Raw genomic sequence first — 55194 nt, 5'->3', positions numbered from 1 at the left:
TGCGCAGGGCGTGCTTGATCACGATGTTGTGGAAGCTCACACCTTTCAGGCGCGCGGTCCGGATGTATTGCGCGGTCATCACCTCGGTCATCGAGGCGCGGGTCATGCGGGCGATATAGCCCATGCCGTAAAGCGCAATGGTCAGAACCGGCAGGAAGAAGTTTTCAAAGGTCGGGTTGTCCATCGCCGAGGTGGCGGTGCCCTTGAACCATTTCAGGCCGACGGTGGAGGAGGTGAAGACGGCGATGAAGATAACGCCCGAGACATATTCGGGGGTCGCCGTGGTCAGGATCGAGGCGGTCGACAGGCTGCGGTCGGTCGCCGAGCCTTCGCGCATGCCAGCAAGAACCCCGATGATCAGCGCCGAGGGCACCATGATCAGCAGCACGCAGAGCATCAGGAAGCCGGTGTTGCCCAGGCGTTCGGAAACGATGGTGGACACCTCATCCTTGAAGCGGGTGGAATAGCCCCAGTCGCCTTGCAGGATGCCGCAGAAAGTGGAGGCAGCGGCGGCTTCCTCGGCGGAAACGGTGCCGGTGATGCAGCGGCCGGTGAACCCCTCTTCGGTTTCGCGGGTCCAGCCCGGCAGCACGCCCAGCCATTGGCCGTATTTGGATACCATGGGGCCGCCGTAGCCGTTGGCGTCCAGCCAGCTTGCCACAGCTTCATCCGACATCCGGAAGTTGCCCTGGGTTTTGGCGAGTTTCTCAAGGTTTGGGTAAAGGTTCGTCAGGAAGAACACGATGAACGTCAGGCACAAGGCCGTCAGCAGCATCACGCCCGAACGTCGGAGAATGAAAAGTCCCATGGGGTCCCCTGTCAGTCTGGCGGATCGGACCCGCCTGGAACTGCGGGTCTCTTATCATCTATGCTGGAGCGCACCGCCCCTGGGATGGGGCGGTGCTGATGTCAGAAGCCTTGCGCGGGAACGCTTATGCGGCCCAGCCCCACTTGTAGTGGTGGTGCTCAAACGAGATGTGCATGCCGGCACCAGCCACGCCTTCGCGGCTGTGGCGGTACAGCGAGCGCCAGTAGGGCTGGATGGTCACGCCTTCTTCCTGGATCAAGGCCTGGCCCTTGGCCGAGATCTCGCGGCGCTTGTCGGCGTCAGCGATCGACAAGGCATCTGCCAGCAGCGCGTCGAAGTCCGCATTCGCCCAGCCGAACTCGTTCCAGGCTTCACCGGACTTATAGGCCAGCGCCCAGATCTGCACGCCCAGCGGACGGTGGTTCCAGTTGGTCGAGGAGAACGGGTATTTGGCCCAGTCGTTCCAGAAAGTCGAGCCCGGCAGAACGGTCCGCTTCACCTTGAAGCCGGCGTCGCGCATTTGCGCGGCCACAGCATCGGTGGTGTTCCGGCGCCAGTCGTCGTCGATGGACAGCAGCTCGTGCTCGTAATCCATCATGCCCGCTTCTTCCATCAGTGCCTTGGCGGCTGCGGGATCAGCTTGCTGAGCCGGCAGTTCGGCATATTCCGGATGGATCGGGCCGACATGGTGGTTTTCCGCCGGCGCGCCGCGGCCGCCATAGCCGAGTTCGAGGCAGACAGCATTGTCAACGCACATCTGAATCGCCTTGCGGACCCGCTTGTCGGCATAGACTTTCTTGCCGTCGATTTCCGCCAGCTGGTTGGGGCGGATAACCATGGTCGCCATGGTGACAACTTCGGACTTCTGGTAGCCGAGGCCGTCCAGAACGTCGATGAACTCACCCACGGATTTATGCAGCATGTCGACTTCGTCGGATTCCAGCGCCGCCATCCAGGACGACGGGTCGGTGCCGAAGTCGATGTATTCGATGCGGTCCAGCGCCGGCTTGCCAAACACGGCTTCGCCCCACCAGGTGTGCTCGGTGTTGCGCTCCAGTGCAGCCTTCACGCCGACTTCCAGCTCGGCCAGCACATACGGGCCGGTGCCGACGTTGCTGAGGAAGTCGTTGGTCTGGTAGCTGGAGTGCACGATGGCAGCCGGGTAATCCGCCATGCCGGCGATCAGCGAGATGTCGGAGGACGGCAGGTTCAGCTTGACGGTGTGGCTGTCGACCACTTCGATGGCGCCTTCGATCGCCTGGCCGGAGTCCGCATCCACCAGGGTGCCGAAACGGCCCGCCATCGAGTTGCCTTCCATCGACTTGTCGCACCAGCCGGCAATGTTGCGGGCCACGTCCTCGGCGGTGAAGTCGTCGCCGTTGTTCCACTTTACGCCCTGGCGGACGTTGAGAGTGTAGACGGTGGCGTCTTCGTTGATTTCCCAGCTTTCCAGCAGCATCGGGCTGAAGGAGCCGTCGTTGTTGTATTCAACGAGGTATTCCAAGGTGCCGCGGGTCTGGTTGCCCATTTCCGACCAGTCATAGGTGCGCGGATCCTTGAGCGGGCGCACGCTGGCCTGAACGCGCAGGGTGCCGCCTTCCTGCATGCCTTCAGCGGCCTTGGCCGGAGCCGCCATGCCGATCATGCCGTAGGCTGCGGTTGCGGTCACACCAAGCGCGGTGGCGCGGGTCAGGAACTCCCGGCGGTCGAGCTTGCCGTCCAGCACTTCTTGCGCGTGCATTTTGGCTGCCCAGTGTACCGGTGCTCCGTTGATGGTGTCTTTGGTCATTTAGGTCTCCCTGTTGAACCGTTCGGTTTTTGTCTTTCGAAACGGATTTTGGCCCGGCGGCTGCCGGGCGTTTGTGTTTGGTGTTGTGGATTATAGTTTCCCCATAACCGCATTCGGGCAGAGATATGGCGTTTCGTCAATGCACAGTTTCGGCGTTTCGAGGTAAAATTGCGACATTTGGGGCGTCGTTTTTCCAATTTGATTTGGGATGCAGATGCATACTGTTCAAAACTGCCCAGTAATTGGGCAGAAATCGGCGCCCCGGGGCCGAGTTTCAGGAATTTGCTGCCGGATCAAACTATTGCGATCCGGCGCGCGCGGCCTTGCGCAGGGTGCTGGGGGTGCGGCCGGTGTGCTGGGAGATGAAGCGGGTGAAATAGGCAGCGCTGCCGAAGCCCAGCTGGGCAGCGATGTCCCGGATGGCCAGTTCGGAGCTGATCAGCAGGGTGCGGGCGGCATGCAGCTGCCGCTCAGTGAGCAGTGCGGCGGCGGTCTTGCCGGTCTCCGCCTTGCAGACCCGGGTCAGATGGGTGGGGGTTACCTGCAGCGCTGCGGCGTGGTCAGCCATGGTGGCTGATGTGCCCTCCAGGCTGGCTACACGGGCGCAGTAGGCCTGGCACAGGCGGCGGGCCGCTGTTTCGCGGACCGGAGGCACGGGGGGCTCGGGCTGCCGGCGCAGGGTGATCGCCGCCAGTTCGCAATAGGATTGCACCGCCCGCCGCCACAGCGGCGCCTGCGCTGCCTGCTCGCGCCCGACCGCCTCGAACAAGGTGGTCAGCCGGGCCTGCTCCTCGAGGCTGGTGATGCGCCGTTGCACCGGTGCCTCCGGGAAAGGCGGCGGCAGCGGGCCCGAGACCGAAAGAACCTGGCCGAGGCACTGGCGGGTAAACTCGGCGCACCAAAGGGTGCCTGCGGGGATGAAAATGGCACTGTGCGGGCCAAAGCCGCGCTGCACGCCATTGAGGCAGATGCGGCCCTGGCCGCGGGTGATCCAGATCAGCAGATGTTCGCGGCGTGTATGCGCCAGCCCGGTCTGCCAGACGCCGTCAGGGGACAGCCGGGAAAGCGGGGCAGATTGGATTTCCGCCGAAAGGTCGGGATCAAAAGGCATTAGCTATCTTGGGTCACGGAAACAAAATTGATCGGCTGCACAAGGCCATGAATCACTGATTCTGGCAAGTTATTGCCGAGCGAAGCGGAAAATGCTTCAACTTGTCCGTGCTGCGGCCGCCCTTGGCCCGGGCCGGTATGGCCAGGCGGCCGTGCCGGAAAACAGCAGTCAGGCCAGCGTCACCTGACGCCAGAATTTCATCCGGGCACGGAACCAGCTGCGCTGGCGCTTGGCGAACTGCCGGGTGGCGATGGCGGCGCGCTCTTCGGCCTCTTCCAGCGTGAGCTGTCCGCGGGCGTATGCCATCAGTTCCGGCACCCCGATCGCCTTGCAGGAGGGCAGCGCAGGATCATACCGGTCCTGCATCGCCGCGATTTCATCCATGGCGCCCTGGTCCAGCATCAGGCCAAAGCGCTTGCGGATTCGCGCCTCAAGCCAGGATTTGTCCGAGTTCAGCACCAGAGCGGTGCAATCTTTCAGCGGCAGCGCGGGGGCAGGGGTGCCGTCCTGCCACTGCGCCAGCGGGCGGCCGGTGGCCTTGAGCACTTCCCAGGCCCGCTGCACCCGGGCGCGGTTCTGCAGGTCAATGCGGGCGGCGGTGTCCGGGTCCAGTTCTGCCCGCAGGGTTTCCAGCGGCATCGTGTCAGCTTCGGCGCGGACCTCGGGCGGCGTGGCGGGGATATCGGCCATGCCTTCGGTCAGCGCAGTGAAATAGAGGCCAGTACCGCCGACAATGATCGCCCGCTCGGGGCCCTTCAGCAGCGGCAGCACCTCGCGCAGCCAGTGGCCGGCCGAATAGTCGGCGTCATAGGGCAGGTGGCCATAAAGCGCATGCGGCGCCTGGGCCTCCTCTTCTGCCGAAGGACGGGCGGTGATCACCCGCCAGCAGTCATAGACCTGGCTGGCATCGGCATTGACGATGACGCCGCCCTGGCGGGCGGCAATCTCCAGCGCCAGGGCCGATTTGCCCGAGGCAGTGGGGCCTGCGATCAGAACGGGCAGGTCCGGGTCGGTATCAGGCAGCTTCATAGAGGTATGGTCCGTTCATAAGTCCAGTTCCGCAAAACTCTGCGGAAACCGCGCTGCGCGGATTGAAACCGGCAGCGATTTACTCCATTTTGCGCCGCAAATTAACCCTCACATCTTCTGGAGCGCAACATGCCTCAACCGCAAGACAAGCCGGAACTGGATCCGGCCGCCGCCTATAAACGCGTCATGCTGAAAATTTCGGGCGAGGCATTGATGGGCGATCAGGGGTTCGGCCTGCATCCGCCAACCGTGCAGCGCATCGCAAAAGAAGTGAAATCGGTGCAGGAGATGGGCGTCGAGATCTGCATGGTGATTGGCGGCGGCAACATCTTCCGCGGCCTGTCCGGTTCGGCCCAGGGGATGGAACGCACCACCGCAGACTACATGGGCATGATGGCCACCGTGATGAACGCGCTGGCGATGCAGTCGGCGCTGGAAGGCTTGGGCGTCTTTACCCGGGTGATCTCGGCGATCCGCATGGATGAGGTGGCAGAGCCCTATATCCGCCGCCGCGCCGTGCGCCACCTGGAGAAGAAGCGGGTCTGCATCTTTGCGGCCGGCACCGGCAACCCCTATTTCACCACCGATACCGCCGCCACCCTGCGCGCCAACGAGATGGCCTGCGAGGCGATCTTCATGGGCAAGAACGGAGTGGATGGCGTCTATGATAAGGACCCGGCGCTGCATGACGACGCGGTCCGCTATGACGAGATCAGCTATGACGAGGTTTTTGCCAAGCGCCTGAAGGTGATGGACGCCTCGGCGATTGCGCTGGCGCGCGACAACAACCTGCCGCTGATCGTGTTCCCGCTGGACGAGCCGGGCGGCTTCCGCGGCATCCTGTCGGGGCAGGGGACTTACACCAAGATCCAGGGGTAAACCGTACCTCCATAAGCACGATAATCAGCGCAGGCCCCGGCCTGCGCTTTTGCGTTTGTGAGGCCCGTTTGCCTTTGCTGCCATTTTCAGCGGCAGGAAAATTACTTCGGCCAATCTATATTCCTATAGACGGAGGCGGGGTGCTGCGGGCGCATTATGACAGGATTGGTGCCGCGAATCCTCCGCATGATCGCTATACATCGGCCCGCCAATGGCTTATGAGCCAAGGGAAGACCGCCTCAGATAAGGGGAGAGAGCAGCATGTCTGATGATTTCGAACTGGATACCGACGACCTGAAACGCCGCATGGAAGGCGCGATGGCCAACCTGCGCACTGAATTTGCGTCCCTGCGCACGGGCCGTGCCTCGGCCTCGATGCTGGAGCCGGTGATGGTGGATGCCTATGGCTCGATGACGCCGATCAACCAGGTGGGCACCGTGAACGTGCCGGAACCGCGCATGGTCACCATCAACGTCTGGGACAAGTCGCTGGTCGGCAAGGTGGAAAAAGCGATCCGCGAATCCGGCCTTGGCATCAACCCGCAGCTTAATGGCACCATCATCATGCTGCCGATCCCGGAACTGAACGAGGAGCGCCGCCGCGAGTTGGGCAAGGTGGCCGGCCAGTATGCCGAGCATGCCCGTGTGTCGATCCGCAACGTGCGCCGCGACGGCATGGACCAGGTCAAGAAGGCCAAGGCCGATGGCATGTCGGAAGACGACCAGAAATTCTGGGAAGCCGAGGTGCAGGAACTGACCGACGCAATGATCAAACATGTGGACGAGGCGCTTGAGACCAAGCAAGCCGAGATCATGCAGGTCTGACGGCGCAGTATGCCGGGAGATGCAAATCCGCAAGTGAGCGCTGCCGGAGAAGCTCCGGCGGCCCGCTCTGGCCCGCGTCACGTGGCCATCATCATGGACGGCAATGGCCGCTGGGCGCAGGCCCGGGGACGGCCGCGGCTGTTCGGCCACCATGCCGGCGCGCGCCGGGTGCGTGAAATTGTCGAGTGCTGCCCGGGTCTGGGTGTTGAATATCTGACCATTTTTGCCTTTTCGACCGAAAACTGGAAGCGCACCCAGACCGAAGTTGCCGGTCTGATGAGCCTGTTCCGCCGGTACATTTCCAAGGAAATGAACGCCTTGGCCGAAAAGAACGTGCGGGTGCGCTTTATCGGCGACCGGGTCCGGCTGGATGCCAAACTGATCGAGCTGATGGATAAGCTGGAACAGAAGACCGCAGGCAACGGCGGCACCCAGCTGACCATTGCGCTGAACTATGGGGGCAGGGACGAGGTGGCGCGCGCCACCAAACGGCTGGCCCGCGATGTGGCCGAAGGGCGGCTCAACCCGGAGGACGTCGATCAGGAGACCCTGCCGCGTTATCTGGACACCCATGTGCTGCCGGACCCGGATCTGGTGATCCGCACCAGCGGCGAGGCGCGGATTTCGAACTTCCTGCTGTGGCAGTCGGCCTATGCGGAGTATGAGTTCATCGACACTCTGTGGCCGGATTTCACCAGTGAGGAAATGGCACGGCTGTGCAACAGCTTCGGCCGCCGCGACCGCCGGTTCGGGGCCATCAAGACATGAGCGCCGCCAAGGGCCGCTGGGCCGATCTGCTGCCGCGGGTCCTGTCCGCCATCGTGATGGTGGCCGCGGGCGGCTATGCCGTCTGGGCCGGCGGGCTGATCTTTGATGTGCTGATTGCGCTGTGCTGCGGCGGCATGGTGTGGGAACTGGTGCGGATGCTGCAGCCCGGGCGCGGCGCCACTGCGCTGCAGCTGGGGGCAATCTCCGCCGCAGCGGTGCTGCTGGCCTCCTTGCTGCCGGTCCTGTGGGTTCTGCCTGTGCTGGCGGCGCCGGTTGCCGCGGGCTTCAATCAGATCCGGGAACAGCGGCAGAGTTTCACCAGCTTTGCGCTGTGGGTAATGCTGGCAGGCTTTGGTTTCATCTGGCTGCGCGGCCAGATGGGGGTGGACTGGATGTTGTGGCTGATCGGTATCGTGGTGGCCACCGATGTGGCGGGCTATTTTGCGGGCAAGGCGATCGGCGGGCCGAAGTTCTGGCCGCGCATCAGCCCCAAGAAGACCTGGAGCGGCACTTTGGCGGGCTGGGTGGCTGCGGCCATCGTCGGCGCTGTCTTTGCGGCGCAGGCTGGATTGGGCTTTGGCATTGTGGTGCTGTCGGTGCTGCTGTCTATGGCCAGCCAGGCCGGCGATGTGGCTGAAAGCGCCTTGAAGCGGAAGATGGGCGTCAAGGATTCCAGCGGTCTGATCCCCGGCCATGGCGGGCTGTTCGACCGCTTCGACGGGATGCTGGGCGCCGCGGCCATGTTCCTGGCCGTGACCTTCATCTGGAGCTAATACGTCCGGGCTAACCAGGCAGGAAAGAACATGCGGAAAGTCTCGATTTTCGGCGCTACCGGGTCGATTGGCCAGAACACCATCGACCTGATCCGCCGCGCGCCGGAGGCCTATCAGGTGGTGGCGCTGACTGGCGGTGCCAACATCGCGCGGCTGGCGGAGGATGCCACTGAGCTGCGGGCTGAAGTTGCTGTCACCGCTTTTGAGGACCGTTTGCCGGAACTGCGCGCGGCACTTGAAGGCTCGGGTGTTGAGGCCGCAGCCGGGCAGGCGGCGCTGGTCGAGGCCGCAGCGCGGCCTGCGGATTGGATCATGTCGGCGATCGTTGGTGCGGCCGGTCTGGCGCCGGGGATGGAGGCGCTGAAACACGGCACCACCCTGGCGCTGGCCAACAAGGAATCGCTGGTTTGCGCAGGCGAGCTGCTGTTGCAGACAGCACAGAAACACGGCGCCCGGCTGCTGCCTGTCGACAGCGAGCATTCGGCAGTGTTTCAGGGGCTGGTTGGCGAAGATGTCAGCGCGGTTGAGCGGATCATCATCACCGCGTCCGGCGGTGCCTTTCGTGATTGGCCGCTGGAAGATCTGCCGAAGGCCAGCTTGGCGCAGGCGTCCTCGCACCCCAATTGGGACATGGGGCAGCGGATCACCATCGACAGCGCCTCGATGTTCAACAAGGCGTTGGAAGTCATTGAGACACGGGAATATTTCGGTGTACGCCCGGATCAGATCGAGGTGCTGGTGCATCCTGAATCCCTGGTGCATGCACTGGTCGGATTCAACGACGGGGCCATCATGGCGCATCTGGGCGCGGCGGATATGCGCCATGCCATCGGCTATGCGCTGCACTGGCCGGAGCGGCAGCATCTGCCGGTGGAACGGCTGGATTTGGCCCGCATCGGCCAGTTGAATTTCCGCGCCCCCGACATGGCCCGCTATCCGGCGCTGCGCCTTGCCTATGAGGTGATGGAGCGCGGCGGTTTGATGGGGGCGGCGTTCAACGCCGCAAAGGAGCTGGCGCTGGATGAGTTCATCGCCGGCCGCATCCGTTTTACCGATATGGCAGCCGTTACCGCGATGGTGCTGGAGCGCATTGAGGCGGAAAGCGGCCTCATAGATGCCGCAATGACACTTGATAACGTGACGCGGGTTGACCATCTCGCACGCAAACAGGCGGCAAAAGCTGCCGCAGAACGCATAGGGTAGATCTTTGGACGCACTTGCCTTTGTCCCGCAGTTTGGCGGTTTTCTGTATACGATCGCCAGCTTTGTCATCGCCTTGTCGGTGATCGTGGCGGTGCATGAATACGGCCACTACATCGTCGGCCGCTGGTCGGGTATTCACGCCGAAGTGTTCTCGATCGGATTTGGCCCGGTGCTGTGGAGCCGGGTCGACAAACACGGTACCCGCTGGCAGATCGCGGCGCTGCCATTTGGCGGCTATGTGAAGTTCCTGGGCGATTCCGATGCAGCCTCCGGCAAGGATACCGGCGCGATGCAGGCCGCGGCTGCCGATCCGGCAGCGCTGCGCCGGACCATGCATGGTGCTCCGCTGTGGGCGCGGTCGGCGACGGTTGCGGCGGGACCGGTGTTCAACTTTGTGATGTCGGCGGCGATCTTTACCGCAGTGGCCCTGTCTCAGGGCGTGATGCGCGACCCGCTGACCATCGGCAACCTGGCGCCGCTGCCGGGGATCGAGAATGGTTTGCGCGAAGGCGATGAGCTGATCACGGCAGGCGGTGTCGAAGTTCCCAACTTCCTGGACACTGGCGCCTGGGATGTGTTCCGTGAAGCCGTGCCGCAGCAGCAGCCGCTGGAGTATCTGGTGCGCCGCGACGGGGCGGAGGTGAGCGCGTCGGGCCCATACCTCTATCCGCCGCTGGTGCGCGGCGTAGCCCCCCGCAGCGCAGCCTCTGATGCCGGTCTGAAGCCTGATGACGTGATCGTGGCGGTGGATGGCGCACCGATTGTGTCCTTTGACGAACTCAAGCAGCATGTCGAAGCAGCCGATGGCAAGGTGCTGGTGCTGGACGTCTGGCGGGACGGCCAGCAGGTCGAGATGGCACTGGCGCCGCGGCGCACCGATGAGCCGCAGCCGGACGGCAGCTTTGCAACCCATTGGCGGATTGGCATCATTGGCGGAATGGCCTTTGAACCAGCCACAGATGCGGCAGGCTTCGGGGAATCCCTGGCGGCGGGCTCCTATCAGGTCTGGGCGGTTGTGGAGACCTCTTTGTCGGGTCTCAAGCACATGATTACCGGCGCAATCAGCACCTGCAACCTGTCCGGGCCGATTGGCATCGCCGAAACCTCCGGCGCGATGGCCAGCCAGGGGGCCGAAAGCTTTATCCGCTTTATTGCGGTGCTGTCGACGGCCGTTGGCCTGTTGAACCTGTTCCCGGTGCCCGCGCTGGATGGCGGCCACCTGATGTTCTACGCCTATGAGGCCGTGGCGGGCCGTCCGCCCAGCGACCGCGCAGTGCGGGTGCTGATGTCTCTCGGCATCGCCATTGTGCTGTCTCTGATGGTGTTTGCACTTGGCAATGACCTGTTCTGCTAAGCCGCCCGTACCTCTGGCATGAAACGGGGCGGCCATAGTGCCGCCCTACTGCTGCCACATTCCCCGGTTAATTTTTTGTCAATCCGCAGGACGCGCAGGGCTGCGCCTCCTTGGGTGACGGGTGAACACTGGGGGACGACCGATGCAAACACTTACCCAATCTTACCGCGGCCTGGGCCTTTTGGTGCGGCTGAACTGGGACCGTGCCATGGCTGGTTTTGCCATCCTGGGCGCCCTGACAGCAGGTGCCTGGCTCGCAACATTGTGATTCCGGCTTCCGGCGCGCCAGCCCGCAGCGCCGCAAGCCGCCCGAATGCGTTTTGTTGGTTTTGACAAGCGCTTTCAAACCCGGTACGCACAAGCCAAAGCTGCTATAATAATCGGGTTCTGAAAAATGGTTTGGGGGAAAGTCGCAGGCAAGTCCTGTGGTGAGCGCAAGTCGGGCATCAACATCTTGTATCGGAAAGTTTCTGCCATTTCTCTGGCAGTTGCGCTGGGTTATGCGTTTTCGCCGCTGCCCGCGGAGGCGCAGAGCTTCCGCTTCAATTCGGTTCAAGTGGAGGGCAATCAGCGGATCCAGACGTCTACTGTTGTCGCCTACACCGGCATCGAGCGGGGCCAGGCCGTCAGCGCCGGGGAGTTGAACGACGCCTATCAGCGCGTCCTTGACAGTGGCGTATTTGAAACAGTCGAACTGGTGCCCCGCGGCAATACGCTGGTGATCAAGGTCACCGAGTTCCCGACCATCAACCAGATCAGTTTCGAGGGCAACCGGCGTCTGAAGGATGACTCGCTGGAACAGATCATCGAATCTGCGCCGCGCCGGGTTTTCAGCCCGTCGCAGGCAGAACGCGATGCAGCCCTGATCGCCGAGGCCTACAGCGTGCAGGGGCGTTTGGCGTCGCGCGTGACGCCGCGGATCATCCGCCGCAGCAACAACCGGGTCGACCTGGTGTTCGAGATTTCCGAAGGCGATACCATCGAGGTTGAGCGCGTCTCTTTCACCGGCAACCGGGTCTATTCCGACCGCCGTTTGCGCAGGGTTCTGGAGACCAAGCAGGCCGGTTTTCTGCGGGCTTTCATCAACTCCGACACCCTGATCGAAGACCGGCTGGAATTCGACAAGCAGGTGCTGCGCGATTTCTACCTGTCGCGCGGTTATGTGGATTTCCGGGTGAACAGCAGCAACGCCGAGGTTACCCGCGAGCGGGATGCGGTGTTCCTGGTGGTCGATGTGACCGAAGGCCAGCAGTTCCGGTTCGGCAACATCTCGGTCACCAGTGAAATGCCGGAGGCCGATGCAGATCTGTTCCAGTCGACCCTGAAGATCAAGCCGGGGGTGGTGTATTCGCCATCGCTGGTGGAAAATGCGATTGACCGGATGGAAGGGCTGGCGGTCAGGAACGAGATTGATTTCCTGCGGGTTGAGCCGCGGGTGACCCGCAACGACCGGGACCTGACCCTGGATGTCGAGTTTGTGCTGCGCCGCGGGCCACGGGTGTTTGTCGAGCGGATTGATATCGAGGGCAACACCACCACCTTGGACCGGGTGATCCGCCAGCAGTTCCGGGCAGTGGAGGGCGATCCGTTCAACCCGCGATCGATCCGCAACAGCGCCGAGCGGATCCGGGCTTTGGGGTTCTTTGCCAATGCTGACGTCGAAACCCGCGAAGGCAGTTCCTCGGATCAGGTGATCGTCGATGTCGATGTCGAAGAGCAGCCGACCGGCTCTTTGAACCTGGGCGGCGCCTACTCGGTTTCCGATGGTTTCGGGGTCAGCATCGGCCTTTCGGAAAACAACTTCCTGGGCCGCGGCCAGCGGCTGTCATTCAATGTGTCGACTGCCACGCAATCTGATTCATATGTATTGGGGTTCTCCGAGCCATTCCTGCTGGGCCGGGATCTGCGCTTTGATCTAGACCTTGGGTTGAACGAGACCGACTCCAGCTTCTCGGAATACCGGACCAAGCGGATTTTCTTCCAGCCGGCGCTGACCTTCAACACCGGCGAGGATACTACGCTGCAGGTTCGCTACACTTGGGACGCGGACGAAATGCTGTTCAGCGACAATGAAGACGATGATACGTCTACGTTCCTGGCCAGCCCGGTCATTCAAAACGAAATTGCGCAGGGAGAACGCACCGCCAGTGCGATCGGGTTTACCTACCGCTACGACAGCCGTTTGACGGGCCTGGATCCGAATTCAGGATTCCTGGTTGAAGTTGGGGCGGATTACGCCGGATTGGGCGGGGATTCTGAATACATCAAAGCAACCACAAAAGTTGTCGCGCAGACTAAGATTCTGAACGAAGAAGTCACACTGCGCGCAACCGTGGAGGCGGGCGCTTTCCAGTGGGAAGGAAGCGGCTCCAGCCGCTCAATTGACCGGTTTGTTCTGTCACCCTCGATTATCCGCGGATTCGAACCTGGCGGCATCGGACCTCGGGATCAGTCGGCCATCACGGGTGGAACCGGGAACTACAACGACTTCCTTGGCGGTAACTATTACGCCGTGGCACGCTTTGATGCGGAGTTCCCGCTGGGCCTGCCAGAAGAGTTGGGGATGCGGGGCGGTCTATTCTACGACGTCGGCAGCCTGTGGGGGCTTCAGAATGTGGATACAACAAACCCGGTCGGTGGAAATGCCGCCATTGTCGGGCGCGATCAGTCCTTCCGCCATGTGGTGGGCGTCTCGCTGCTGTGGACCACAGGCATCGGCCCGCTGCGGTTCAACTTCTCCAAGGCGATCCAGAAAGAGGATTTCGACCAGGAGCAAAGCTTCGACCTGACCCTGCAGGCGAGGTTCTGATCTGGTGCTAAGCGGGGCACACTGTACTTGGGCGGCCTGCGGTCTTGCCGCAGCGCTGGCCTGTATGGGTGCGGCTCCCGCGCAGGCGCAGCAGACGCTGCCGCCGTCGGCCCTTGCGGGCAGTGAATTTCCATTGGGGCTGCCGCAAAGCGGCATCCTCACCATTCAGCCGGAACGGCTGTTCTCCGAAAGCGCCTTTGGCCAGCGGGTCGAGCGGGAGATCGAGGCAGAGGGCGCAGTGCTGACAGCGGAAAACCGCCGCATCGAGGCCGAGCTGCGCGCCGAAGAGCTGGAGCTGACCGGGCGGCGCAGTGAAATGGAACCGGATGCGTTCCGCGCCCTGGCCGATGCCTTTGATCAGAAGGTCCAGGAAACCCGCCGCCGTCAGGATCAGAAACTGCGTGAAATCAACCAGATGGGCGAGGAAGCCCGGCGTGAGTTCATTTCGGCGTCGCTGCCGGTGCTTCAGCAGATCATGCGCGAAACCGGGGCCGGGGCGATTCTGGACCATTCCTCGGTGTTTCTGAGCGCCGACGCGGCTGATATCACCAGCCTGGCCATCACCCGGATCGACGAGGTCTTGGGCGACGGTGCGCCGGACGAAGACGGCGAGCCCTGAGCAGGGCAAACTTGCCCAATGGCCGCCTGCTTGCTAGGGACGGCGCGACACTTTTGACGAATATGGGAAACCAAGCATGACCACCGAGCTGCAAAGCGCTGATATTCAATTGATCCAGCGGATCCTGCCGCACCGTTACCCGTTCCTGCTGGTCGACAAGGTGGTCGACATCGACAGCTATAAATCGGCGCGCGGCATCAAGAACGTCACCATGAACGAGCCGCATTTCCAAGGCCATTTCCCGGGCACGCCGATCATGCCGGGCGTCACCATAATCGAGGCGATGGCGCAGACCGCGGGTGTGATGCTGGGCGTCGGCATGGATATGGTCGACACCGATCTGCTGATCTATTTCATGAACATCGACAAATGCAAATTCCGCCGCAAGGTGGTGCCGGGCGATGTGCTGGAGATGCATGTGGAAACCCTGCGCGGCAAGCCGGGCGGCAAGATCTTCAAGTTCTCGGGCCGGGCGACCGTTGACGGCGAAGTGGCGGCCGAAGCCGAGTTCTCGGCCATGGTCGACGTGCAGAAGGACGGATGAAGATGAGCCGGATCCACCCCAGTGCCGTAATCGAAGAGGGCGCCAAGCTTGGAAAGGATTGCGAAATCGGTCCCTTCTGCTTGGTTGGCGCCGAGGCTGTGCTGGGGGACCGGGTTGTTCTGAAATCCCATGTGGTCGTGACCGGCGACACCGAGATCGGCGACGAGACGGTTGTCTTCCCCTTTGCGGTGCTGGGCGAGATCCCGCAGGACCTTAAGTTCAAGGGGGAGAAATGCAGGACCGTGATCGGCAAGCGCAACCGCATCCGCGAGCATGTGACGGTGAATGCCGGCACCGAGGGCGGCGGCGGTGTCACCCGCATCGGCGACGACGGGCTGTTCATGGCGGGTTGCCATATCGCGCATGATGCGCAGGTCGGCGACCGGGTGATCGTTGTGAACTCTGCCGCGGTGGCGGGCCACTGCGTGCTGGAGGATGACGTGATCATCGGCGGCTTGTCCGGCATCCACCAGTGGGTGCGCATCGGCAAGGGTGCGATCATTGGCGCGGTCACCATGGTGACCAACGACGTCATTCCTTATGGCCTGGTGCAGGCGCAGCGGGGCGAGCTGGACGGGCTCAATCTGGTTGGCCTCAAACGCCGCGGCGTTGCCCGCAGCGACATTACCGCTTTGCGGGCGGCGTTCCAGATGCTGGCGCAGGGCGAGGGCACCTTCCAGGAGCGCGCCAAGCGGCTGGGGGATGAAACCGAGAGCCAGTACGTGCAGGAGATCGTTGCCTTCATCACCGGTGAAAGCGACCGCTCCTTCCTGACTCCGGGAGGCTGATCCCATGCTGGCAGTGATTGCAGGCACCGGCGCGCTGCCGGGTGAAGTGGCGGCGCGGGCTCCTGGCCGCCCGCTGATCTGTGCGATGGCGGGTTCCGAGCCGGATTTGGTAGATCCTGAGATCACCTTCCGGTTTGAGCAGCTGGGCACCTTCCTGGAGCGCTTGAAGGCGGCCGAGGTCACCGAGATTTGCATGGCCGGTGCGGTGCGCCGCCCCAACATTGATCCGTCGGCCATCGACGCGGCCACCATGCCGCTGGTTCCGGTGCTGCAAGGCGCGCTGTCTGCTGGTGATGACGGCGCCTTGCGGGCGATTATCGGCATTTTCGAACAAGCGGGTTTTGCGGTGCGTGCTGCCCATGAGGTGGCGCCGGATTTGCTGATGGCCGAGGGAGTGCCGACCAAAGTGCAGCCGGGCGAGCTGGACAAGGCGGATGCCGTCCGCGGGGCGGAGATCGTTTCGGCGATGTCTGCTGCCGATATCGGCCAGTCCTGTGCGGTGCGCGGGCGGCAGGCGATAGCGGTCGAAAACCTCTTTGGCACTGACTGGATGCTGACCTCGTTGCGGCAGCGCCCGGACGGGCAGGGCGGCCTTCTGTTCAAAGCCCCAAAACCGGCGCAGGACCGCCGGGCAGATTTGCCAACCATCGGAGTTGAAACGGTAGAAGCCGCCGCCACGGCCGGGCTCTCCGGCATCGTGCTGGAGGCAGGCGGCGTCATTGTGCTGGAGCAGAAGGCGGTGATCGCTGCCTGTGACCGGCTTGGCCTGTTCCTGTGGCTGCGGCAGCCGTGAGCCTGCGGGTTTTTATCCTGGCGGGCGAGCCTTCGGGCGACCGGCTGGGCGGGGCCTTGATGGCGGGGCTGAAACAGCTGGCACCCGGTGTCAGCTTTGACGGCATTGGCGGCGCGCTGATGGCGGAACAGGGGCTGGTCTCGCGCTTTCCGATGGATGAGCTGTCGGTGATGGGGCTGGCCGAGGTGCTGCCAAAGTACCGCCACCTGAAACGCCGGATCCGTGAGACCGCTGAAGCGGTACTTGAAACCAAGCCTGATGTGCTGATCACCATCGACAGCCCGGATTTTTCTCTGCGGGTGGCGCGGCTGGTCAAAGAGCAAAGCGACATCCGTACCGTGCATTACGTGGCGCCGTCGGTCTGGGCCTGGCGGCCCAAGCGGGCGCAGAAGATGGCCGAGGTCATCGACCAAGTGCTGGCGCTTTTGCCGTTTGAGCCGCCCTATATGGAAGCGGCCGGCATGGACTGCGATTTTGCCGGCCACCCGGTGGTGGCGGAGCCGCAGGCGACGGAACCGGAGATTGCCGCCTTCCGCACTGAATTCGGCTTGGGGAATGCGCCCTATGTGCTGGCGCTGCCCGGATCACGCCGGTCGGAAGTATCGCGTCTGGCCCCGGAGTTTGGCAAGGCGCTGGTGCAGTTCACTTCCAAGTATCCGGACTACCGGATTGTGGTTCCCGCCGCTGCGCCCGTCGCGGGTTTGGTGCAAGACGCACTGAAGGATTGGCCGGCGGGCACCGTCATGGTGGATCCGAACCAGTACAGCCCGGAGCGCGCCAAGGCCTTCAAACGCGCCGCCTTTGCCACCGCCAGCCTTGCGCTGGCGGCCTCGGGAACTGTGTCCCTGGAACTGGCCGCAGCCCGCACGCCGATGGTGATTGCCTATAATTTCCGGTGGCTGACCTGGCAGATCATGAAGCGCATGGCACTGATCGATACCGTGACGCTGGTCAATCTGGTGAGCGAGACCCGTGTGGTGCCGGAATGCCTTGGGCCAGATTGCACACCGGAAAACATCTCCGCCCGTTTGGAAGCGCTGGCAGCGAACCCAAGCGCTCAGCTGGAAGCGATGGAATTGACCATGAAGCGTTTAGGGCAGGGCGGAGAAGAGCCTGGTTTGCGTGCGGCACGGGCTGTTATCGACCGGCTGCCGGCTGTTTGAGTTTAAAGCGCACCGGATGCGGAGCCACCACTGCGCGGCTTCCGGTGGCGCGGATGCTTGCGCATCCGCGCGGCGCCTGCCGCCGGGCTGCCGCGGAACACAGGCGGCCGGGAAGGGCGAAAATTTTGCGGGATTTTCTGCTGTGAAGCGCCTAAGGGCAGGTCTGCCCTCAGGCGCTGTTTCAATTTTGGTTTAAGGGAGTTCTGTCAAGGACAAGCCGCGCGTGCCGCGCGGAGGCTGCGCCTTCCTTGACAGAACCACCGGGTCAGTAGCCGCGCCAGATCCAGCCGCCGCCGAAGATGCGGCTGCCCTCAGGCGCGTAGAACACGCAGGCCTGGCCGGGGGAGACGCCTTCTTCCGGCGTCAGCAGTTCCACCTCGGCAGTTGTATCGGTCAGCGGCCGGATGATTGCCTCGCGCGGGGGGCGGGTGGAGCGGACCTTGACCTTCAGGTGCCACTCTTTGCGGCTGGTAAAGGGCTCATCCCCCAGCCAGTTGATCTCGCGCACGGGGATAGTGCGGGTGGCCAGCAGTTCCTTGGGGCCAACAACAACCTGTTTCTTGTCCACGTCCAGCTTCACCACATACAGAGGTTCGCTGAGGCCGCCGATGCCCAGGCCGCGGCGCTGGCCGATGGTGTAGTGAATCACCCCGTCATGCGCGCCCAGAACCCGGCCGTCGGCATGCACGATCTCGCCAGGCTCGGCAGCTCCTGGGCGCAGTTTCTCGATCACCGAGGCATAATTGCCGTTGGGGACAAAGCAGATGTCCTGGCTGTCGGGTTTATCCGCCACCGCCAGCCCGTATTGCGCCGCCATCTCCCGCGTTGCGTCCTTGGAGGGCAGATGCCCCAGCGGGAACCGCAGGTAATCCAGTTGTTCGGGCGTGGTGGAAAACAGGAAATAGCTCTGGTCGCGGTTGGCATCTTCGGCGGAGTGCAGTTCCGGCCCTTGCGGCCCCATCTTGCGCTGGATGTAGTGGCCGGTGGCCATGCAGTCGGCTTCCAGGTCCTTGGCGGTTTCCAGGAGGTCCTTGAACTTCACCCGCTCGTTGCAGCGGATGCAGGGCACCGGGGTGGCGCCGGCCAGATAGCTGTCGGCGAACTCGTCAATCACCGCATCCTTAAAAATGTTCTCATAATCCAGGACGTAATGCGGGAAGCCGCGTTCCTCGGCGACGCGCCGTGCATCGTGGATGTCTATCCCCGCGCAGCAGGCGCCTTTCTTGGCCAGCGCCGCACCGTGATCGTATAGCTGCAGCGTCACGCCAACCACATCATAGCCCTGATCGGCCAAGTATGCTGCAACAACAGAGCTGTCGACGCCGCCGGACATGGCCACCACCACCCGGGTTTCGGAAGGCGGTTTGGCAAAGCCGAGCGAGTTGAGTTTGGTGTTGTGGTCCAGCGCCATGGGGCAGCTCCTGAAGGCAAGGGGGCAGGCGCCGCAGAATATAGGAAAATCCTAACAACTCTCAAGGGGCGTGGTTCACGCACCGTTAAGCCTGATCGGAAATTCTTTTCCCGACCCCAACGAAAAGACCTTCGAGAGGGAAACGGGATGTTTTTGAAGAAAGTCGACGGGCCGCGTGCGGTCACCCTGCCGGATGGCACCATCATGACGCGGGCGGATCTGCCGCCGCCCACCACCAAGCGCTGGGTTGCCTCGCGCAAGGCAGCGGTGGTGCGCGGGGTGCTTTACGGGCTTTTGCCGCAGAAGGAGGCGATGCGCCGCTACGGCCTTAGCGAGGAGGAGTTCCGCAGCTGGGTTGCTGCCGTTGCCGACCATGGCGAAGAGGCGTTGAAAACCACCCGGCTCAAGAAATTCCGCAACCCGGACGGAAATTAATTTTCGCCGCCCTTGAGTTGCATTCGTAAATTAACCATCATGGTAACGAGGCATTAACTTTTTTCCACCAAGGTTAACGCGACCTGAGGGAAACAGTGTACAGGCGGAGAAAATAATATGCGCATTCTGCTGGTTGAGGATGATCCGACCACGGCCAAAAGCATCGAGCTGATGCTGACCCATGCCAACCTGAACGTTTATACGACGGATCTGGGGGAAGAAGGGATCGATCTGGCCAAACTTTACGACTATGATCTGATCCTGCTGGATCTGGGACTGCCGGATATGAACGGCCATGAGGTGCTGCGCCAGCTGCGCATGTCCCGCATTGAAACGCCGATTCTGATCCTGTCCGGCGCCGATGATACTGACAACAAAATCAAGGGCTTCGGCTTTGGTGCAGATGACTATCTGACCAAGCCGTTCCACCGCGAGGAACTGGTGGCGCGGATCCACGCGATCATCCGCCGCTCCAAGGGCCATTCGCAGTCGATCATCAAGACCGGCAAGATCTCGGTCAATCTGGATGCCAAGACGGTTGAAGCCGATGGCAAGGCGGTGCATCTGACCGGCAAGGAATACCAGATGCTCGAGCTTTTGTCCCTGCGCAAGGGCACCACGCTGACCAAGGAGATGTTCCTGAACCATCTCTACGGCGGCATGGATGAGCCGGAATTGAAAATCATTGACGTTTTCATCTGCAAGCTGCGCAAGAAGCTGAGCAATGCAACGGGCGGTGAGAATTACATCGAAACTGTCTGGGGCCGCGGCTATGTTCTGCGCGACCCGCAGGAAGACCAAATGTCGGGTGATCACCGGATGGCGGTTGGCGCCTGAAAGGGTGAGGACCAAGGTGGCACATGACCTATGTGCCGCCGGTTTCAAGGACCTGCCGGCTGGCGGGTCTTTTTGCTTTGGGCGGCCCATGCACCTGCGGCGCGCGGGATGCGCTGGACGCGGCGCGCGCAGCACCGTATCACCGAGGGTGAGAACGAAGAGGGACCGCGCGTGGCAAATCAATCAGAACAACAAGACGTGGCCAGCCTGACGGCGGAGCAAGCCAAGGCAGAATTTCTGGCGCTGGAAATCCGGCTAAAGGCCGCAGATCTTGCCTATCATCAGGCGGATGCGCCGGAGATCAGCGACGCGGAGTATGATTTGCTGAAGCGGCGCTACCGGACTTTGGCTGAGGCGCATCCCGATCTTGCTGCTGCGGCAACTCAGCTTGATTCTGTTGGCGCGCCTGCTGCGTCGGGGTTCGGAAAGATCAGCCACGCCATCCGTATGCTCTCCCTGGGCAATGCCTTTGAGGACGGCGATGTCGCGGATTTCGATCGCAGCATCCGCAAATACCTTGGCCTGGATAGCGGCAGCAACCTGGCATTCACCGCAGAACCCAAGATAGACGGTCTGTCTCTGTCGCTGCGGTACGAGCAGGGCAAGCTGATTCAGGCCGCGACCCGTGGCGATGGCTCAGTCGGGGAAAATGTCACCGCCAACGCAATGACAATCGCGGATATTCCGCATCAGCTGAACGGCGCGCCGGAGGTGCTGGAGGTGCGCGGTGAGGTCTACATGAGCCATGAAGATTTCGAAACGCTGAATGCCCGCCATGCGGAACGCGGCGGCAAGACCTTTGCCAACCCGCGCAATGCCGCTGCCGGATCGTTGCGGCAGTTGGATGCGGAGATAACCCGCGCGCGGCCTTTGCGGTTCTTCGCCTATAGCTGGGGTGAGTTGAGTGAAGCTTTGGCAGAAACACAAATGGAGGCAATTTCGAGGCTGCAGTCCCTGGGCTTTCAAACCAACCCGCTGACCAGGCTTTGCACTTCGGTTGACGGCATGATCGCGCATTACCGCAGCATCGAGGAACAGCGCGCCACGCTGGGTTATGACATCGACGGTGTGGTCTACAAGGTCAATGATCTGGCGCTGCAGGGCCGACTGGGCTTCCGCTCGACCACGCCCCGCTGGGCAATAGCGCATAAATTCCCGGCGGAACTGGCTTGGACCCGGCTGGAGGCCATCGACATTCAGGTCGGCCGCACCGGCGCGCTGAGCCCGGTTGCCCGCCTTACGCCAGTGACAGTTGGCGGCGTGGTGGTGTCCAATGCGACGCTGCACAATGAAGACTATATCCAGGGCCGCGACTCCAAGGGCGGGGAAATCCGCGGCGGCAAGGATATCCGCATCGGTGACTGGGTGCAGATTTACCGTGCCGGCGATGTGATTCCGAAAGTCGCGGAGGTAGATCTGTCCAAACGGCTGGAAGACGCAGAGCCCTTTGCCTTCCCGCATGTGTGCCCGCAATGCAGCAGTCCGGCGGTGCGGGAGGAAGGCGATGCTGTCCGCCGCTGTTCCGGCGGCATGATCTGCCCGGCACAGGCGGTTGAAAGGCTCAAGCATTTTGTTTCCCGCGCGGCTTTCGACATCGAAGGGCTAGGGGCCAAGCAGGTGGAACAGTTCCACACCGATGGATGGATCAAGGAGCCCGCAGATATCTTTGATCTGAAAACGAATTACGGTTCTGGCCTGCAGCAGCTGAAGAACCGGGAAGGTTGGGGGGAGAGGTCCGCCGACAATCTCTTTGCAGCCATTGAAGAGAAACGCACGATCCCTCTGGCCAAGCTGATCTTTGCCTTGGGTATGCGGCACGCCGGTGAGGTTGCCGGCCGTGATCTGGCGCTGCACTACCGCGGCTGGCAGGCAATGGCAGATGCCATCGACACTGCACGTCCTGCGGCACTGGCGCACCGGGCGGCAGACGAGGCAGAGAAGGCGGAACGCCAGAAGGCTGCAGACGAAGGCCGCCGGGCCAAGGTTTCGGACACCCGCGCGGCAGTGGTTTCCGCCCGCGAGGTTCCGGCTGACGCGGCGTCTGCGTGGGCAGATCTGATCGGGGTCGACGGGATCGGTGCGGTGCTGGGGCTGTCCCTGTCTGATGCCTTTGCCAACCCTGAGGAACGTGCGGCCATTGACCGTCTGATTTCCAAGCTTGCTATCGTCGCACCGGATGCGCCTGCCGCGGACAGTCCGGTTGCAGGCAAAACCGTGGTCTTTACCGGCACGCTTGAGAAGATGACCCGGGCTGAAGCCAAGGCGCGGGCCGAGGCGCTGGGGGCCAAGGTTTCAGGCTCAGTTTCCAAGAAGACCGACATTCTGGTGGCCGGTCCCGGTGCGGGTTCCAAGGAGAAGAAGGCGGTCGATCTGGGAGTGAGAATTCTTGACGAGGACGGCTGGCTGGAGCTGATCGCAGAAGCATGAGCGGGCGTCCCGAGATCCTGTTTCCGCTGTTCGCAAGTGCTGAGACCCTGCAAGGTGTCGGCCCGAAAACGGCGCAGTCCCTTGGCCAGGTTGACATAGAAACACCGCGTGACCTGTTGTTTTCGCTGCCCTATTCCGTGGTGGATCGGAGGCGGCGCGCCTCTATCCAGGGCGCGGAGCTGCCGGCCACGCTGACGGTCGAGGTAACCATCGGCCGCCATCGCCCGGCACGCAACCGGGGCGGCGCCTACCGCATTCACGTTGAGGATGCGGAGACCGAGTTCCAGCTGGTCTTCTTCCACGGCCGCAGCCGGTATCTGGAGGCTCAGCTGCCCGAAGGTTCACGCCGCGTGGTTTCGGGCAAGGTGGAGCTGTTCGACGGCATCGCCAATATGGTGCACCCGGATCATATGGTGCCGCTGGCCGAGGCGGACGGCATCCCGTCTTTTGAACCCGTGTACCGGCTGACCCACGGGGTGACACAGAAGACCATGTTCAAGGCGGCGCAAAGCGCGTTGGAGCGGGTGCCTGAACTGGAGGAGTGGATTGATCCGGGGCAAGTGCTGAAAGAGAACTGGCCGGCCTGGCACGAGGCAATTGCGGCAGCGCATGAACCGCAGGGCGCGGATGATCTGGCGCCCGAGGCGTCTGCGCGGGCGCGGCTTGCCTATGATGAACTGTTTGCCCATCAGCTGACCCTGGCGCTGGCCCGGCAGACGGAACGCAAGGCCCGTGGCATTCAAAGCCTGGCCACCGGACGGCTGCAATCCCGGGTGCTGAAGGCGCTGCCGTACCGGCCGACCGGTGCCCAGGCCCGGGCGATTGAGGAAATTTCCGCCGACATGGCCGCGGGCAAGCGCATGAACCGGCTGCTGCAGGGGGATGTGGGTGCGGGGAAAACGCTGGTTGCTTTCATGGCCTTGCTGGTCGCAGTTGAAGCTGGCGGGCAGGGGGTGATGATGGCCCCGACCGGCATCCTTGCGCAGCAGCACATGGAGGGTCTGGCGCCGCTGGCCGAAGATGCCGGCGTGGTGATTGAGATTCTGACCGGGCGTGACAAGGGGGCAGAGCGCAAGGCCAAGCTGGCGGCGCTGAAGCGCGGTGACATTCATATCCTGGTCGGCACCCATGCGGTGTTTCAGCAGGATGTGGACTTCGGAGACCTGCGGCTGGCGATTGTCGATGAGCAGCACCGCTTTGGTGTGCGCCAGCGGATGGAGCTGGCGGAAAAGGGCAAGGGCGCCGATGTTCTGGTGATGACCGCGACGCCGATCCCGCGCTCGCTGGCGCTGGCGCAATACGGTGACATGGATGTCTCGGTTCTGGATGAGAAACCGCCGGGGCGCAAACCCGTGAAAACCGCGGTGATCAGCACTGAGCGGATGCAGGAGGTGGTCGATCACTTGCGCAAGGCGATTGCCGAGGGGCGGCAGTGCTATTGGGTGTGCCCCCTGGTGGATGAATCCGAGCTGAGCGACCTGACAGCGTCGGAAGAGCGCTTCAAGCATCTGCGCGCGGTGCTGGGCGAAGGCACGGTGGGGCTGGTGCATGGGCAGATGCCGCCAGGCGAAAAAGACGCGGCGATGGCGGCATTTGTCGAAGGCGAGACCAAAGTTCTGGTTGCCACCACGGTGATCGAGGTTGGGGTGAACGTGCCCAATGCCTCGATCATGGTGATCGAGCGGGCGGAGATCTTTGGGCTGGCGCAGCTGCACCAACTGCGCGGAAGGGTGGGGCGCGGCAGTGCCGAGTTGACCTGTTTATTGATGTATCAGCCGCCGCTCACCGAGGGCGGGCGCAAGCGTTTGGAGGTGCTGCGCGAGACCGAGGACGGGTTCCGGATCTCGGAAACGGACCTCCAGATGCGCGGGGCAGGCGACATGATCGGCACGGCGCAATCCGGCCTGCCGAAATTCCACATCGCCGACCTGGAACGCCAGGCCGGGCTGATGGCCGTTGCGCAAAGCGATGCACGGGCCTTGCTGGCTGCAGACCCTGCGCTGGAGAGCGGCCGCGGCAAGGCGGCGCGTGTTCTCCTGTGGCTGATGAAGCAGGATCAGGCAATCCGTTTGATTACAGTGGGTTAGCGCACTTGCTCGCAAGCGTTTCCTGTTGGCGTTCCTCTCTGTTCGCAAATGTTCTCAAAAAGTTCTTTACAGGTGTTCTTAAAAATGAGAACAAAGGGGCAACAAGGTTGCCAGAGAGCAGCAAGACAGACTGGAGGAGGCCCGAGCCATGATTGCACAGATCAAGACCACCATTCAAAATGCGCATTCGACCCTGCTGCAGGACGCCATTGGCGCGGCCTCGCTGATGGTGATGCTGGTGGCTGCACTGCATCTTCCGGGCCTGTTCTAAGGCCTTTGCACCCGTTTTCCTGATTGCATCTGCTGTGCCGGGCCGGCCCTTTCCTGTCCCGGACTGCACCAGAGATCATCCGCCTGTTTCGATCTCTTTTTGGATTGCCTCAAGATCCTGCCCGGCCTGCCCGGGTCCCGCACAGCAGAGCATAACTGCCGCCGCCATCTGCCCGGATGCGCGGCGGTTTTTTCATTGGCTCAGGTGATGCTGCTGCAGCGCGGCAGACCGGGGCGCCTTAGGCGCATTGCTCCTTGGCGGCGGTCTGCATGGCCTCCAGCGTGGCCTCCAGCGCCAGCATGATCGAGGCGTGGCGGTTCTTGAACTCACGCGCGGGCTGCAGCACTTCCAGCCCGTCAAAGGGGGCGTCAGGGACCGGGCCGCCCTGGGTCAGCATCGCCTTCAGCTGATTGCGCGCGGTCTCGATTTCCTCCAGCGAGCGGCCAATCACATTGGCGCCGGCCACCGCGGCGGAGGCCTGTCCCAGCGCGCAAGCCTTCACGTCCTGACCGAAATCCGCGATCCGCCCGTCTTCGACCTTGATGTCGATGGTCACCGCAGAGCCGCAGAGCGGCGAGCGTTTCTTGACAGTGGCGTCTGGGGCCTCCAGCCGCACCAGATGGGGAATATCTGCCGCCAGCGCCAGAATGCGGGAGGAATAGAGCTTGATCAGATCGGAGTCGCCAGACATGTGCTTCCCGGGGTTTCCCTGTTTCGCCGTTCCCCATACATAGGGAGCCAAACAGCAGATGCAAAAGGTTTTTACCATGTCTTTCGATCCCGCCAGCCTGACGTATAACGATGCGGGCCTGATCCCCTGCATAGCCCAGGATGAAACCTCGGGCGAAGTGCTGATGATGGCCTGGATGAATGCGGATGCGGTGGTGCAGACGCTGGAGACCGGCCGGGTCACCTATTGGTCGCGCTCGCGCCAGTCGTTCTGGATCAAGGGCGAGACCTCGGGCCATGTGCAGGAACTGGTGGACCTGCGGGTGGATTGCGACCGGGACTGCCTGCTGGCGGTGGTGCGCCAGACCGGGGCGGCCTGCCATACCAACCGCCGGACCTGTTTCTATACCGCAGTGCGGGACGGGGAAGAGGTTGAACTGATGAAGCCGATGGGCTGAATTGGGAAACGGCCCTGGCGGGCCGTGCCTCCGGCGGGAGTATTTTTAACCAGAAAGAAGCGGAAGCCCGGTCATTTCGCGGATGTCTTGCGCAGTGGCGCCTTCGGCGCGGTATTTGGCGATGGCGCGGGCGTCGTCGCGTTTGGCGAGGCGTTTGCCCTGATCGTCGCGGATCAGGCAGTGGTGGTGGTAGACGGGTGTCGGCAGGCCCAGCAGGCTTTGCAGCAGCACGTGGATTTGAGTGGCCTCAAACAAGTCTGCGCCGCGCACCGCATGGGTGATCCCCTGATCCGCATCGTCGGTAACAACCGAGAGATGGTACGAGCTGCCCATATTGCGGCGTATCAGGATGATGTCTCCGACCATTGAGATGAGCCGGTCCGGGTCCAGTTGATGCTGTCCTTCGAATTCCGGTCCGGTCTCTGTAAAGCTGCGAAGGCCAGTGGCGCGCACGGCCTTTTCCATGTTCAGCCGTATCACGTCCTGGCCGGCTGCTTCGGCCATCAGCCGGCTGCGGCAGGTGCCGGGATAGATGCGGCCGTCGGGGCCGTATTGCGGCACCCCTTCCTGCGGTGCGCCGGCAGCAGCCTCGATATCGGCGCGGTTGCAGCGGCAAGGGTAGGTGAGGCCCATGGCGGTGAGCTGGTCCAGCGCGGCGCGGTAGCGCGGCAGCCGGTCTGACTGGCGCATCACCGGCTGCGGCCAGGAGAGGCCCAGCCAGCTGAGATCCTCATAGATCTGTGCCTCCCAGGCGGGGCGGGCGCGGGACTGGTCGATGTCTTCGATGCGCAGCAGGAAGGTGCCGACCTTTGCCATCGCCATGTCATGCGCCAGAATAGCGGAATAAGCGTGGCCCAGGTGCAGCGGTCCGGTTGGCGATGGCGCAAAGCGGGTGGTGAATGTCACACTTTCTCAATCACATAGACGGTGGATTTCAGGTCTAGCCCGGGAAGATGCTCCCCGTGTTCCTGAAATAGCAGCCTTGCGGCGCCAACGTCGACCCATTCGATCAGTTTTCCAGTATAGGCCCGGTCGGCAAGCGCGTAGTCATTGTAGGAAAAGGCGAACAGCCCGCCCTTGGGCAGCGCATGAAGGATCATGTCGAAAACTTCGGGCGGGGCGGCGCCGGTGCCCAGAACGCCGCAGCCGATGATCAGCCGGTAGGCGCCGCGCGGGATGGGCTTGCGGTTGGACACGTCAATTTGGGTGATCTTGCGGTAGGCGCCCTTGGCCTGCGCCTGAGCCAGCATTTCCCCGGATGGCTCCATGCCGTCAACTGTTTCAAACCCCTGCCGCCGCAGCGCCAGGCCCGACAGGCCGGTGCCGCAGCCGAAATCCAGCACGGGTTCGCTCAGGTCTGATTGAAACTGTGCCAGCGCTTCGGCAATCCGCCCCGGGGTGGCGTAACCGTTTTCAGCTATTTCGGCATCATAGGACGCGGCCCACTGGTTGTAGTGCTCCAGGGTCGCTTCCGGTGTTTCAAGGTTGTAGGCCTTGTCCAGAAACTTTTCGCTCATACCTTAAGCTTAGGCGCGGCGGACGCATTCCGTCTAGGAAAAGTTTGCGAGCCACTGCTGCCAGACCTCTTTGGCGCGGTCGGTATAGGCCTTGTAGCGGTCTTTGCGGCCGCGGCGGCCGCCTTTGAGGCCGTCAACCGGGCGGAACAGGCCGAAGTTCACGTTCATCGGCTGGAAGGTCTTGGCCTCGGCGCCGCCGGTGATGTGGTGGATCAGCGCGCCCATGGCGCTGTCCTGCGGCACCTCGGGCAGCTCCTGGCCCTGCATCTCAGCCGCGGCCAGGCGGCCGGCCAGCAGACCCATGGCGGCACTTTCCACATAGCCCTCAACGCCGGTGATCTGGCCGGCAAAACGGATATGGGGCCGGGACTTAAGCCGCATCTGGCTGTCCAGCAGGGTGGGCGAGTTCAGGAAAGTATTGCGGTGGATGCCGCCGAGGCGGGCAAAGCTGGCGTTCTCCAGCCCGGGGATCATCTTGAAGACCTCCGTCTGGGCGCCGTATTTCATCTTGGTCTGGAAGCCGACGATGTTGAACAGCGTCCCCAGCGTGTTGTCGCGGCGCAGCTGCACCACCGCATGGGCCTTGATCTCGGGCTGGTGCGGATTAGTGAGGCCCACCGGCTTCATCGGCCCGTGGCGCAGCGTCTCGCGGCCGCGTTCGGCCATCACTTCGATCGGCAGGCAGCCGTCGAAATAGCCAGCCGTTTCGCCCTCATGGAACTCGGTTTTGTCAGCAGCCAGCAGCGCGTCGATGAAGGCCTCGTACTGGTCCTTGTCCATCGGGCAGTTGAGGTAGGCGGTGCGCTCTTCCTCGGTTTCGCCCTTGTCATAGCGCGACTGCATCCAGGCCTGGGACATGTCGATGCTCTCGGCATAGACAATCGGCGCGATGGCGTCGAAGAAGGCCAGCGCCTCGGCGCCGGTTTCCGCCTGGATCGCCTTGCCCAGCTCGGGCGAGGTCAGCGGGCCGGTGGCAAAGATCCAGTGGCCGTCCGCGGGCAATCCGGTGATTTCTTCATAAGACACCGACACATTCGGATGTGCCTTCAGCTTGGCAGTCACGGTTTCGGCAAAGGGATCGCGGTCCACCGCCAGGGCGCCGCCGGCGGGCAGCCGGTGCTCGTCCGCGGTGGTCATGATCAGACCGTTTGCTGCGCGCATTTCCCAGTGCAGCAGCCCCACAGCGTTCTGCTCGTCATCATCCGAGCGGAAGGAGTTGGAGCACACCATTTCACCCAGGTTTCCGGTCTGATGGGCAAAGGTCTCTACCTTGGGGCGCATTTCGTGGATCACCACGGATACGCCCATGTTTGCCGCCTGCCAGGCGGCTTCGGACCCGGCCATGCCGCCGCCCACGATATGCAATGTCTGTGCCGAATGTTCTGTCATGCTCGCGACATAGGGCAGGGGGCGGGCCGGTGCAACAGATATGGAAGCCCAAGGCGGGCCGCAGTGCTGCCACAATTGCCCTGCGATTGCCGGGAAGTGCTGAACCTGATTGCCGGGAGGGGGAAATTTGGGGCCGCCGCTGCGGGAATGGTACACCGGTGAGAGAGATCCGGCTGGAGGGACCCTTCCGCAGCAGCAGCCCAAATTGTGCCAGCCAGTGATTGCTCGTCGGCTGTGCCCAATCTTTGCCATCTTTCCGCCCAGATTGGAAGCGGTTGATCGGCTTCTTATGGAAACAGTTAGTGCGGATTAGTAAACAAAGCCTAAAATTTTCGGAGAATACCGGAGAATACCGGAGAAAACCGGAGAAAACGCCGGAATTCTCCTATGGGCTTAGGTTTCCTGCCAGTCCGGCGTGCGCTTTTCGATGAAGGCGGCCATGCCTTCGATGGTGTCGCGGTACATCAGGTTTTCGACTATCACTCCGCTGGTATAGGCATAGGCCTGATCCAGCGGCATTTGCAGCTGCTCGTAAAACGCCTGTTTTCCGATCTTCACCGCAGCACCGAGTTTCGAGGCGATGGTTTCGGCAAGCTTGGTGGTTTCTGCGTCCAGTTCCTCCAGCGGTACGGCGCGGTTGGCCAGGCCCAGATCGACGGCACGTTCCGCGTCGATGAATTCACCGGTGGTCAGCAGATCAAACGCCTGCTTGCGGGGGATGTTGCGGGACAGCGCCACCATCGGGGTGGAGCAGAACAGGCCGATGTTGACGCCATTGACGCCGAATCTGGTGCCCTCCGCCGCTACCGCCAGATCGCAAGAGGCCACCAACTGGCAGCCCGCCGCCGTGGCGATGCCGTGGACCTGGGCGATCACTGGCTGGGGCAAAGACTGCAGGCCGGTCATCACGCTGGTGCAGCGGGCAAACAGATCCTGGAAATAGGCCTTGCCGCCGTCTTCCGCGGCGCGGCCTGCGGTCATCTGCTTGATGTCATGGCCTGCGCAGAACCCCTTGCCGGTGCCGGACAGGATCACCACCTTGATGCTGCTGTCCTCGCGCAAGGCATCAATTTGCTCCTGCAGCGCTGCCAGCATCTCATCCGAGAGCGCATTCAGCTTTTCCGGCGTGTTCATGGTCAGCCGGGCAATGCCGCCGGTGTCGCAACGTTCCAGAATTGCCATCTTGCTCTCCTCCCAAATCCTGCGGCAACTCTAGACAGCGCGAAGGGAAAGGAAAAGCATGGCACTGGCATTTGATGTCGCAGGTCTGACGGATTACCTGCATGAGATCTTTCCGCAGGTGAAAGACGACTTTGCCATCGACGCGATGGATGAACATGGCCTGCGGATGCGGCTGCTGACGGCAGAACGGCACCTGCGGCCCGGCGGCACAGTGTCCGGCCCGTCGATGTTTGCGCTGGCAGATTGCGCAATCTACGCGCTGATCCTGTCGCGGCTGGGGCGCGAGGCGCTGGCGGTGACCACGAATTGTTCGCTGGATTTCATGCGCAAGCCGGTGGCGCGTGCCGACGTGATCGCCGAGGCGCGGCTGTTGAAACTGGGGCGCGTCTTGGCGGTGGCCGACGTGCTGATGTACTCCGAAGGTCAGAATGAACCTGTCGCCCGCGCCTCGATGACCTATTCGATCCCGCCCAAGCGTTAGAGTGCAGTGGCGAAGGGCTGGCCGACCTTGACCAGGGTTTCCCGGCCATTGGCGCTGTTGGCCGCCAAGTCGTCCGCAAAGCGGATCTTGCCCGGCTCAAACACCACCACCACGGTGGAGCCGCCGAATTTGAAATAACCCTTCTCGTCCATCTTCTGCACTGCGCCTTCGGTGCGGGTGTTGACGATGGAGCCGACCCCAAAGGCGCCGACCTCGACAAAGCAGTAGGTGCCGCAGGTTCCGGTCTCGACCAGTGTCCAGCTGCGTTTGTTTTCGCCAAACACATCCGGCCCGGCCCCCAGCGCAATCGGGTTCACCGAATGCAGCGCGCCTTCGATGTCCAGTGTGCCCGCGATCCGCCCGGCAGCGGGGAAGTGGTAACGGTGGTAGTCCGCCGGGCACAGCCGCACGATGGCCAGCGCGCCGCCAATGAAGCGGTCTGCGATGCCGGGCAGCATGGTGTTGATTGACATCGGGCAGCCCTTGACCGGGACAAAGACGTCTTCCGCCAGTTCCGGAAACACCAGCACCCGGCCATCGGCAGGGGAAACAATGTCCTTCGGGTCGGTGCTGTAGGGCCGGGCTTCCGGTTTCAGGTTCCGCACGAAGAAATCGTTGAAACAGGCGTAGCTCTCTGCCGGCGCGGTGGCCTCCTGCATGTCGATGGACAGCTCTTCGATTACTGCCTGGATTTTACCCTTGGAAAACCGCGAGCTGAACCAGGCACCCATGAGGCGGCTGACCATGGCGGAGCGGAACAACAGCTTCTCCACTGGTTTTGCGCTGGCGTTCTGATAGGCCCAGCGGATCCATTTCTCGCCCAGCACGACCTCTTCAAAGGTCTCGCCGGTCTCGCGGTCAACAACAAGGATCGGGTCGTGCTGCATGGGGCCTGCCAGGTTCGGTTTCGCTCCCGCTGCGCCTAGCAAGATGCCAAGCCCGCGCCAAGGGGGATTTGCGGGCACAGAAGAGGGGCGCCGCCCCTCTTGGCCATCGGCCAATTCACCCCGGAGTATTTGAGACCAGAAAGAAGCTGCTGCCGGGCACTGCTTGTGAAAGGAAATGGCCTCAAGGGCGCGGTGACCGGCGGCGTTCTAAGCCAGCTTATCTTCCAGCCAGTGGATTTGCGCCCTGACCGCGGCAATTGCGGATTTGGCATCTTTATACGCCTGCCCGCCGTAGTGGCCGATGCTGTACCAGCCGCGCCCGTCCTCGGGGTCGCGGCGGAACTCGTCAAAGCCATAGGTGCCGTCCGGGCGCTGGAAGACATCGGTGCAGACCAGTTCGCCATCCAGCTTGACCGATTTGATGACCTTGTTGATATGAGCCATGTGCGCCTCCCTTGCGGCGCAGTGTCAGCCGGGCAGGGCGCGGGCTTCAAGCGCAAAATCCGCGCAAAAGAAAAGGGGGCCGAAGCCCCCTAGCGCGTGCCCTTACGGGAACAGCTTTTTCACGTAGTTCGGCAAGGCGAAGGCGGCCTTGTGGATCTCCGGGTTGTAGTAGCCGGTCTCGATCCCTGCTGCGGCAAAGCGTGCCTGGACATCGGCGAGATCGACGTTGCGGGCCTTGTCCGAGTGGCTGCCCCAGCCAAAGGCCATCGGCCCGCCGGCATAGGTTGGCACCGAGGCCAGGTAGCACGACGCATCGGCAAAAAGCGCCTGGAACGCCCGCAGGGTGCCGGTCAGCTCGTCACCCTGCATGAACGGCACGCCGTTCTGGGTGACGATGATGCCGTCCTCAGTGAGCGACCGCGCCGCGTGGCCATAGAAAGTGTCGGTGAACAGCACTTCGCCGGGGCCGATCGGGTCGGTCGAATCGACGATGATCACGTCGAACTTTTCGGTGTTCTCTTTCATGAAGAGCGCACCGTCGTTGATCACCAGGTTGAGGCGCGGATCGTCAAAGGCGCCGTCGCTCAGCATCGGCAGATACTCTTTCGAGAAATCCACCACGCCTGCGTCGATCTCCACCATGGTGACATGCTCGACCGAGGTGTGGCGCAGCGCCTCGCGGGCCATGCCGCCGTCGCCGCCGCCGATGATCAGCACGCGTTTTGCATTGCCATGCGCCAGGATCGGCACATGAGTCAGCATCTCGTGGTAGATGAAGTTGTCGCCTTCGGTGGTCTGCACCACGTCGTCCAGTGTCAGAATGCGGCCGAACTGGCCGTTTTGGAACACTTTCAGGCGCTGATGCTCGGTGTTGCTGTCATAGAGCATCTCATCCACGCGCAGGCGCTGCGCATAATGCGCGTGCAGGCTCTCGGTCACCCATTCCTGTTTCGTGGCATCGCTCATGCCGCAACCTCTTTGGCGATCAGCTCTTCGCCGCGCAGCAGTTCGCGGACTTCCACCATATCGGTGTTGAACGCCTCTTTCAGCACGCCGACAGCTTTCCACGGCTCTGCGTCGCCGCACATGAAGACGTCAAAGGCGCCATAGCCGATTTCCGGCCAGGTGTGGACCGAGATGTGGCTTTCCGCCAGCACCGCCACGCCAGAGACGCCTTGGGGCGAGAACTTGTGGGTGTGGATGTGCAGCAGGGTGGCGCCGCAGACCTCGACACATTTGCGGAAGGCGTTCTGGATGCGCTCTTCGCAGTCCAGGCCGGTGCCCTTCATCACCTCGATAATCAGGTGGGTGCCGGCGAACACTTTCCCATCCTTGCGGATGAAATGATCTTCGCGGTCGGAATCAACAACAGCATCAAGATTCGCGGCAGTTACACCGCGGGCGGTATCTTCCTCATGGGCGCCTGTCTCCAGACCGATCCCCAGTTGGAAGAGGTTGGCGTCTTTCATGACACTCCCCTTCGTTCCAGTAGATGACAATCCAGCCGGCCCTTAGCGCCCCCCCGGATAGAGTTCGGGGTTGGGATCGGTACCGAAAGTGAGGGGCGTTTAGGCCGGGGGGGAGATTCGATCAACATTTATTTTTTGCATAGCCGGTAACCTGCAGGGGCCTGCGGCCTGCGGGCCAGGGCGGCACAAAAAAAGGGCCGGGGCGAACCCCGGCCGTCAGGTTGTTCCTTTGCCCAGGGGATCATGGGCGCCAGAACGGAAGAGTGGCTTCATAATGGGCGTCCTGGCGGCTCAGCCCGATGTCCTTCAGCTGCGCGTCGCTCAGATGTTTCAAATGAGTTCGTGTGCGGTGGCGCAGGCTCCACTTGGTCACCATCACGGCAAAGGAGACGGCCCACTGCGCCAGAACCGGCAGGGCCGGACGGCTGATCAGATAGGACATGTTCGAATGTTCCATTTGCGTGTTGTGTACCATGGGAGGCTTCCTGTATTGTGTTGATACAATCCTGTTGATTTGTCGTAGTGTTCTGATACAAAGGGCTCGGCGCATTGTCCAAGGATGGATTGTAATGGGTACAATTTGGCCGCAGAGCCTGGGGGAAGCCAAAGGCCCCAAGTACAAAAAAGTGGCAGATACAATCCGCTCTGCTGTCGAAACGGGCAGTTTGAAAACTGGTACAAAGCTGCCGCCTGTGCGCGACCTCGCGTACCAGTTGAGCATCACCCCCGGCACCGTCGCCCGCGCCTACAGCATTCTGACCGATGAAGGCGTGCTGGAGGCCGAGGTCGGGCGCGGCACCTTTGTAGCGGAAAAGAAAACCCCGGTGCCCGATGACGTATGGTCGCGGGAGCTGCATTTGCTGGAGGCGCGCGATCCCGGCCATGTCAGCCTGTTCAGCCCGCGGATTGCCGACATGGGGCAGGTGGCCGCGGTGCGCGAGGCGATGCAAAAAGCCGCCGAGAGCGACGCGGCCAAGTTCCTGAATTACCCGACGCGGAATGCCTACCAGCCGGTGCGCCAGGCGGCGGCGGACTGGCTGGCGCAATCACCGGTTGGCAAGATCTCCGAAAGGGACATTGTCCTGACGCACGGCGGCCAGAACGGGCTGATGGTGGTGCTGCAGGCGATCCTGCAGGGTCCGCAGCCGGTGATCATGGTCGAAGACCTGTCCTATGCCGGCTTCCGCCGTGCCGCCGAATTGCTGCGCGCGCAAGTGGTGGAGGTGGCGATGGATGAGCACGGCATCCGCCCCGACTCGATCGAGCTGGCAATCCGCAAGACCGGTGCCACGGTGCTGTGCACCAGCCCGGAAGTGCACAATCCAACCGGCTACTACACGCCGCTGGAGCGGCGTAAGCAGATCGTCGCCATCGCCCGCCGCCACGGGGTGCAGATTGTCGAAGATGATTGCTACCGCCTGGGCGAGGCGCGGGCGCCCAGCTACCGGGCGCTGGCACCGGAGCTGGCCTGGCATGTGTCCTCGATCTCCAAGCTGCTGACGCCGGCCTTGCGCGTCGGCTTTGCCCTGGCGCCCGAAGGCCGCGCGGCGGATTTGCGGCGGGTAGCGGAATACGGCTATTTCGGCCTGGCCCAGCCGCTGGCCGAGATCGTGCGCATCCTGCTGGCAGACCCGCGGCTGCCGGACCTGATCCAGGCAGTGCGCGCCGAGATGGCGCGTTATGTGCGGGTGGCGGTCAACGCGCTTGGCGGCTTCGACCTGACCTGGAACCCGGATGTGCCCTTTGTCTGGCTGCGGCTGCCCTCGGGCTGGCGGGCAGCGGCCTTTACCCGGGCGGCCGAAGCCAACGGGGTGCAGATCCGCTCGGCGGATGAATTTGCCCTGCGCGACGGCCGCGCGCCGCATGCGGTGCGCATTGCCATCAATGCGCATGTGTCGCTGAAACGCTTTGAGGAGGCGATGCTGCGGCTGCGCGCCCTGCTGGACAACCCGCCGGAGCAGATCAGCGTCTGATTTTATGGGGTATTATAATACCTAATTTTTAACACGTTGAAATTGCTTGATTTAATCTTGTTTACCCCTGTTGACGGGCGCTTTTGATCCCCGTAAACCCCCTCCATCGCATTCAGGCGGCCCCGTCCGGGGATTCTGCCTTCACGACAAACAGGATTGACCTGCCATGAAAACCTTCTCTGCTACTCCGGCAGATATCGAGAAGAAGTGGATCCTGATCGACGCCGAGGGCGTTGTTCTGGGCCGTCTTGCCTCGATCGTTGCCATGCGCCTGCGCGGCAAGCATAAAGCGTCCTTCACTCCGCATATGGACATGGGCGACAACGTCATCATCATCAACGCCGAAAAGGTTCAGATGACCGGCAAGAAGCGCGACGAGCACTTCTACTGGCACACTGGCCACCCGGGCGGCATCAAGTCGCGCACCAAGCAGGAGATCCTGGAAGGTGCACACCCGGAGCGCGTTGTGACCCAAGCGGTCAAGCGCATGCTGCCGGGCAACCGCCTGTCGCGCCAGCAAATGACCAACCTGCGCGTTTACGCTGGTGCCGAGCACCCGCATGAAGCCCAGGCCCCTGAAGTTCTGGACGTCAAGTCCATGAACAAGAAAAACACCCGGAGCTGATATTGATGTCTGATCAGATCAACACTCTCGAAGAGCTCGCAGCTGCAACCGGTGTGGAAGCAGTGGCTGAAGAAACCATCGCGCGTGAGCCGGTTCGTGACGAACTGGGCCGCTCTTATGCCACCGGCAAGCGTAAAGACGCTGTTGCCCGCGTTTGGATCAAGCCGGGCTCCGGCAAGGTCGAGGTGAACGGCAAGGAAATCAACAAGTACTTCGCCCGTCCGGTGCTGCAGATGATCCTGCGCCAGCCGTTCCAGGTTGCCGGCGTCGAAGACCAGTTCGATGTCTACGCCACCGTCAAGGGCGGCGGCCTGTCCGGTCAGGCCGGTGCGGTCAAGCACGGCATCTCCAAAGCTCTGCAGCTCTATGATCCCGCCCTGCGCGGCGCACTGAAAGCAGCCGGCTTCCTGACCCGCGACAGCCGTGTTGTGGAACGTAAGAAATACGGTAAGCGCAAAGCCCGCCGTTCGTTCCAGTTCTCGAAGCGTTAATTCGAGACACATTCAGATGTGGAAGGGCTCGCCTTTGGCGGGCCCTTTTTCTTTTCTTTCCCGTTAGGGAAGAAAATGGCGCCGTGCCTTAAGGGCATCTTAGGCTGTATAGGCGAGCTTGTTGTTCAAATGTTAAATGATAGGTGTAAGCTTAAGAATTTAAGGGATTTTGACGATGCAGGAACGTCACGACTACGCGGGTTGCCCGCTGTGCGGCTCAGGGGATTTTGCGGAATTTCATCGCGGGGACTGTTCAAAGAAAAAGAAATACATGCGTCAGTTCAATCCTGAGATTGTTTGGAACAAATGCACACCCTGCGACCATGTGTTCACCAGCGGTTACTTTACCGATGAGGCGTTCGGGCTTTTGCTCTCCAAGGCTGGCGAACACCTGAGCGTAGGTTGCAATATGGAGAAAAACCGGCGCGTTTCCGCGATGATGATCGAAAAGGTTCTTCCCTATGCGAGCAGCGGCCCCTGGCTGGACATCGGCTTTGGCAACGCATCGCTTCTTTTCACGGCACGTGAATTCGGATTTGAACCCATCGGGGTTGACCTTCGCCAGGATGGCGTTTCGATTCTTCAGAAGCTTGGGATCGAAGCCTATTGCGGGGACATTCAGCAGCTTGAACTGGGCCGGAAGTGCTCGGTGGTCAGCATGATGGACGTGCTGGAACATGTGCCTTATCCGAAGCCGTTCCTGGAGGCCGCAGTCGCGCTCCTGGAGCCCGGGTCACCGCTGCTGATCTCGATGCCGAATTCGGAAAGCTTTTGCTGGGATTACACGACTGCCGTCAACCAGAATCCCTATTGGCGCGAGATGGAGCATTTTCATAATTTTTCCCGCAGCCGTCTTTATGCCCTGCTGGAGGAGGCCGGAATGGAACCGGTGCGCTTTGGAATCAGCGAACGCTACCGGATGTGCATGGAAGTGGTAGCCGTGAAAAAGTGAGGCCTGCCTGCTTGCACAGTGCGCCGGGGGGCGGCAGCGGCGGTTCCGCCGCCTGTATCCCGCGGCCGTTTGGCCTTCGACAAAGGACCAGCCAGCCAAGGGCAAGGGCCGTAAGAGGGCCAGGTCCTGACAATCGCTGCGCCGGCCCGGCTCGCTACTTTGGGGCGGCTTTCAGGGTTCCTTTAGAAAGTTTTTCTAGAATGCTCCGGAACAAGTGATCCCTAATTCAAGACAGGACAGAGCATGGCCACACCGGAGAACACCAAGACAGCCTCCATCGGCAACGGGCAGCTGACGATCGGCCGCTTTACCCATGGATACGAAGGGATGGATATTCTGGAGCAGGGCGGCGATGCCAGTGTAACAGTTGGCTCTTTCTGCTCAATTGGCAGGGATGTGCGGGTTGTTCTGGATGAATCGCCTGCGCTTGACCGGGTGTCCGCCTTTCCCTTTGGCGAGGTTTTTGCCGACCAACTGGGCGGGGCTGAACAGCAGATGCCGCATCAGGGCTGCGGCGATGTTGCCATCGGGCATGACGTCTGGATCGGCGCCAATGCCACCATTCTGGGCGGGGTATCAATCGGCCACGGTGCCGTAATCGGGCCCAATGCAACCGTCGCCGGCGATGTCGGCTGCTACGAAATTTGGGCAGGCAACCCGGCTCAGCTGGTGCGCAAACGGTTTGACGATGAGGTTTGCGACAAGCTCCTGGAACTGGAATGGTGGAACCTGCCGGCTGATCTTATCCAGGAAATGGCGCCGCTGCTGTCCTCCCAGCCCACAGTCGAGCTGATCGACGGGTTACAGAGCATCGTCGCCGATCTGGTTTCCTTCTCAGAAGACAGCGCCGCCTGACGGCAGCGGTGCGGAACGGGGCTTTGCCACGGCCCCGTTAACTTTTCCAAAAAATTATCGTAACATGGGCGGCACTGCACCCGATGGGGGACTGCTGATATGCCGCAAACGATCTACGAGAAATACGGCGGGTTCAGCGCCATCAGCCGCGTCGTGATGACCTTTTACGAGATGGCGCTCGATTCCGATCAGATCGGCGATTACTTCGCCGATGTCGACATGCCGCGGCTGATTGACCACCAGACCAAGTTCATTTCTTCGCTGCTGGGCGGGCCGGCTTCGTTCAGCGACGAGAGGCTGGAGGCAGTGCACCGGGCGCTTGGCATCACCCATGAGGACTTCGATGAGATGGGTGCGCTGCTGAAGCTGGCGCTGGAACAGCACGGTCTGTCCGAGCCCGATATCCGCACCACGCTGGGTGCTATCGAGACCAAGCGCAATATCATCGTAACCCGGGACGCGGCATGAGCATTGCTGCCATCAACGAGCAGCTGTTGCGGGCCATTGGCGTGGGGGTAGCGGTGGTGCGTGCCTCCGATCTGGGATTTGTCTTTCACAATCAGCCTTTTGCTGAGTGGTTCGGCACCCCCGGCCCGGACGCCGCTCTGACCGATGCGATCGAGGGGCTGACGGCAGATGACCTCGGCCCGCTGTGCGAAGAGGGGCTGCGCTATTCGGCTGAACTGAAGATCAAGCGCAAGCGCCGCACCCTGGTCTTTGCCATCAACGTCTCGCAGGCCAGCCACCGTGACGAGGCGCTCTTGGTCGTGGAATGCCAGAACATCACCCGCATCCGCGAGCTGGAAAGCATGATCGACAGCTACTCCGCCATGGTCGAGCGCAACACCCGTGAGCTGGAGCGCGAGAAGGAGCGGGTGGAACGGCTGCTGCTCAACCTGATGCCGCGCTCGGTCTACGAGGAGTTCAAGACCTTTGGCGTGGTGACCCCGCAGCTTTACCCCAAGGTCTCGGTGGTGATGCTGGACTTCGTCAATTTCACCGATTTTGCTTCACGCACCGATCCGACGGTCACCCTTGGAGAGCTGAACGACATTTTCACAGCCTTCGACCGCATCGTCGAGCAATACGGCTGCGAACGGATCAAGACCATTGGCGACGCCTATCTGGCTGTTTCAGGCATGCCTGAGGCGGCGCCGGACCACGCCACCGCAGTCGCACACTGTGCCACCCGGTTCCTGCGTTATCTGGAGCGGCGCAACCAAAGCCATCAGCACAAGTGGCAGGCCCGGATCGGTCTGGGCACCGGGTCGGCTGTCGGCTCGGTTGTGGGGATCCAAAAGTACGTCTATGACGTCTTCGGCCCTGCGGTGAACCTGGCTTCCCGGCTGCAAGTCTTTGCCAGGCCGATGAAAATTGTCGCGCCGGAGGACATGAAAGACGCCCTGTCCGAAGAATTCCGCGTCACCGATATCGGCATTGAGGACATCAAGGGGATTGGCGAGGTGTTCCTGGTCAATGTCGGCGATGAGCTCAGCACCCCGCAGCCAGCGACGCGTTTCTAGCTATCCGGAGCAATCAGCCCCAGACCGCGCAGATAAATGCCGATGCCGCTTTCCAGCAGATCTTCCGGCGGGAACGGGGAGGCCGCACCGGGGGAATTGCGTGCATAAAGCTCGACCACCCCGTGGCTCATCGCCAGCACATGGGCCGAGAACATCGAGGCCGGAGGACGCTTGTCCTCGGGGATATGCTGACTGAGATCGGCCGCGGCGCGCTCTAGGATCGCCCGGGCGCGGGCCGCGGCATCGGCCAGGTCCGGCGTGCGGTTCACCGAGATGCCGCTTTCGAACATGGCAATGTAATGGCCCGGATGCTTGCGGGCAAAGGCCAGATAGGCGCGCCCCGTCGCTTCAAACGCTGCCAGCGCGGAGGGCTGATACTTGTCATAGGCATGCTGCATCAGGTCGGCGAACATGACATAGCCTTGGCGGGATGCTTCGGCGATCAGGTCCTCGCGGCCTTCGAAATGGCGGTAGACTGCGGCAGGCGTCACGCCCGCCGTCTTGGCGGCTTCCGACAGGGTAAAGCCGGTCGGCCCCTTGGCCTCGATCAGCTGCAGGGCGGCCTCGACCAGGGCCTGGCGCAGATTGCCGTGATGATAACCGCGTTTAGGCATCCCAGATGTCCGGGCCTCCGCATATCTCCGGATCCAGGGCTCCGATCGCCTTGGGGTCCTTGTTGGTGTAATCAATGCGGCTCAGCACCTGGCGGATCGCCATCAGCCGCGCCCGCCTTTTGTCATCCGAGCGCACCACGGTCCAGGGGGCCTCAAGCGAATGGCTGCGGTCCAGCGTTTCGGAAATGGCGGCGGTGTAAGCGTCCCACTTCTGCAGCCCTTTCACGTCGATGCTGCTCAGCTTCCATTGCTTCAGCGGGTCGGATTCGCGGGCGAGGATCCGCCGCAGCTGCTCGGCCCGGCCGACATTGAGCCAGAATTTGAACAGTATCACGCCGTCTTCGGCGAGGGCCCGTTCAAACCCGTTGACCTGGCGAAAGAACCGCTCCCGCTGGGCATCGGTGCAGAAGCCGAACACCTTTTCGACCACGCCGCGGTTGTACCAGCTGCGGTCGAAAAACACGATCTCGCCGCCTGCGGGCAAATGCTGGACGTAGCGCTGAAAATACCACTGGCTCTGTTCGGCCTCGGTTGGTTTCGGCAGTGCCACCACCCGGGCACCCCGCGGGTTCAGGTTCTCGCGGAACCGCTTGATGGTGCCGCCCTTGCCGGCTGCATCGCGGCCCTCAAAGACAATGGCAATGCGGGCGCCGGTGCTCTTGACCCAGGCCTGCAGCTTGACCAATTCGATCTGCAGCGCCTCCAGCTCTTTTTCATACTTCTTACGAGGCATCCGTTCCCGGTGCGGATAGCTGGAGGAAAGGATTTCGTCCTTGTCCGCACCTTTGATGGCCTTGCGGATTTCCTCCGGCGCACCGGTTTCGAAAAACCGGCTGATGGCCCCGTCAAATGGCAGCGTCATGAGTAAAACCCTTCTGTCCTCAATCCCTTATATGGGAAGAGAGTATGGAATGTGAATCACCTTAACGCAAATTTGCACGCGCCGCGGCGCGGTTTACGGCGGCGGCAACTGCATCGGTTGCCACGTGGTGCGGCATATGGCCGATGCCCTCCAGCAGCGTCAGGCCGGCTTCCGGCACATCGCGGGCAAGCTGCCGGGCATGGATCTCCGGGCTGACGGTGTCGTCCGCGGTGCCATGGAGGATTTCGACCGGTACGGCAATCTGCGGATAAAGCGGCACCTGCGCTTTCACTTCCTTCAGCAGATTGGCGCGCTGCAAGGCGTTGGCCCGCAGTGAGGCGCGCCGCAGCGTCAGGCCGATGCCGAAATGCTCGGCATAGCCCTCAGGCACCAGTTGCGGCGCAAACACGGCGTCCAGTGTTTCCATCACCGTGGCGCGGGGCACAAAGGCTGTGAGGGCAGGGACCGCAATCGCGCTGCCGAGGCGTGAAGAGGTCACCTGGTAATACATGTCCAGCGGCGTGTCCCAAGGGTGGGAGACACCGCCAACCGTCACCAGCGCCGAAAGCGCTTCGGGGTGACTAGTGGCCCATGCCAGCGCCACAGCGCCGCCATAGCTTTGCCCCAGCACAATCGGCTTTTCCGCACCCATTTGCGCCGCAGCCTGCCGCAGCAAATCCGCCTGTTGCCGGATGCTTGCGCCGTTGCCATTGAGCGGGCTGGAGTAGCCCAGCCCGGGGCGGTCAAAGATCAGAATGCGAAAGTCTCCTGCCAGCGCGGGGGCCAGCCGGAACGTCATGTCGCGGATGTTGCCGCTGGAGCCGTGTATCAGCACCAGATCCGGAGCGCTGCCCTGCGGCGGGCCGATTTCGACAACATGCACCTGGTGGCCGCCAATCCGAAGGAACTTGCCCTGCGGAGGGTAGGCGGCTTCGGCCCGTGCCTCATTGACAGATGCCTTCCAAAGGGTGCCGCCCCAGGCCAGGCCGGCCAGCAGCAAAAGGGAGGCGCTTATTGCCACGGCTTTCTTCAGGCGCGCAGGTCCGTCATCTCGACGCCGATCCGATTGATGTCATAGGGCGTGGTTTCATAGATCTCGCTGATCCAGTTCGTGTACAGAAGATGCGCATGGCTGCGCCAGCGGTTCAGCGGCGGGCGGCTGGGATCATCGTCCGGGTAATAGTTGCCCGGCACATTGATCGGGGTGCCATTGGCCACGTCGCGGTCGTATTCCTGCTTCAGCGTATCGTTGTCATACTCGAAGTGGTTGAAGATATAGAGCGCCCGGTGGCCGGGATCCTCAACCAGGCAGGGGCCGACCTCGTCGCTGCCCAGAAGCGTCGTCAGCCCCGGTGCAGCGTCGATTTCTTCCTGCTTCATCTCGGTCCAGCGGCTGACCGGGATCACGAAATCATCCGAGAACCCGCGCAAGTAAGGCGAGGCCGGCGCCAGGTTCTGGTGCCGGAAGCAGCCAAACGCCTTGTGCTCCAGCATGTGCTTCTTGACGCCGTGGAAGTGGTTGATCATCGCCATGCCGCCCCAGCAGACGCCAAAGGTGGAATGCACGTTGGTCTGGGTCCAATCCATCACTTCGCGCAGCTCTTCCCAGTAGGTCACATCGTCAAACTCAAGATGCTCAATCGGGGCGCCGGTGATGATCAGCCCGTCGAACTTCTCGTGCTTCACCTCCTGGAAGGGGCGGTAGAACTCGGCCATATGCGCGGCGGCGGTATTCTTGGTGCGGTGCTCGCTCATCCGGATCAGGTTCAGGTCGATCTGCAAGGGCGTGGCGCCGATCAGCCGGGCAAACTGGTTTTCGGTCTGGATCTTCTTGGGCATCAGATTGAGCAGTCCGATGCGGATCGGCCGGATATCCTGACGTGCCGCCTGATCCGGCGACATGACCATCACGCCTTCGTTCTTCAGAACGTCGTAGGCGGGAAGGTCTGCGGGGATCTTGATGGGCATGTCAGTGTCCTGATTTGCGGAATTGTGTACGATATAGCGGAGGCAGTCAGATAAGCTGGTTAGCCGCGCGCCTCAAGGGCTGTTGCGATCAAATCTACGAAACCGGCCTCATCCTTGACGGCCGAGATCTGATCGGCGGTGACGGTGACGCCCCAATTGTCGGCCATCGCCTGATAGCGCGGCTGGCGGTGAGCAAGCGCCTGGGCATAGGTCCAGCGGATGAATGCATCGGGGTCGACATCCCCCTCGGATACCCCGTTTTCCTGAAGATACTCTTGCCAGACCCGGTCCAGGAACTCCGGCTGATAGGACATCGGCTTAGGGGCGCGGTCGAACCGGCGCACCAGCTCAGCCGTATGTGCCTCGCTGCCCTTGATCCAGACCATCAGCGTGTGCTTGCTGAGCTCGGACAGGATCTGGTCGTTGGGATCGGCGGCATCGACCCATTCGCAGATCGACCCGCCGGTGTCGCAGATAAAATTCGGATAGCCATAAAGCTGCTGCGCACGGCCCTCGAAATACTCGGTGTCCAGAAGCGCGCGGATCTCGGCAATCCGGAACTGCTCTTGGCGGTGTTTGTACTCCTCGATCGGCAGGCCGCCCTTGGCCTCGTCGCCGGGTTTGCCGAGGTAGGACGCGACCGGGGTCAGGTTTTCAAAGGTGATGTTGGAGCCGATATAGATCGAATCCGTCAGCAGTAGCTCACGCAGGAACGGCACCTTCATGGCCTCGGCCTTGGCGTTGTCGGCGATGTATTCGCCCATGTAGCGGGTGCCGATGCGGTAATCGATCGAGTAGTGGAACCAGCTGCCCGCGCCGCGCAGGATGTTGCTGACATAGGTTTTGCCAAGCCCGGACATGCCAAAGAACAGCACCCGTTTGTTGGGCGCATCGCGCCAGTCCTGAGCAGAAGAGTAGAGCATCGGCGTTCCAAGTCCCTGAAGGTTTCACGCCTTGCTAATCGCCTCTGCAGGCTTGGTCAATTCCGTGCGCGCTTGCGCCGCAAGCCGGGCTTGCCATTGAGGATCACCAGCCCGGCCGCCAGCAGGGCAAAACCGGCATAGGCCTGCGGCTTCAGCTCTTCCCCCAGCACCCAGGCGCCCAGCACGATAGCCACCGGCGGAATGATCAGCGTGACCAGCATCAGGTTGCCGCTGCCCGCCAGCGCCAGCACCCGGTAGTAAAGCAGATAAGCGCCCGCGGTGGCGATCAGCGAGAAATAGGCGATGGAGACCCAGGTGCCGGTTTCCAGAGCAAAGGAGACCGGCCCGTCGATCAGCAGCGCGGCCGGCAGCAAACAGACGGTCGAGCCGGTCAGCATCCCAGCCGCGGCCACTTGCGGCGCCAGGCCGGACAGTTTCAGCCGCGCCCAGGCGCTGGCAAAGGCATAAGACACCGTGCCCGCCAGCACGGCCAGCTGGGCGCTGCTGCGGATGTCGAAACTGGCAAATTGCTCCAGCCCGATCGCGGTGGCAACGCCCAGAAAGCCCAAGCCAACCCCCAGCGCCTTGCGCGGTGTCAGCCGCTCGTCTGCAAAGATCAAGGCTGCCACGACAACGCCGAAGATGGCGGTGGCGGCATTCAGGATTGATGTCAGCCCGGTCTCGATATGCAGCTGCCCCCAGGCCATCAGCCCGAAGGGGATCACGTTGTTCAAAAGCCCCATCACCAGAAACGCGCCCCAGATGCGCGGCTCCTTGGGGACTGGCAGCCGCATCGCCAGCACCACGCCCCACAGAAACAACGCCGCCCAGCCGCAGCGGTGCAGCACCAGGGTGGCAACGGGGATTTCATCCAGGGCGATGCGGATCGACAGGAACGATCCGCCCCAGATCACGCCGAGCAGGATCAGCTCGGCCCAGGCGCGGGGGGATATGGTCTTTTGCGGGCTCATGGGGATCAGCTAGCGCGGTCCCCGCAGTCAAGCGACCCGTTTCTTGCGGCAAAAGAAAACCCCGCCCGGATCGGGGCGGGGCTGGATTTTCGGACCAAGGCGGCTTCAGAAGTTGTAGCCAACCTTGAGCCCGACACCTATCGCGGTGTTGTCGCCAAATTGCGAGGTCGAAGCAGTCGCGGGGTTCACCACCGTTTGCGCGCTGCCGACACGGGTAATGTTCACCCCGCCTGAGATGCTCATTTTACCCTTTTTGTACTTTGCGCCGATGGTCATCCCCAGCCGGCCGTCCTGCGGGCTCAGGTTGGACTGGAAACCGCCAAGGGTTTCCTCATAGCTGACCGAGACGGAGCCGGACCAGTTCTCAGAGAACTTGCGGCCCACACCAAGGGTGTAAGTGAAGCGGTCATCCGCAAAGGACACCAGCGGCCGCCCGGAGCTGATGTTGGCCACATAGAACGCCGGCGAAATGTTGAACTCGGACCAATCGACCCAGCGTACGCCGCCAAACAGCAACGTGTCCTTTGCAATGCCGGTCTGAAAGTCGAGATTCACGGCCTGCGGTGTGTCGATACTGGTTGCAGAGTTCAGAACCGGGGTGCCGCCAAGGGTCTCGGTGGTATCTACGTTGTGCTTAACTTCCGAGAAATACGTAAGTGCTACGCGCAACGCGATCTCGGGACGTTCATAAGCGACGCCAAGCAGGTAGCCATACCCCTCGTCGCGGTCGCCGTTGGCGGCGTAATTGCTGAAGACGGGAATGGAGACATTTGCCTCCATGGTTTGAACGCGCAGGCCGCCATGGACGCTGAAGGCCTCATTGAACTTGTAGCGCAGCACGCCTGTGATAGCATTGGAGTTCAGTTCTGCAGTGGCGCCCTCGAAAATGTATCCGGTGCTGCCAGGATATTCGACGTCCGCGCCAAAGGGCTGGTCAAAAATCAGGGCAAAACTCAGTTTGTCATTGATGTCGCGCTTATAGGCGGCGCCAAGCTGCAAGTGCGCGCCGATCATGTCGCCTGAGCTGGCCCCAAGAGCAGTGCCCGAAACATCCGGGCTGACACGGCCAAAGGAGAACTCCGCATAGGTGCCTTCTTCAAACAGCGCGCCAAGTGTCTGTCCCGAACGGTCAACGCCGCCAGCCATTGCAACACCCGGCAGCAGCGCCAGCGCCAAGGGCGCAGCGTGGATCTTCTTCATCTGTTCCTCCCTGTACGAAAGCCTTTCCGGCTTCTTGTCCCGAGACCGTAACCGGCGGAATTTCGGCAAATCAATGCTAACGAAACGGAAACCAGCCGGAATCGGTCAATTCTGAGCGGATTCCACCGGTTTCCTTGCAACTATGTTGATATAATTTGCAATGCAAATGATCGCCGCGCCGCTCAGCACCCAGGCATCCAGCGCTTCGCCGTAGATCAGCATGCCCAGCACAGCGATGGCGGGCAGGCGGGCAAAATCGACCGGCACCACCACGCTGGCGGGCGCCAGCGACAGCGCCGTGGTCAGGCAGAAATGCGCAGTCAGCCCGGCAATGCCGATCAGCACCAGCCAGGGCAGGGTGGCCGCAGACGGCGGGGCCATGTCGCCGTCCCAACCCGCCGCCAGGAGCCCCATCGCCAGTTGCATGGCGGTAAGCCAGAACAGGATCGACGCGGTGCTCTCGTGCCGGGTCAGCCGTTTGGTCAGAATCGCGGTGAGCGCAAAGAAGATGGCGCAGCTTGCCGCCGCGCCGAGGCCCAGGCTCAAACTGCCGGGGCTCGGGCGGGCGACAATCAGGATGCCCGCAAAGCCAAGCAGAACTGCCAGCATCCGCCGCCGGGTCAGCACTTCGCCCAGCAGCAGCGGCGACAGGATGATCACCCACAGCGGCGAGGTGAATTCAAGCGCAAAAACCTGCGCCAGCGGCACCAGAGTGACCGCCAGAAACCAAAGGTTCTGGCCGGTGAAGTGAAACATGTTGCGCAGCAGATGCACGCCCAGCCTGGCCCTGCTCACCTGGTGCCAGGCGCCGGTCGCGCCCAGCACTGCCAGCACGATCAGCAGCCCCACCAGGCTGCGGTAGGCCATGATTTCAAAGGTGTCCAGCGTCAGCCCGGCCTCGCGGCCGGCAATCGCCATGGCGGAAAAGGACACGATGGCGCCAACCATCCAAAGAGCGGCAAGCCCTGTGCGTGTGTCTGTATCTGCCATGGCTGCCCCGAAAGTCCTCTGCTGAGAGGAAAGGAGGATTTCCAGGCCCGGGTCAAGCCCGCAAAAACCGCCCCGGCGGTGGGACCGGGGCGGCTTCAATACTGTCATTGCGGCTGGCGGGCTGCAAGGTCAGGCGGCAGCCTGTCGCGGCTGGGGCAAGACCGGAGGCGAGGATAGCAGTCTTCCGCCTTTGATATAAGTTTCTGCGACAGTCTTTGCGTCAAAGCGCAACCGTGTCAGCAAGGTACGGATTTCCGCGGTCAACGCCTCCGTGACATCTGACTGGTTTTTGGTGGCGTTTTTCTTTGCGGGCATCACAGGATCGCCGCTGTGGCCGAGGGACGCCAGCAGATGCGCTGCGCCTTCCGGCTTGGTAACTTCTTCCAGCTGGGCCTCTACAAAATTGATCCGGTCCCCGAATTTCAACTGATAATAGGCATAGCGGGCTTCCATTTCCATCGCGTACCACAGGGCCAAGCCGATCTGCCCCATTGGCTGGAAGGGGGCCGGGTTCACGATCTTGTTGCCGTAGCGCATGTCCAGATACCATTGCCAGCGGAGGGTAATGTTCTGGAAATCGTTGCGTCCCACATAGCTGGCGCACTGCTTGGCCAGATCGCGCCGCAGAATGATGACGGTGCTGCGGCTTCGGATACTGCTTTCGGACAGTGCCTCAATCAGCCCGCATTTTCCAAGCGTGTGGTTGGATTCCGCGTAAGGAGCCTGCAGCGATGCCAGCTTGTTCTCCCAGAAATCCCACATCACTGCGTCCATGCCGACGGTGTTGAAAGTGCGCATGTGGCGGATTTCCGGCATTGCCGCGCCGAAGTCATCAAAACCCAGCGGCTCGTGCACCGACGTAATCTTGAGGTTGTCGCCAAGAAACTGTGCAAGCCAGGCCGTCCCGGTGCGGCCGGCGGAGAGCGTAAAGATGAAGTCGCTTTTGCTTTGCTCAGCGGGATTGGCTGCTGCCGGGGCCGCAGCCGGACACCGGTAGCCGAGTTTCTGGATCTCCATGGCGCACTGCCGGGCCACGATGGCCGCAGCCTCTGGATACTTTGAGTACATGGTTTCTGGATCGGCTCCGGTTTTGGGGCGGAATGCGCCCTTGGCCCGCAAGCCCGAGAACCGCTCCCATAGTCCGTCAATGCCCAATGCGGCGATGTCTTCCTCAAGGTGTTCGTAGCGCAGGTAGACATCCAGCGCATCCGGCCCTTCCAGCGGTGCAATACGGTTGTTTTCGCACAGCATGCTGCGGAACTGGCTCACAAACTGTCCGAATGGCACACCATGCGACTCCATTGCTTCCCAATAGTAACGGGAGATCATCGCGTCAAAAGGGTCCCGGCAAATTGTGACCTTGGTATAGCTGTCCCAGATCTCTTGCGGGACCTGCTCCTTGACCAGCGCGGCAGTCACGTGGTTGTAGAAGTTTGCCTCTGTTTGCGAACCATCCGGCCAGATTTGCTGCTGATGGTTTTGTGCGCCAGGATAGCCAAGCGAGCCGCGCATGGCCTCATCTTCCTGAGAAATCGGCGTGATAATGCTGGATTTGTCGCAGAAACTCGACAGGGCGATTTCAAATGATGTGCCGCCGACCTTCTTGGTCTTGATGAAGATGAGTTTCAGCGGATGGCAAATGATCATTGGATTCTCCAATACCGGCGGTGTTTAGGAGAATATTTCAAAAACACCTAACGGATTGGTTAATCGATCTGGGAAAGAGTCGAATTTCAACCTTATGAACCGAAGAACCGGAAAACCTACGTTTATTAGGTGGGAGCACCCGTGTCAGGGTTGCGCGCGCACAGGTCTTGCCGACTGTTTCGCGCTAGTCTCCAAACATGTCCTCCCGGGAGGCAATTTAGCCGGATAGTGTGCAAAACTCCGAACCGGTCCCCGGGAACGGCGGCCTCAAGAGAAGTTTAGCCAATCAAATGCAAGGATTCTTTGCTGCATGGGGGCGATGCAAGCCTGGCTGGGCTGGCGAATAAGTATCCCGTTACAGTATTTCGTCCAACAGCACGGCTTGCGGGAGGCGCGCCATCGTTTCCTTTGCCTTCGCTGCCAATTTGGCCAATTCACCTTTGTCCTGCAGAATTTCAACAATGCCGTCAGCAAGTTCTTCGTAGGGCAGGCCCAGCAGGCCATTGCGGTAACAGTCGTCGATCTGCGTGCCAGGGTTGATCTCGCTGGCAAGCGGGATGCCATTGGTCATCAGGTAAAAGGCACGCACAATTTCGAAAATCTGCGAATTGTAAAAGTGCAGGTTCAGAACCATGCGCGAGCGGGCAATCCAAGCGTCGCGATCGCTTCCGTAGGTCCCGTTCAGATGCTTCACCCGCAAGCCGCGGGAATGAAGGTCTTCGAGAAAGGTTCTGCGGCGCTGGTTTATCGCGCCATAGAAAAGAACGTCGACATCCTTGGCAGCCCGCGCAGGAATGCGGCAAAGCTCCTTTTGGAAACCGATCTGAAGTTTCTCCACCCGGCCGACGCCGAAATTTTTCAAGGCCGCAATATTGGTGTCGCTGTAATCCCAAAGCGTGAAATCTTGTGAGAACCAGCCAAGAATTCTTTCGTTCCAGGTTTCATAGACGCTGCCCAGCTGTTCGGTGTTGAGGATAATGGTTCCCGGCGGCATGTCCTTGGCGCTGTTCTGGTCCATTAGATGGATGCCGATCAGAATGTTTCGGGCGTTGGGGTCGATTGCGTTTTTCGCAAGCGTCACTTCACAGCCGAGCTCCCTCAGCGCATACAGAATCAGTTCTGCGACTTCAAAAAACGCGCCGGAATGCTGGAAACCCGGAGGCGAGGCGAAACAGATGTGAAATTTCTTTGGCAAAACAAGCGGCTCCGATGGTTCAGCCGGCTGCCGCGGCAGGCTGTGGATGGGAAAAGGAGGGGCGTTCGTAGCCGAAATTGTCAAAGTCCATGCCATAAAGCGTTTGGGCGATTGCCTGGCCCTCGTCGCTCAACGTCAGGTCGTCCGGGTTGAAGGCCGCAGGAAGGCGCAGGTGGTTTGTATGCGTCATCTGCAGGCTGGACGGGTTGCCGAACAGGGCGGCATCAATGAAGGCTTTGGCATTGGCGGCGCCGTCTTCTTCTAGCTTGAAGACCTGGTAGTTGGCGGCGGGGTAGAAGAAGCCCGACTGAGGATAGAAATGCCCATCCATCCAGCCTTTGGTCAGGCCATTTTCCACCAGCTGAGTCTTGACAAATGTGTCAAGGGTGACGGTGTGGTCAATCTTGCGCTCGACAAAGCGCTGGAATTTGTAGGCGCTTTCCAGCCGTGAAATCGGGTGCCGGACGACGGCTAAGAACGCGGTGAAGAAGTCCTTGGGGAACAACCGGGCAAGGGACTCACCATCGATGTGCTGCGGAGAGGAGATGTTCCAGTGCTGCTGCGGCGGGCTGGCCACGTACTGCTCGTCCAGGAATGCCAAGCTGACGCCATTCAGTCCCTGTACGTAACGCTCGATGGAAGTGCCGCCGCATTTGGGAATATGCGCAAAGTGCAGCAGCACGTCCTTGTACTTGATAATCGGCATATTGCGCCTCCTGTTGCCGTGAAGCACGTGGCCGTCGGTGGGGTATCGGCGGCCAGGTGTTTCGCGCAAGTTGGCGCAATTTGTTTAAACCTTCTTTAAATCAACCGGGGGCTTCCCGGATTCTTCAGGAAACCCGCTCAGATTGGATCATTCCCACTCGATGGTTCCCGGAGGTTTCGAAGTGATGTCATAGGTGCAGCGGTTGATGCCCTTGACCTCATTGATGATCCGGGTGGCAGTTTCGCCCAGAAACTCATGGCTGAACGGGTAGTAATCCGCCGTCATGCCGTCAACCGAGGTCACCGCGCGCAGCGCACAGGCGTAGTCATAGGTGCGGCCATCGCCCATCACGCCCACGGTGCGGACCGGCAGAATGGCCACGAAGGCCTGCCAGATCTCGTCGTACAGGCCGTGCTTGCGGATCTGGTCGATATAGATCGCATCCGCCTCGCGCAGGATCTCCAGCTTTTCGCGGGTGATCTCGCCGGGGCAGCGGATCGCCAGACCCGGACCGGGGAAGGGGTGGCGGCCGATGAACGACTGCGGCAGGCCCAGTTCGCGGCCCAATGCGCGGACCTCGTCCTTGAACAGCTCGCGCAGCGGCTCCACCAGTTTCAGGCCCATCTTCTCCGGCAGGCCGCCCACATTGTGGTGCGATTTGATGGTGACCGAAGGGCCGCCCGAGAAGGACACGGATTTAATCACATCCGGATACAGGGTACCCTGCGCCAGGAACTCGGCGCCGTCGATGGTGTCGGCGTGTTTCTGGAACACGTCGATGAACAGCTTGCCGATAATCTTGCGCTTGGTTTCCGGGTCGGATTGGCCGTCCAGCTCGCCCAGGAACAGGTCGCTCTCATCCGCGTGGATCAGCTGGATGTTGTAGTTGTCGCGGAACATCGAGACGACTTCTTCCGCCTCATTCTTGCGCAGCAACCCGTGGTCGACAAAGACGCAGGTCAGCTGGTCGCCGATCGCCTCGTGGATCAGGATCGCCGCGACGGACGAATCCACACCGCCGGACAGGCCGCAGATCACCTTCTTGTCGCCAACCTGCGCGCGGATTTTCTCGATCATCTGCTCGCGGTAGGCGCCCATGGTCCAGTCGCCTGCGAAGCCGGCCAGCCGCACGAAGTTCTCATACAGTTTGGCGCCGTTCGGGGTATGATGCACTTCCGGGTGGAACTGCACCGCATAGAAATTGCGGCTGACATCGGCGGTGATGGCAAAGGGCGCGTTGGGCGAGGTGCCGTAGACCTCAAACCCCGGAGCGATTTCACTGACATGGTCGCCATGCGACATCCAGACCTGCTCGCGGTCGTTGTCATTGGCAAACCAGCCCTCCAGCAGCGGCGGCGTCTCGACCGTGGGGGTCACATAGGCGCGGCCGAATTCGGCGGTGCCATGGCCGCTTTCGACCTTGCCGCCCAACTGGTGCATCATCACCTGCTGGCCATAGCAGATGCCCAGGATCGGTACGCCATAGTCGAAAATCTCCTGCGGCGCCCGGGGGCTGCCCTCGCGGGTCACACTGTCCGGCCCGCCCGAGAAGATCACCGCCTTGGGCGCCAGTTCGCGCACAAAGTCCATGGTGACATTCTGATAAGGGTGGATTTCGCAATAGACGTTCAGCTCGCGCAGGCGGCGCGCAATCAGCTGCGTGACCTGGCTGCCAAAGTCGATGATGAGAAGGCGGTCATGGGATGTCTCTGTCATGCACGCGCCATAGGCCAAGGAGGGGCTTTTCGCAAGGGGTTTGCTGCAAGCAGTGAAGAAGGAGCCGCGATGCCCGTGCCTTCTTCGGCTGCGGCGGCGGCTGCCCAAGGAATTCTGCCGCAGCGGCACGTAGGGATTGCCAAGCGCGGGCCGGATCTGCTGTCTGGATAGAAGGCATTAGGGAGGCTGACCGCATGATTATCAGAGAGATGCGCAACACAGACCGCGCGGCGGTGGCGCAGTTGCAGATCAGCAGCTGGCGCGGTGTCTACGCCGGGGTTCTGCCGCAAAGCTATCTGGAAACCGGGGTTGTTCCGGACCTGACAGCCCATTGGCAGCAGCTGGAGTTTTCAAGCAAGGACGCCGTGCTGGTGGCGGAGGATGAAGACGGCTGCATTCAGGGATTTATTGCGGTCTGGATCGAAGAAGACCCTTACATCGACAATCTCCACGTCACTGCGCCGGCGCGGTCGCAGGGGCTGGGCCGCATCCTCATGCGGGAGGCAGCGGCGCGCTTGGCGCGTCAGGGCGAAACCTCGGCTTATCTGTGGGTTGCCGAAAGCAACATGCGGGCGAGGGCCTTTTATGAGCGCCTCGGCGGCAAAACCGGAAACCGCAAGGAGATTGATGTCTTCGGATATCCGATGCCTGCTGTCCGGATCCATTGGCAGACATTGGCACCCCTCATGCAGGACTAGGGCCGCACCGGCAGCGGCGGATTTGGTGGAATCCGTACGGTGAATGTCGCTTTTCAACTTGAATGGCCGTTATCCTGCGGCGCGGTGGCCCGTGGTGGCTATAATACCCTTCGCAATGAAATGCCTGTGGTGAGGATAAACCATGACAGAAGCAGCACCGCGCCGTCGCGCCCGGGGCGGCGGCGGCGCAGCCCGCCGCGCCGAACGCACCAGCGTCAAGATCGAGACCGCCAAGTACATCCAGCGCAACATCCCGAACTTCGAAGTTCTGAACGATGAAGCGCTGGAAATCATCGAGTACAACGCGGACACCATCCTGGAAGAGGTCGGCGTCAACTTTGTTGACAACCCGGCCGCACTGGAGCGCTGGCGTGAAGCGGGTGCAGACGTTCAGGGCGAGCGCGTGCGCATTCCCCGCGGCCTGGCCCGCAAGCTGTGCGCCACAGCGCCGTCGGAATTCACCCAGCATGCCCGCAACCCCGAGAAATCGGTGGTTATCGGCGGCAGGAACCTGGTGCTGGCACCGGTCTACGGCCCGCCGTTTGTGCGCGACGCCGCTGGCGGCCGCCGCTATGCCACCATGGACGACTTCAGCAAGTTCGTGAAGCTGGCCTATATGTCCAAGTGGCTGCACCACTCGGGCGGCACAGTCTGCGAGCCCACCGACATCCCGGTGAACAAGCGCCACCTGGACATGCTGATGGCGCATATGACCCTCAGCGACAAGCCGTTCATGGGCTCTGTCACCGAACCCAGCCGCGCCCAGGATTCCGTCGATATGGCCGGCATCCTGTTCGGCAAGGAGTTCGTGCAGAACAACACCGTGATGACCTCGCTGACCAACATCAACTCGCCGATGACCTTCGACGACGTGATGATGGGCTCGCTGGAAGTCTACGCCCAGAACAACCAGGCCTGCATCATCTCGCCCTTCATCGTCGGCGGTGCCATGGCGCCGGTATCGGTTGCCGGCACCCTGACGCAGGTTCTGGCCGAAGTTCTGGCCGGCGTCGCCTACAGCCAGCTGGTCCGCCCCGGCGCCCCGGTGATCTTTGGCGCCATGGTGACCTCGATCGACATGAACTCCGGCGCGCCGACCTTCGGCACCCCCGAGGCCTCGCACATCACCTATGGCGCAGGCCAGCTGGCCCGCCGCATGAACCTGCCGTTCCGCTCGGCCGGCTCCTTCTGCGGCTCCAAGCTGCCCGACGCGCAGGCGGCTTATGAAACCGCCAACTCGCTCAACATGGGCCTCTTGTCCGGCGTGAACTTCATGCTGCACTCCTGCGGCTGGCTCGAAGGCGGCCTGGTTGCCGACTTCGAGAAGTTCGTGATGGACGCTGACCAGCTGGGCGTGCTGCACGGCCTGGCCAAAGGTGTTTCGATGGACGAGAACGCACAGGCCATGGGCGCGATCCGCGAAGTTGGCCCTGGCGGCCACTACCTGGGCTGCGAACATACCCAGGCAAACTTCAAGTCCGCTTTCTGGAAGTCCGACCTGCTCGACTACAAGCCGTTCGAGACTTGGGAAGAGGAAGGCGCGCGCGACACCTATGCGCTGGCGACCAACCGTGTCGAGCAGCTGCTGGCCACTTACGAGCAGCCGGCGCTGGACCCGAACATCAAGATGGCGCTGGACGAATACGTCGCCGAGAAGAAAGCCTCTATGCCCGACGCCTTCATGTAAAGGCGGGGGAACTGCTATGCCGGCAAGGGGTCAGGCCCCGGCCGGTTCAGAACGGCGGCCAGCATCGGCCGCCGTTTTTTTACGGGCATCGGTACCGGACTTGCGAAGGTAGGCCGCCTCTCCGGCCAGGGCAATCAGCACATCCACGTGCCGCACCATCGAATACCCCGCTTCGCCGGCCTTGCGGGCGTCATTCAGCGCAGCCTCCATTTCCAGAAGCCGCATCGCGGCGGCCGCGGGCCGCGGCAGTGTTCCATACCCCAGGATCCGGCGCAGATCGCGCTGGCGGCAGTAGTTCTGTGCACCCGAACGGGCCGCCCGGGCCAGAACCCGCGGGCGCTGGAGCAACGCCAGGCGGCTGAATACATCCTGCATAGTC

At 61.8% G+C, this 55194-nt stretch carries 57 protein-coding genes (1 of these 57 running past the window's edge); 29 read left to right on the top strand and 28 right to left on the bottom strand.

Going from position 1 to position 55194, the window contains the following annotated elements; all coding sequences use genetic code 11:
* The 4 genes from ACXAEH_RS06065 to miaA form a co-directional block, all read right to left on the bottom strand.
* On the bottom strand, positions 1-808 hold the 5' portion of the coding sequence (locus ACXAEH_RS06065) for an ABC transporter permease (protein ID WP_475031566.1). Its footprint begins 245 nt before the window's first position; 808 of the gene's 1053 nt are visible here — the first part of the coding sequence; its start codon is at positions 806-808; its stop codon lies off the left edge, out of view.
* Between the two features lie 124 nt (positions 809-932).
* Positions 933-2597, bottom strand: a complete 1665-nt coding sequence (locus tag ACXAEH_RS06060) for an ABC transporter substrate-binding protein (RefSeq protein ID WP_475031565.1) — start codon at positions 2595-2597, stop codon at positions 933-935.
* A gap of 298 nt (positions 2598-2895) precedes the next feature.
* Entirely contained in the window at positions 2896-3708 is an 813-nt protein-coding gene (locus tag ACXAEH_RS06055) for a helix-turn-helix transcriptional regulator (protein ID WP_475031563.1), read from the bottom strand.
* 168 nt (positions 3709-3876) lie between these two features.
* A complete protein-coding gene (gene miaA, locus ACXAEH_RS06050) occupies positions 3877-4737 on the bottom strand; it encodes a tRNA (adenosine(37)-N6)-dimethylallyltransferase MiaA (RefSeq protein ID WP_475031561.1) in 861 nt (286 codons plus the stop codon).
* 129 nt (positions 4738-4866) lie between these two features.
* Between miaA and pyrH the strand changes: the two genes are divergently transcribed.
* The 13 genes from pyrH to lpxB all read left to right on the top strand — a co-directional run bounded on the left by pyrH (position 4867) and on the right by lpxB (position 17255).
* A complete protein-coding gene (gene pyrH / locus ACXAEH_RS06045; RefSeq protein WP_475031560.1) occupies positions 4867-5616 on the top strand; it encodes a UMP kinase in 750 nt (249 codons plus the stop codon).
* Positions 5617-5877: 261 nt separating this feature from the next.
* Positions 5878-6441 (top strand): ribosome recycling factor, encoded by a 564-nt coding sequence (gene frr, locus ACXAEH_RS06040; protein ID WP_475031559.1) that lies wholly within the window; start codon positions 5878-5880, stop codon positions 6439-6441.
* A gap of 9 nt (positions 6442-6450) precedes the next feature.
* On the top strand, positions 6451-7209 hold the full coding sequence (locus tag ACXAEH_RS06035) for an isoprenyl transferase (RefSeq protein WP_475031558.1): 759 nt from the start codon (positions 6451-6453) through the stop codon (positions 7207-7209).
* Positions 7206-7982, top strand: coding sequence for a phosphatidate cytidylyltransferase (locus tag ACXAEH_RS06030; RefSeq protein ID WP_475031557.1), 777 nt, complete (start codon positions 7206-7208; stop codon positions 7980-7982). Before ACXAEH_RS06035 ends, ACXAEH_RS06030 begins: the two co-directional genes overlap by 4 nt.
* Positions 7983-8012: 30 nt before the next feature.
* Positions 8013-9185 (top strand): 1-deoxy-D-xylulose-5-phosphate reductoisomerase, encoded by a 1173-nt coding sequence (gene dxr, locus ACXAEH_RS06025; protein ID WP_475031555.1) that lies wholly within the window; start codon positions 8013-8015, stop codon positions 9183-9185.
* A 4-nt stretch (positions 9186-9189) separates the two neighbouring features.
* Positions 9190-10539, top strand: a complete 1350-nt coding sequence (rseP, locus tag ACXAEH_RS06020; RefSeq protein WP_475031554.1) for an RIP metalloprotease RseP — start codon at positions 9190-9192, stop codon at positions 10537-10539.
* A 142-nt stretch (positions 10540-10681) separates the two neighbouring features.
* Positions 10682-10807: a hypothetical protein gene (locus ACXAEH_RS06015; protein ID WP_475031553.1), complete on the top strand. Its 126-nt coding sequence runs from the start codon at positions 10682-10684 to the stop codon at positions 10805-10807.
* Between the two features lie 126 nt (positions 10808-10933).
* Entirely contained in the window at positions 10934-13348 is a 2415-nt protein-coding gene (bamA, locus tag ACXAEH_RS06010) for an outer membrane protein assembly factor BamA (protein ID WP_475031552.1), read from the top strand.
* A 64-nt stretch (positions 13349-13412) separates the two neighbouring features.
* Positions 13413-13967, top strand: coding sequence for an OmpH/Skp family outer membrane protein (locus ACXAEH_RS06005; RefSeq protein WP_475031551.1), 555 nt, complete (start codon positions 13413-13415; stop codon positions 13965-13967).
* A 76-nt stretch (positions 13968-14043) separates the two neighbouring features.
* Positions 14044-14511, top strand: coding sequence for a 3-hydroxyacyl-ACP dehydratase FabZ (gene fabZ / locus ACXAEH_RS06000; protein ID WP_264213441.1), 468 nt, complete (start codon positions 14044-14046; stop codon positions 14509-14511).
* 2 nt (positions 14512-14513) lie between these two features.
* Complete coding sequence (lpxA, locus tag ACXAEH_RS05995; protein WP_475031550.1) at positions 14514-15299, top strand: acyl-ACP--UDP-N-acetylglucosamine O-acyltransferase; 786 nt, start codon at positions 14514-14516, stop codon at positions 15297-15299.
* 4 nt (positions 15300-15303) lie between these two features.
* Positions 15304-16092, top strand: a complete 789-nt coding sequence (locus ACXAEH_RS05990) for an LpxI family protein (protein ID WP_475031549.1) — start codon at positions 15304-15306, stop codon at positions 16090-16092.
* Entirely contained in the window at positions 16089-17255 is a 1167-nt protein-coding gene (lpxB, locus tag ACXAEH_RS05985; RefSeq protein WP_475031548.1) for a lipid-A-disaccharide synthase, read from the top strand. Before ACXAEH_RS05990 ends, lpxB begins: the two co-directional genes overlap by 4 nt.
* A 265-nt stretch (positions 17256-17520) precedes the next feature.
* Here the strand turns inward: lpxB and mnmA are convergent, their stop codons facing one another.
* Entirely contained in the window at positions 17521-18666 is a 1146-nt protein-coding gene (mnmA, locus tag ACXAEH_RS05980; protein ID WP_475031547.1) for a tRNA 2-thiouridine(34) synthase MnmA, read from the bottom strand.
* A gap of 147 nt (positions 18667-18813) precedes the next feature.
* Here mnmA and sciP point away from each other — a divergent pair, with 147 nt between their 5' ends.
* The 5 genes from sciP (at position 18814) to ACXAEH_RS05955 (ending at position 24723) form a co-directional block, all read left to right on the top strand.
* Positions 18814-19101 (top strand): CtrA inhibitor SciP, encoded by a 288-nt coding sequence (sciP, locus tag ACXAEH_RS05975; RefSeq protein WP_475031546.1) that lies wholly within the window; start codon positions 18814-18816, stop codon positions 19099-19101.
* A 117-nt stretch (positions 19102-19218) separates the two neighbouring features.
* Positions 19219-19938, top strand: a complete 720-nt coding sequence (gene ctrA / locus ACXAEH_RS05970) for a response regulator transcription factor CtrA (RefSeq protein WP_475031545.1) — start codon at positions 19219-19221, stop codon at positions 19936-19938.
* 108 nt (positions 19939-20046) lie between these two features.
* The gene (ligA, locus tag ACXAEH_RS05965) at positions 20047-22365 is read left to right on the top strand and encodes an NAD-dependent DNA ligase LigA (protein WP_475031544.1); all 2319 of its coding nucleotides are present in this window, start codon (positions 20047-20049) and stop codon (positions 22363-22365) included.
* Positions 22362-24452 (top strand): ATP-dependent DNA helicase RecG, encoded by a 2091-nt coding sequence (gene recG, locus ACXAEH_RS05960; RefSeq protein WP_475031543.1) that lies wholly within the window; start codon positions 22362-22364, stop codon positions 24450-24452. Before ligA ends, recG begins: the two co-directional genes overlap by 4 nt.
* A gap of 148 nt (positions 24453-24600) precedes the next feature.
* On the top strand, positions 24601-24723 hold the full coding sequence (locus ACXAEH_RS05955) for a hypothetical protein (protein ID WP_019296173.1): 123 nt from the start codon (positions 24601-24603) through the stop codon (positions 24721-24723).
* A gap of 238 nt (positions 24724-24961) precedes the next feature.
* Here the strand turns inward: ACXAEH_RS05955 and ACXAEH_RS05950 are convergent, their stop codons facing one another.
* On the bottom strand, positions 24962-25414 hold the full coding sequence (locus tag ACXAEH_RS05950) for an iron-sulfur cluster assembly scaffold protein (protein ID WP_475031542.1): 453 nt from the start codon (positions 25412-25414) through the stop codon (positions 24962-24964).
* Positions 25415-25472: 58 nt separating this feature from the next.
* Here ACXAEH_RS05950 and hisI point away from each other — a divergent pair, with 58 nt between their 5' ends.
* Positions 25473-25850, top strand: a complete 378-nt coding sequence (hisI, locus tag ACXAEH_RS05945) for a phosphoribosyl-AMP cyclohydrolase (protein ID WP_475031541.1) — start codon at positions 25473-25475, stop codon at positions 25848-25850.
* Between the two features lie 45 nt (positions 25851-25895).
* Here the strand turns inward: hisI and gluQRS are convergent, their stop codons facing one another.
* From gluQRS to ACXAEH_RS05925, 4 genes are all read right to left on the bottom strand, one after another.
* Positions 25896-26756, bottom strand: a complete 861-nt coding sequence (gluQRS, locus tag ACXAEH_RS05940; RefSeq protein ID WP_475031540.1) for a tRNA glutamyl-Q(34) synthetase GluQRS — start codon at positions 26754-26756, stop codon at positions 25896-25898.
* On the bottom strand, positions 26753-27367 hold the full coding sequence (locus ACXAEH_RS05935; protein ID WP_475031539.1) for a class I SAM-dependent DNA methyltransferase: 615 nt from the start codon (positions 27365-27367) through the stop codon (positions 26753-26755). The genes gluQRS and ACXAEH_RS05935 overlap by 4 nt, the downstream gene beginning before the upstream one ends.
* A 33-nt stretch (positions 27368-27400) precedes the next feature.
* Positions 27401-28756: a methylenetetrahydrofolate--tRNA-(uracil(54)-C(5))-methyltransferase (FADH(2)-oxidizing) TrmFO gene (gene trmFO / locus ACXAEH_RS05930; protein ID WP_475031537.1), complete on the bottom strand. Its 1356-nt coding sequence runs from the start codon at positions 28754-28756 to the stop codon at positions 27401-27403.
* Between the two features lie 393 nt (positions 28757-29149).
* On the bottom strand, positions 29150-29938 hold the full coding sequence (locus ACXAEH_RS05925) for an enoyl-CoA hydratase (protein ID WP_475031536.1): 789 nt from the start codon (positions 29936-29938) through the stop codon (positions 29150-29152).
* 58 nt (positions 29939-29996) lie between these two features.
* Between ACXAEH_RS05925 and ACXAEH_RS05920 the strand changes: the two genes are divergently transcribed.
* Positions 29997-30419: a PaaI family thioesterase gene (locus ACXAEH_RS05920; RefSeq protein ID WP_475031535.1), complete on the top strand. Its 423-nt coding sequence runs from the start codon at positions 29997-29999 to the stop codon at positions 30417-30419.
* Here ACXAEH_RS05920 and asd read toward each other — a convergent pair.
* From asd to ACXAEH_RS05895, 5 genes are all read right to left on the bottom strand, one after another.
* The gene (gene asd / locus ACXAEH_RS05915; RefSeq protein ID WP_475031534.1) at positions 30416-31306 is read right to left on the bottom strand and encodes an archaetidylserine decarboxylase; all 891 of its coding nucleotides are present in this window, start codon (positions 31304-31306) and stop codon (positions 30416-30418) included. The two genes, ACXAEH_RS05920 and asd, sit on opposite strands and share 4 nt — an antisense overlap.
* A 207-nt stretch (positions 31307-31513) precedes the next feature.
* Positions 31514-31750, bottom strand: coding sequence for a hypothetical protein (locus tag ACXAEH_RS05910; RefSeq protein WP_475031533.1), 237 nt, complete (start codon positions 31748-31750; stop codon positions 31514-31516).
* A gap of 102 nt (positions 31751-31852) precedes the next feature.
* Positions 31853-32716 carry a polyamine aminopropyltransferase gene (speE, locus tag ACXAEH_RS05905; RefSeq protein WP_475031532.1) on the bottom strand — a complete coding sequence of 288 codons (864 nt, stop codon included), beginning with the start codon at positions 32714-32716 and terminating at the stop codon, positions 31853-31855.
* Entirely contained in the window at positions 32713-33219 is a 507-nt protein-coding gene (speD, locus tag ACXAEH_RS05900; RefSeq protein WP_259937596.1) for an adenosylmethionine decarboxylase, read from the bottom strand. The genes speE and speD overlap by 4 nt, the downstream gene beginning before the upstream one ends.
* Before the next feature lie 241 nt (positions 33220-33460).
* Positions 33461-33694: a DUF1127 domain-containing protein gene (locus ACXAEH_RS05895; RefSeq protein WP_475031531.1), complete on the bottom strand. Its 234-nt coding sequence runs from the start codon at positions 33692-33694 to the stop codon at positions 33461-33463.
* A 94-nt stretch (positions 33695-33788) separates the two neighbouring features.
* Between ACXAEH_RS05895 and ACXAEH_RS05890 the strand changes: the two genes are divergently transcribed.
* The 7 genes from ACXAEH_RS05890 (at position 33789) to ACXAEH_RS05860 (ending at position 39638) form a co-directional block, all read left to right on the top strand.
* Positions 33789-35192: an aminotransferase-like domain-containing protein gene (locus tag ACXAEH_RS05890; RefSeq protein ID WP_475031530.1), complete on the top strand. Its 1404-nt coding sequence runs from the start codon at positions 33789-33791 to the stop codon at positions 35190-35192.
* Positions 35193-35358: 166 nt separating this feature from the next.
* Positions 35359-35817, top strand: coding sequence for a 50S ribosomal protein L13 (gene rplM, locus ACXAEH_RS05885; protein ID WP_475031529.1), 459 nt, complete (start codon positions 35359-35361; stop codon positions 35815-35817).
* Positions 35818-35822: 5 nt separating this feature from the next.
* Positions 35823-36308: a 30S ribosomal protein S9 gene (gene rpsI, locus ACXAEH_RS05880; protein WP_475031528.1), complete on the top strand. Its 486-nt coding sequence runs from the start codon at positions 35823-35825 to the stop codon at positions 36306-36308.
* Positions 36309-36483: 175 nt separating this feature from the next.
* Entirely contained in the window at positions 36484-37260 is a 777-nt protein-coding gene (locus ACXAEH_RS05875) for a class I SAM-dependent methyltransferase (protein ID WP_475031527.1), read from the top strand.
* A gap of 243 nt (positions 37261-37503) precedes the next feature.
* Positions 37504-38115: a CatB-related O-acetyltransferase gene (locus ACXAEH_RS05870; protein ID WP_475031526.1), complete on the top strand. Its 612-nt coding sequence runs from the start codon at positions 37504-37506 to the stop codon at positions 38113-38115.
* A 99-nt stretch (positions 38116-38214) separates the two neighbouring features.
* Positions 38215-38583, top strand: coding sequence for a group I truncated hemoglobin (locus tag ACXAEH_RS05865; protein ID WP_039161324.1), 369 nt, complete (start codon positions 38215-38217; stop codon positions 38581-38583).
* On the top strand, positions 38580-39638 hold the full coding sequence (locus ACXAEH_RS05860; RefSeq protein WP_475031525.1) for an adenylate/guanylate cyclase domain-containing protein: 1059 nt from the start codon (positions 38580-38582) through the stop codon (positions 39636-39638). Before ACXAEH_RS05865 ends, ACXAEH_RS05860 begins: the two co-directional genes overlap by 4 nt.
* Here ACXAEH_RS05860 and ACXAEH_RS05855 read toward each other — a convergent pair.
* The 12 genes from ACXAEH_RS05855 to guaA all read right to left on the bottom strand — a co-directional run bounded on the left by ACXAEH_RS05855 (position 39635) and on the right by guaA (position 52430).
* A complete protein-coding gene (locus ACXAEH_RS05855) occupies positions 39635-40252 on the bottom strand; it encodes a TetR/AcrR family transcriptional regulator (RefSeq protein ID WP_475031524.1) in 618 nt (205 codons plus the stop codon). The two genes, ACXAEH_RS05860 and ACXAEH_RS05855, sit on opposite strands and share 4 nt — an antisense overlap.
* A complete protein-coding gene (gene ppk2 / locus ACXAEH_RS05850) occupies positions 40245-41114 on the bottom strand; it encodes a polyphosphate kinase 2 (RefSeq protein ID WP_475031523.1) in 870 nt (289 codons plus the stop codon). Before ppk2 ends, ACXAEH_RS05855 begins: the two co-directional genes overlap by 8 nt.
* 61 nt (positions 41115-41175) lie before the next feature.
* Positions 41176-42135 (bottom strand): alpha/beta fold hydrolase, encoded by a 960-nt coding sequence (locus ACXAEH_RS05845; RefSeq protein ID WP_475031522.1) that lies wholly within the window; start codon positions 42133-42135, stop codon positions 41176-41178.
* Between the two features lie 8 nt (positions 42136-42143).
* Positions 42144-43082 carry a homoserine O-acetyltransferase MetA gene (metA, locus tag ACXAEH_RS05840; protein ID WP_475031521.1) on the bottom strand — a complete coding sequence of 313 codons (939 nt, stop codon included), beginning with the start codon at positions 43080-43082 and terminating at the stop codon, positions 42144-42146.
* Positions 43083-43141: 59 nt separating this feature from the next.
* Complete coding sequence (locus tag ACXAEH_RS05835; protein ID WP_475031520.1) at positions 43142-44005, bottom strand: ATPase; 864 nt, start codon at positions 44003-44005, stop codon at positions 43142-43144.
* Positions 44006-44061: 56 nt separating this feature from the next.
* Positions 44062-44976, bottom strand: a complete 915-nt coding sequence (locus ACXAEH_RS05830) for a DMT family transporter (RefSeq protein WP_475031519.1) — start codon at positions 44974-44976, stop codon at positions 44062-44064.
* A 105-nt stretch (positions 44977-45081) separates the two neighbouring features.
* Positions 45082-46176: an OmpP1/FadL family transporter gene (locus ACXAEH_RS05825; protein ID WP_475031518.1), complete on the bottom strand. Its 1095-nt coding sequence runs from the start codon at positions 46174-46176 to the stop codon at positions 45082-45084.
* A gap of 105 nt (positions 46177-46281) precedes the next feature.
* The gene (locus ACXAEH_RS05820) at positions 46282-47166 is read right to left on the bottom strand and encodes a DMT family transporter (RefSeq protein ID WP_475031517.1); all 885 of its coding nucleotides are present in this window, start codon (positions 47164-47166) and stop codon (positions 46282-46284) included.
* A 129-nt stretch (positions 47167-47295) separates the two neighbouring features.
* Entirely contained in the window at positions 47296-48813 is a 1518-nt protein-coding gene (locus ACXAEH_RS05815; RefSeq protein ID WP_475031516.1) for a hypothetical protein, read from the bottom strand.
* Positions 48814-49168: 355 nt separating this feature from the next.
* Entirely contained in the window at positions 49169-50104 is a 936-nt protein-coding gene (locus ACXAEH_RS05810) for a glycosyltransferase family 1 protein (protein WP_475031515.1), read from the bottom strand.
* Positions 50028-50714: a sulfotransferase family 2 domain-containing protein gene (locus tag ACXAEH_RS05805; RefSeq protein ID WP_475031514.1), complete on the bottom strand. Its 687-nt coding sequence runs from the start codon at positions 50712-50714 to the stop codon at positions 50028-50030. Before ACXAEH_RS05805 ends, ACXAEH_RS05810 begins: the two co-directional genes overlap by 77 nt.
* 147 nt (positions 50715-50861) lie before the next feature.
* Positions 50862-52430, bottom strand: coding sequence for a glutamine-hydrolyzing GMP synthase (guaA, locus tag ACXAEH_RS05800; protein WP_475031513.1), 1569 nt, complete (start codon positions 52428-52430; stop codon positions 50862-50864).
* 194 nt (positions 52431-52624) lie between these two features.
* Here guaA and ACXAEH_RS05795 point away from each other — a divergent pair, with 194 nt between their 5' ends.
* Together ACXAEH_RS05795 and ACXAEH_RS05790 are read left to right on the top strand one after the other, a co-directional pair.
* Complete coding sequence (locus ACXAEH_RS05795) at positions 52625-53128, top strand: N-acetyltransferase family protein (protein WP_475031512.1); 504 nt, start codon at positions 52625-52627, stop codon at positions 53126-53128.
* Between the two features lie 142 nt (positions 53129-53270).
* Positions 53271-54815: a trimethylamine methyltransferase family protein gene (locus ACXAEH_RS05790; protein ID WP_475031511.1), complete on the top strand. Its 1545-nt coding sequence runs from the start codon at positions 53271-53273 to the stop codon at positions 54813-54815.
* 30 nt (positions 54816-54845) lie between these two features.
* On the opposite strand, the gene ACXAEH_RS05785 is transcribed toward ACXAEH_RS05790, so the two are convergent.
* Positions 54846-55190, bottom strand: a complete 345-nt coding sequence (locus ACXAEH_RS05785) for a DUF6477 family protein (protein ID WP_475031510.1) — start codon at positions 55188-55190, stop codon at positions 54846-54848.
* Positions 55191-55194 lie beyond the last annotated feature (4 nt).

It is taken from the genome of Leisingera sp. ABM4_060 (assembly GCF_056158765.1).
This window is presented reverse-complemented; position numbering and strand designations above follow the sequence as displayed.

Bases quoted from the DNA above. Each gene is read 5' to 3' on its own strand.
- ACXAEH_RS06060 (WP_475031565.1), bottom strand. From the start codon at position 2,597: ATGACCAAAGACACCATCAACGGAGCACCGGTACACTGGGCAGCCAAA.
- ACXAEH_RS06055 (WP_475031563.1), bottom strand. From the start codon at position 3,708: ATGCCTTTTGATCCCGACCTTTCGGCGGAAATCCAATCTGCCCCGCTT.
- miaA (WP_475031561.1), bottom strand. From the start codon at position 4,737: ATGAAGCTGCCTGATACCGACCCGGACCTGCCCGTTCTGATCGCAGGC.
- pyrH (WP_475031560.1), top strand. From the start codon at position 4,867: ATGCCTCAACCGCAAGACAAGCCGGAACTGGATCCGGCCGCCGCCTAT.
- frr (WP_475031559.1), top strand. From the start codon at position 5,878: ATGTCTGATGATTTCGAACTGGATACCGACGACCTGAAACGCCGCATG.
- ACXAEH_RS06035 (WP_475031558.1), top strand. From the start codon at position 6,451: ATGCCGGGAGATGCAAATCCGCAAGTGAGCGCTGCCGGAGAAGCTCCG.
- ACXAEH_RS06030 (WP_475031557.1), top strand. From the start codon at position 7,206: ATGAGCGCCGCCAAGGGCCGCTGGGCCGATCTGCTGCCGCGGGTCCTG.
- dxr (WP_475031555.1), top strand. From the start codon at position 8,013: ATGCGGAAAGTCTCGATTTTCGGCGCTACCGGGTCGATTGGCCAGAAC.
- ACXAEH_RS06015 (WP_475031553.1), top strand. From the start codon at position 10,682: ATGCAAACACTTACCCAATCTTACCGCGGCCTGGGCCTTTTGGTGCGG.
- bamA (WP_475031552.1), top strand. From the start codon at position 10,934: ATGGTTTGGGGGAAAGTCGCAGGCAAGTCCTGTGGTGAGCGCAAGTCG.
- ACXAEH_RS06005 (WP_475031551.1), top strand. From the start codon at position 13,413: ATGGGTGCGGCTCCCGCGCAGGCGCAGCAGACGCTGCCGCCGTCGGCC.
- fabZ (WP_264213441.1), top strand. From the start codon at position 14,044: ATGACCACCGAGCTGCAAAGCGCTGATATTCAATTGATCCAGCGGATC.
- lpxA (WP_475031550.1), top strand. From the start codon at position 14,514: ATGAGCCGGATCCACCCCAGTGCCGTAATCGAAGAGGGCGCCAAGCTT.
- ACXAEH_RS05990 (WP_475031549.1), top strand. From the start codon at position 15,304: ATGCTGGCAGTGATTGCAGGCACCGGCGCGCTGCCGGGTGAAGTGGCG.
- mnmA (WP_475031547.1), bottom strand. From the start codon at position 18,666: ATGGCGCTGGACCACAACACCAAACTCAACTCGCTCGGCTTTGCCAAA.
- sciP (WP_475031546.1), top strand. From the start codon at position 18,814: ATGTTTTTGAAGAAAGTCGACGGGCCGCGTGCGGTCACCCTGCCGGAT.
- ctrA (WP_475031545.1), top strand. From the start codon at position 19,219: ATGCGCATTCTGCTGGTTGAGGATGATCCGACCACGGCCAAAAGCATC.
- ligA (WP_475031544.1), top strand. From the start codon at position 20,047: ATGCGCTGGACGCGGCGCGCGCAGCACCGTATCACCGAGGGTGAGAAC.
- recG (WP_475031543.1), top strand. From the start codon at position 22,362: ATGAGCGGGCGTCCCGAGATCCTGTTTCCGCTGTTCGCAAGTGCTGAG.
- ACXAEH_RS05955 (WP_019296173.1), top strand. From the start codon at position 24,601: ATGATTGCACAGATCAAGACCACCATTCAAAATGCGCATTCGACCCTG.
- ACXAEH_RS05950 (WP_475031542.1), bottom strand. From the start codon at position 25,414: ATGTCTGGCGACTCCGATCTGATCAAGCTCTATTCCTCCCGCATTCTG.
- hisI (WP_475031541.1), top strand. From the start codon at position 25,473: ATGCAAAAGGTTTTTACCATGTCTTTCGATCCCGCCAGCCTGACGTAT.
- ACXAEH_RS05935 (WP_475031539.1), bottom strand. From the start codon at position 27,367: ATGAGCGAAAAGTTTCTGGACAAGGCCTACAACCTTGAAACACCGGAA.
- trmFO (WP_475031537.1), bottom strand. From the start codon at position 28,756: ATGACAGAACATTCGGCACAGACATTGCATATCGTGGGCGGCGGCATG.
- ACXAEH_RS05925 (WP_475031536.1), bottom strand. From the start codon at position 29,938: ATGGCAATTCTGGAACGTTGCGACACCGGCGGCATTGCCCGGCTGACC.
- ACXAEH_RS05920 (WP_475031535.1), top strand. From the start codon at position 29,997: ATGGCACTGGCATTTGATGTCGCAGGTCTGACGGATTACCTGCATGAG.
- asd (WP_475031534.1), bottom strand. From the start codon at position 31,306: ATGCAGCACGACCCGATCCTTGTTGTTGACCGCGAGACCGGCGAGACC.
- ACXAEH_RS05910 (WP_475031533.1), bottom strand. From the start codon at position 31,750: ATGGCTCATATCAACAAGGTCATCAAATCGGTCAAGCTGGATGGCGAA.
- speE (WP_475031532.1), bottom strand. From the start codon at position 32,716: ATGAGCGATGCCACGAAACAGGAATGGGTGACCGAGAGCCTGCACGCG.
- speD (WP_259937596.1), bottom strand. From the start codon at position 33,219: ATGAAAGACGCCAACCTCTTCCAACTGGGGATCGGTCTGGAGACAGGC.
- ACXAEH_RS05895 (WP_475031531.1), bottom strand. From the start codon at position 33,694: ATGGTACACAACACGCAAATGGAACATTCGAACATGTCCTATCTGATC.
- ACXAEH_RS05890 (WP_475031530.1), top strand. From the start codon at position 33,789: ATGGGTACAATTTGGCCGCAGAGCCTGGGGGAAGCCAAAGGCCCCAAG.
- rplM (WP_475031529.1), top strand. From the start codon at position 35,359: ATGAAAACCTTCTCTGCTACTCCGGCAGATATCGAGAAGAAGTGGATC.
- rpsI (WP_475031528.1), top strand. From the start codon at position 35,823: ATGTCTGATCAGATCAACACTCTCGAAGAGCTCGCAGCTGCAACCGGT.
- ACXAEH_RS05875 (WP_475031527.1), top strand. From the start codon at position 36,484: ATGCAGGAACGTCACGACTACGCGGGTTGCCCGCTGTGCGGCTCAGGG.
- ACXAEH_RS05870 (WP_475031526.1), top strand. From the start codon at position 37,504: ATGGCCACACCGGAGAACACCAAGACAGCCTCCATCGGCAACGGGCAG.
- ACXAEH_RS05865 (WP_039161324.1), top strand. From the start codon at position 38,215: ATGCCGCAAACGATCTACGAGAAATACGGCGGGTTCAGCGCCATCAGC.
- ACXAEH_RS05860 (WP_475031525.1), top strand. From the start codon at position 38,580: ATGAGCATTGCTGCCATCAACGAGCAGCTGTTGCGGGCCATTGGCGTG.
- ACXAEH_RS05855 (WP_475031524.1), bottom strand. From the start codon at position 40,252: ATGCCTAAACGCGGTTATCATCACGGCAATCTGCGCCAGGCCCTGGTC.
- ppk2 (WP_475031523.1), bottom strand. From the start codon at position 41,114: ATGACGCTGCCATTTGACGGGGCCATCAGCCGGTTTTTCGAAACCGGT.
- metA (WP_475031521.1), bottom strand. From the start codon at position 43,082: ATGCCCATCAAGATCCCCGCAGACCTTCCCGCCTACGACGTTCTGAAG.
- ACXAEH_RS05835 (WP_475031520.1), bottom strand. From the start codon at position 44,005: ATGCTCTACTCTTCTGCTCAGGACTGGCGCGATGCGCCCAACAAACGG.
- ACXAEH_RS05830 (WP_475031519.1), bottom strand. From the start codon at position 44,976: ATGAGCCCGCAAAAGACCATATCCCCCCGCGCCTGGGCCGAGCTGATC.
- ACXAEH_RS05825 (WP_475031518.1), bottom strand. From the start codon at position 46,176: ATGAAGAAGATCCACGCTGCGCCCTTGGCGCTGGCGCTGCTGCCGGGT.
- ACXAEH_RS05820 (WP_475031517.1), bottom strand. From the start codon at position 47,166: ATGGCAGATACAGACACACGCACAGGGCTTGCCGCTCTTTGGATGGTT.
- ACXAEH_RS05815 (WP_475031516.1), bottom strand. From the start codon at position 48,813: ATGATCATTTGCCATCCGCTGAAACTCATCTTCATCAAGACCAAGAAG.
- ACXAEH_RS05810 (WP_475031515.1), bottom strand. From the start codon at position 50,104: ATGGCATGGACTTTGACAATTTCGGCTACGAACGCCCCTCCTTTTCCC.
- ACXAEH_RS05805 (WP_475031514.1), bottom strand. From the start codon at position 50,714: ATGCCGATTATCAAGTACAAGGACGTGCTGCTGCACTTTGCGCATATT.
- guaA (WP_475031513.1), bottom strand. From the start codon at position 52,430: ATGACAGAGACATCCCATGACCGCCTTCTCATCATCGACTTTGGCAGC.
- ACXAEH_RS05795 (WP_475031512.1), top strand. From the start codon at position 52,625: ATGATTATCAGAGAGATGCGCAACACAGACCGCGCGGCGGTGGCGCAG.
- ACXAEH_RS05790 (WP_475031511.1), top strand. From the start codon at position 53,271: ATGACAGAAGCAGCACCGCGCCGTCGCGCCCGGGGCGGCGGCGGCGCA.
- ACXAEH_RS05785 (WP_475031510.1), bottom strand. From the start codon at position 55,190: ATGCAGGATGTATTCAGCCGCCTGGCGTTGCTCCAGCGCCCGCGGGTT.